General features: G+C 71.9%; 55 protein-coding genes and 1 tRNA gene (2 of these 56 cut by a window edge). 32 read left to right on the top strand and 24 right to left on the bottom strand.

The annotated features are described in order from the left end of the window. Both ACZ3HQ_RS05305 and ACZ3HQ_RS05310 read left to right on the top strand, forming a co-directional pair. Nucleotides 1–691: the 3' portion of an ROK family transcriptional regulator gene (locus ACZ3HQ_RS05305; RefSeq protein WP_467509045.1), read on the top strand. 509 nt of this gene lie to the left of the window's left edge; 691 of the gene's 1200 nt are visible here — the last part of the coding sequence; its start codon lies off the left edge, out of view; it ends in the stop codon at nucleotides 689–691. A gap of 38 nt (nucleotides 692–729) precedes the next feature. Beyond that, nucleotides 730–1620 (top strand): Gfo/Idh/MocA family protein, encoded by an 891-nt coding sequence (locus ACZ3HQ_RS05310; protein WP_467508182.1) that lies wholly within the window; start codon nucleotides 730–732, stop codon nucleotides 1618–1620. Between the two features lie 10 nt (nucleotides 1621–1630). Here ACZ3HQ_RS05310 and ACZ3HQ_RS05315 read toward each other — a convergent pair whose 3' ends face one another. The 3 genes from ACZ3HQ_RS05315 to ACZ3HQ_RS05325 all read right to left on the bottom strand — a co-directional run bounded on the left by ACZ3HQ_RS05315 (nucleotide 1631) and on the right by ACZ3HQ_RS05325 (nucleotide 3397). Next, nucleotides 1631–2005: a VOC family protein gene (locus ACZ3HQ_RS05315; RefSeq protein WP_467508184.1), complete on the bottom strand. Its 375-nt coding sequence runs from the start codon at nucleotides 2003–2005 to the stop codon at nucleotides 1631–1633. Between the two features lie 55 nt (nucleotides 2006–2060). Beyond that, nucleotides 2061–2348, bottom strand: coding sequence for a DUF4190 domain-containing protein (locus tag ACZ3HQ_RS05320; RefSeq protein WP_467508186.1), 288 nt, complete (start codon nucleotides 2346–2348; stop codon nucleotides 2061–2063). 137 nt (nucleotides 2349–2485) lie between these two features. Further along, nucleotides 2486–3397 (bottom strand): EamA family transporter, encoded by a 912-nt coding sequence (locus ACZ3HQ_RS05325; protein WP_467508188.1) that lies wholly within the window; start codon nucleotides 3395–3397, stop codon nucleotides 2486–2488. 102 nt (nucleotides 3398–3499) lie between these two features. On the opposite strand from ACZ3HQ_RS05325, the gene ACZ3HQ_RS05330 reads away from it, so the two are divergent. The 3 genes from ACZ3HQ_RS05330 (at nucleotide 3500) to ACZ3HQ_RS05340 (ending at nucleotide 6591) form a co-directional block, all read left to right on the top strand. Beyond that, entirely contained in the window at nucleotides 3500–4417 is a 918-nt protein-coding gene (locus ACZ3HQ_RS05330) for a LysR family transcriptional regulator (protein ID WP_467508190.1), read from the top strand. A 76-nt stretch (nucleotides 4418–4493) separates the two neighbouring features. Beyond that, nucleotides 4494–4856, top strand: a complete 363-nt coding sequence (locus ACZ3HQ_RS05335; protein WP_467508192.1) for a hypothetical protein — start codon at nucleotides 4494–4496, stop codon at nucleotides 4854–4856. A gap of 28 nt (nucleotides 4857–4884) precedes the next feature. After that, the gene (locus ACZ3HQ_RS05340) at nucleotides 4885–6591 is read left to right on the top strand and encodes a RecQ family ATP-dependent DNA helicase (RefSeq protein WP_467509046.1); all 1707 of its coding nucleotides are present in this window, start codon (nucleotides 4885–4887) and stop codon (nucleotides 6589–6591) included. Nucleotides 6592–6746: 155 nt separating this feature from the next. Here the strand turns inward: ACZ3HQ_RS05340 and ACZ3HQ_RS05345 are convergent, their stop codons facing one another. Beyond that, nucleotides 6747–7307 carry a phosphatase PAP2 family protein gene (locus ACZ3HQ_RS05345; RefSeq protein ID WP_467508193.1) on the bottom strand — a complete coding sequence of 187 codons (561 nt, stop codon included), beginning with the start codon at nucleotides 7305–7307 and terminating at the stop codon, nucleotides 6747–6749. Beyond that, entirely contained in the window at nucleotides 7300–8658 is a 1359-nt protein-coding gene (locus tag ACZ3HQ_RS05350; RefSeq protein ID WP_467508195.1) for a diacylglycerol/lipid kinase family protein, read from the bottom strand. Before ACZ3HQ_RS05350 ends, ACZ3HQ_RS05345 begins: the two co-directional genes overlap by 8 nt. A gap of 195 nt (nucleotides 8659–8853) precedes the next feature. On the opposite strand from ACZ3HQ_RS05350, the gene ACZ3HQ_RS05355 reads away from it, so the two are divergent. From ACZ3HQ_RS05355 to ACZ3HQ_RS05370, 4 genes are all read left to right on the top strand, one after another. Then, on the top strand, nucleotides 8854–9303 hold the full coding sequence (locus ACZ3HQ_RS05355; RefSeq protein WP_467508197.1) for a GntR family transcriptional regulator: 450 nt from the start codon (nucleotides 8854–8856) through the stop codon (nucleotides 9301–9303). Further along, nucleotides 9278–10183, top strand: a complete 906-nt coding sequence (locus ACZ3HQ_RS05360; RefSeq protein ID WP_467508199.1) for an ABC transporter ATP-binding protein — start codon at nucleotides 9278–9280, stop codon at nucleotides 10181–10183. Before ACZ3HQ_RS05355 ends, ACZ3HQ_RS05360 begins: the two co-directional genes overlap by 26 nt. After that, the gene (locus tag ACZ3HQ_RS05365; RefSeq protein ID WP_467508200.1) at nucleotides 10180–11085 is read left to right on the top strand and encodes a hypothetical protein; all 906 of its coding nucleotides are present in this window, start codon (nucleotides 10180–10182) and stop codon (nucleotides 11083–11085) included. Before ACZ3HQ_RS05360 ends, ACZ3HQ_RS05365 begins: the two co-directional genes overlap by 4 nt. Nucleotides 11086–11187: 102 nt before the next feature. Next, on the top strand, nucleotides 11188–13257 hold the full coding sequence (locus ACZ3HQ_RS05370; protein ID WP_467508202.1) for an ATP-binding SpoIIE family protein phosphatase: 2070 nt from the start codon (nucleotides 11188–11190) through the stop codon (nucleotides 13255–13257). Between the two features lie 47 nt (nucleotides 13258–13304). On the opposite strand, the gene ACZ3HQ_RS05375 is transcribed toward ACZ3HQ_RS05370, so the two are convergent. Together ACZ3HQ_RS05375 and ACZ3HQ_RS05380 are read right to left on the bottom strand one after the other, a co-directional pair. After that, complete coding sequence (locus tag ACZ3HQ_RS05375) at nucleotides 13305–14012, bottom strand: TIGR03943 family putative permease subunit (RefSeq protein WP_467508204.1); 708 nt, start codon at nucleotides 14010–14012, stop codon at nucleotides 13305–13307. Then, the gene (locus tag ACZ3HQ_RS05380) at nucleotides 14009–15016 is read right to left on the bottom strand and encodes a permease (protein WP_467508205.1); all 1008 of its coding nucleotides are present in this window, start codon (nucleotides 15014–15016) and stop codon (nucleotides 14009–14011) included. The genes ACZ3HQ_RS05375 and ACZ3HQ_RS05380 overlap by 4 nt, the downstream gene beginning before the upstream one ends. Before the next feature lie 155 nt (nucleotides 15017–15171). Between ACZ3HQ_RS05380 and ACZ3HQ_RS05385 the strand changes: the two genes are divergently transcribed. From ACZ3HQ_RS05385 to ACZ3HQ_RS05405, 5 genes are all read left to right on the top strand, one after another. After that, entirely contained in the window at nucleotides 15172–15426 is a 255-nt protein-coding gene (locus ACZ3HQ_RS05385) for a DUF6332 family protein (protein WP_467508207.1), read from the top strand. Between the two features lie 132 nt (nucleotides 15427–15558). After that, a complete protein-coding gene (locus ACZ3HQ_RS05390; protein WP_467508209.1) occupies nucleotides 15559–15918 on the top strand; it encodes a PRC-barrel domain containing protein in 360 nt (119 codons plus the stop codon). A gap of 129 nt (nucleotides 15919–16047) precedes the next feature. Next, entirely contained in the window at nucleotides 16048–16254 is a 207-nt protein-coding gene (locus ACZ3HQ_RS05395; RefSeq protein ID WP_467508210.1) for a twin-arginine translocase TatA/TatE family subunit, read from the top strand. Nucleotides 16255–16308: 54 nt separating this feature from the next. Further along, the gene (locus ACZ3HQ_RS05400) at nucleotides 16309–16695 is read left to right on the top strand and encodes a BlaI/MecI/CopY family transcriptional regulator (protein ID WP_467508212.1); all 387 of its coding nucleotides are present in this window, start codon (nucleotides 16309–16311) and stop codon (nucleotides 16693–16695) included. A 7-nt stretch (nucleotides 16696–16702) separates the two neighbouring features. Then, the gene (locus ACZ3HQ_RS05405) at nucleotides 16703–17629 is read left to right on the top strand and encodes a M56 family metallopeptidase (protein ID WP_467508213.1); all 927 of its coding nucleotides are present in this window, start codon (nucleotides 16703–16705) and stop codon (nucleotides 17627–17629) included. Nucleotides 17630–17658: 29 nt separating this feature from the next. Here the strand turns inward: ACZ3HQ_RS05405 and ACZ3HQ_RS05410 are convergent, their stop codons facing one another. Together ACZ3HQ_RS05410 and ACZ3HQ_RS05415 are read right to left on the bottom strand one after the other, a co-directional pair. After that, nucleotides 17659–18114, bottom strand: a complete 456-nt coding sequence (locus ACZ3HQ_RS05410; protein WP_467508215.1) for a tellurite resistance TerB family protein — start codon at nucleotides 18112–18114, stop codon at nucleotides 17659–17661. A gap of 75 nt (nucleotides 18115–18189) precedes the next feature. Next, the gene (locus ACZ3HQ_RS05415; RefSeq protein ID WP_467508217.1) at nucleotides 18190–19125 is read right to left on the bottom strand and encodes a sporulation protein; all 936 of its coding nucleotides are present in this window, start codon (nucleotides 19123–19125) and stop codon (nucleotides 18190–18192) included. Between the two features lie 124 nt (nucleotides 19126–19249). Between ACZ3HQ_RS05415 and ACZ3HQ_RS05420 the strand changes: the two genes are divergently transcribed. From ACZ3HQ_RS05420 to ACZ3HQ_RS05450, 7 genes are all read left to right on the top strand, one after another. Continuing rightward, nucleotides 19250–19600 (top strand): (2Fe-2S) ferredoxin domain-containing protein, encoded by a 351-nt coding sequence (locus ACZ3HQ_RS05420; RefSeq protein WP_467508219.1) that lies wholly within the window; start codon nucleotides 19250–19252, stop codon nucleotides 19598–19600. 176 nt (nucleotides 19601–19776) lie between these two features. Beyond that, nucleotides 19777–21564: an FAD-binding dehydrogenase gene (locus tag ACZ3HQ_RS05425; RefSeq protein WP_467508221.1), complete on the top strand. Its 1788-nt coding sequence runs from the start codon at nucleotides 19777–19779 to the stop codon at nucleotides 21562–21564. A gap of 254 nt (nucleotides 21565–21818) precedes the next feature. Next, on the top strand, nucleotides 21819–23204 hold the full coding sequence (locus ACZ3HQ_RS05430) for an amino acid permease (protein WP_467508223.1): 1386 nt from the start codon (nucleotides 21819–21821) through the stop codon (nucleotides 23202–23204). A 154-nt stretch (nucleotides 23205–23358) separates the two neighbouring features. Further along, on the top strand, nucleotides 23359–24213 hold the full coding sequence (locus tag ACZ3HQ_RS05435; protein WP_467508225.1) for an alpha/beta hydrolase: 855 nt from the start codon (nucleotides 23359–23361) through the stop codon (nucleotides 24211–24213). Nucleotides 24214–24321: 108 nt separating this feature from the next. Then, nucleotides 24322–25341: a sugar ABC transporter substrate-binding protein gene (locus ACZ3HQ_RS05440; RefSeq protein WP_467508227.1), complete on the top strand. Its 1020-nt coding sequence runs from the start codon at nucleotides 24322–24324 to the stop codon at nucleotides 25339–25341. Beyond that, nucleotides 25341–26399, top strand: coding sequence for an ABC transporter permease (locus tag ACZ3HQ_RS05445; protein ID WP_467508229.1), 1059 nt, complete (start codon nucleotides 25341–25343; stop codon nucleotides 26397–26399). The genes ACZ3HQ_RS05440 and ACZ3HQ_RS05445 overlap by 1 nt, the downstream gene beginning before the upstream one ends. A gap of 5 nt (nucleotides 26400–26404) precedes the next feature. Further along, the gene (locus ACZ3HQ_RS05450) at nucleotides 26405–27220 is read left to right on the top strand and encodes an ATP-binding cassette domain-containing protein (RefSeq protein ID WP_467508231.1); all 816 of its coding nucleotides are present in this window, start codon (nucleotides 26405–26407) and stop codon (nucleotides 27218–27220) included. Nucleotides 27221–27227: 7 nt separating this feature from the next. On the opposite strand, the gene ACZ3HQ_RS05455 is transcribed toward ACZ3HQ_RS05450, so the two are convergent. Next, entirely contained in the window at nucleotides 27228–28256 is a 1029-nt protein-coding gene (locus ACZ3HQ_RS05455; protein WP_467508233.1) for an alcohol dehydrogenase catalytic domain-containing protein, read from the bottom strand. Between the two features lie 122 nt (nucleotides 28257–28378). Here ACZ3HQ_RS05455 and ACZ3HQ_RS05460 point away from each other — a divergent pair, with 122 nt between their 5' ends. Together ACZ3HQ_RS05460 and ACZ3HQ_RS05465 are read left to right on the top strand one after the other, a co-directional pair. Then, a complete protein-coding gene (locus ACZ3HQ_RS05460; RefSeq protein ID WP_467508235.1) occupies nucleotides 28379–29248 on the top strand; it encodes a helix-turn-helix transcriptional regulator in 870 nt (289 codons plus the stop codon). After that, complete coding sequence (locus ACZ3HQ_RS05465) at nucleotides 29245–29790, top strand: AAA family ATPase (protein WP_467508237.1); 546 nt, start codon at nucleotides 29245–29247, stop codon at nucleotides 29788–29790. The genes ACZ3HQ_RS05460 and ACZ3HQ_RS05465 overlap by 4 nt, the downstream gene beginning before the upstream one ends. A 37-nt stretch (nucleotides 29791–29827) precedes the next feature. Here ACZ3HQ_RS05465 and ACZ3HQ_RS05470 read toward each other — a convergent pair whose 3' ends face one another. Beyond that, on the bottom strand, nucleotides 29828–30832 hold the full coding sequence (locus ACZ3HQ_RS05470; protein ID WP_467508239.1) for a Gfo/Idh/MocA family protein: 1005 nt from the start codon (nucleotides 30830–30832) through the stop codon (nucleotides 29828–29830). A 43-nt stretch (nucleotides 30833–30875) separates the two neighbouring features. Further along, nucleotides 30876–32036 carry a Gfo/Idh/MocA family protein gene (locus tag ACZ3HQ_RS05475; protein WP_467509047.1) on the bottom strand — a complete coding sequence of 387 codons (1161 nt, stop codon included), beginning with the start codon at nucleotides 32034–32036 and terminating at the stop codon, nucleotides 30876–30878. Between the two features lie 140 nt (nucleotides 32037–32176). On the opposite strand from ACZ3HQ_RS05475, the gene ACZ3HQ_RS05480 reads away from it, so the two are divergent. Beyond that, nucleotides 32177–32695, top strand: a complete 519-nt coding sequence (locus ACZ3HQ_RS05480; RefSeq protein ID WP_467508241.1) for a hypothetical protein — start codon at nucleotides 32177–32179, stop codon at nucleotides 32693–32695. A 68-nt stretch (nucleotides 32696–32763) separates the two neighbouring features. Continuing rightward, nucleotides 32764–32837, top strand: a tRNA-Pro gene (locus ACZ3HQ_RS05485). 88 nt (nucleotides 32838–32925) lie between these two features. On the opposite strand, the gene ACZ3HQ_RS05490 is transcribed toward ACZ3HQ_RS05485, so the two are convergent. From ACZ3HQ_RS05490 to ACZ3HQ_RS05500, 3 genes are all read right to left on the bottom strand, one after another. Beyond that, nucleotides 32926–34002, bottom strand: a complete 1077-nt coding sequence (locus tag ACZ3HQ_RS05490) for a hypothetical protein (protein ID WP_467509048.1) — start codon at nucleotides 34000–34002, stop codon at nucleotides 32926–32928. Between the two features lie 397 nt (nucleotides 34003–34399). Then, complete coding sequence (locus ACZ3HQ_RS05495) at nucleotides 34400–35098, bottom strand: class F sortase (protein WP_467508243.1); 699 nt, start codon at nucleotides 35096–35098, stop codon at nucleotides 34400–34402. A 15-nt stretch (nucleotides 35099–35113) separates the two neighbouring features. Further along, entirely contained in the window at nucleotides 35114–35602 is a 489-nt protein-coding gene (locus tag ACZ3HQ_RS05500) for a sortase (protein ID WP_467508245.1), read from the bottom strand. Between the two features lie 600 nt (nucleotides 35603–36202). Between ACZ3HQ_RS05500 and ACZ3HQ_RS05505 the strand changes: the two genes are divergently transcribed. The 4 genes from ACZ3HQ_RS05505 (at nucleotide 36203) to ACZ3HQ_RS05520 (ending at nucleotide 39652) form a co-directional block, all read left to right on the top strand. After that, nucleotides 36203–36547, top strand: a complete 345-nt coding sequence (locus ACZ3HQ_RS05505) for an SAV_915 family protein (protein ID WP_467508247.1) — start codon at nucleotides 36203–36205, stop codon at nucleotides 36545–36547. Between the two features lie 14 nt (nucleotides 36548–36561). Next, complete coding sequence (gene lysA / locus ACZ3HQ_RS05510; RefSeq protein ID WP_467508249.1) at nucleotides 36562–37890, top strand: diaminopimelate decarboxylase; 1329 nt, start codon at nucleotides 36562–36564, stop codon at nucleotides 37888–37890. Nucleotides 37891–37991: 101 nt separating this feature from the next. Beyond that, nucleotides 37992–38618: a HEAT repeat domain-containing protein gene (locus tag ACZ3HQ_RS05515; RefSeq protein WP_467508251.1), complete on the top strand. Its 627-nt coding sequence runs from the start codon at nucleotides 37992–37994 to the stop codon at nucleotides 38616–38618. A gap of 11 nt (nucleotides 38619–38629) precedes the next feature. After that, a complete protein-coding gene (locus tag ACZ3HQ_RS05520; protein ID WP_467508253.1) occupies nucleotides 38630–39652 on the top strand; it encodes a HEAT repeat domain-containing protein in 1023 nt (340 codons plus the stop codon). Nucleotides 39653–39697: 45 nt separating this feature from the next. Here ACZ3HQ_RS05520 and ACZ3HQ_RS05525 read toward each other — a convergent pair whose 3' ends face one another. After that, nucleotides 39698–40621, bottom strand: coding sequence for a CDP-diacylglycerol diphosphatase (locus tag ACZ3HQ_RS05525; protein ID WP_467508254.1), 924 nt, complete (start codon nucleotides 40619–40621; stop codon nucleotides 39698–39700). A gap of 204 nt (nucleotides 40622–40825) precedes the next feature. Here ACZ3HQ_RS05525 and ACZ3HQ_RS05530 point away from each other — a divergent pair, with 204 nt between their 5' ends. After that, the gene (locus tag ACZ3HQ_RS05530) at nucleotides 40826–41317 is read left to right on the top strand and encodes a DUF1877 family protein (RefSeq protein WP_467509049.1); all 492 of its coding nucleotides are present in this window, start codon (nucleotides 40826–40828) and stop codon (nucleotides 41315–41317) included. A gap of 122 nt (nucleotides 41318–41439) precedes the next feature. Here ACZ3HQ_RS05530 and ACZ3HQ_RS05535 read toward each other — a convergent pair whose 3' ends face one another. After that, nucleotides 41440–42900 (bottom strand): AMP-binding protein, encoded by a 1461-nt coding sequence (locus ACZ3HQ_RS05535; protein WP_467508256.1) that lies wholly within the window; start codon nucleotides 42898–42900, stop codon nucleotides 41440–41442. Nucleotides 42901–42935: 35 nt separating this feature from the next. Then, nucleotides 42936–44321, bottom strand: a complete 1386-nt coding sequence (locus tag ACZ3HQ_RS05540; RefSeq protein WP_467508258.1) for an MFS transporter — start codon at nucleotides 44319–44321, stop codon at nucleotides 42936–42938. Nucleotides 44322–44512: 191 nt separating this feature from the next. Between ACZ3HQ_RS05540 and ACZ3HQ_RS05545 the strand changes: the two genes are divergently transcribed. Next, nucleotides 44513–46321 carry a helix-turn-helix domain-containing protein gene (locus tag ACZ3HQ_RS05545; protein WP_467508260.1) on the top strand — a complete coding sequence of 603 codons (1809 nt, stop codon included), beginning with the start codon at nucleotides 44513–44515 and terminating at the stop codon, nucleotides 46319–46321. 1 nt (nucleotide 46322) lies between these two features. Here ACZ3HQ_RS05545 and ACZ3HQ_RS05550 read toward each other — a convergent pair whose 3' ends face one another. Continuing rightward, nucleotides 46323–47138, bottom strand: coding sequence for a hypothetical protein (locus ACZ3HQ_RS05550; protein ID WP_467508262.1), 816 nt, complete (start codon nucleotides 47136–47138; stop codon nucleotides 46323–46325). A 198-nt stretch (nucleotides 47139–47336) separates the two neighbouring features. Here ACZ3HQ_RS05550 and ACZ3HQ_RS05555 point away from each other — a divergent pair, with 198 nt between their 5' ends. Further along, the gene (locus tag ACZ3HQ_RS05555) at nucleotides 47337–48584 is read left to right on the top strand and encodes an MFS transporter (RefSeq protein WP_467508264.1); all 1248 of its coding nucleotides are present in this window, start codon (nucleotides 47337–47339) and stop codon (nucleotides 48582–48584) included. 103 nt (nucleotides 48585–48687) lie between these two features. On the opposite strand, the gene ACZ3HQ_RS05560 is transcribed toward ACZ3HQ_RS05555, so the two are convergent. The 5 genes from ACZ3HQ_RS05560 to ACZ3HQ_RS05580 all read right to left on the bottom strand — a co-directional run. Then, nucleotides 48688–50010, bottom strand: coding sequence for an aldehyde dehydrogenase family protein (locus ACZ3HQ_RS05560; RefSeq protein WP_467508265.1), 1323 nt, complete (start codon nucleotides 50008–50010; stop codon nucleotides 48688–48690). Between the two features lie 113 nt (nucleotides 50011–50123). Further along, nucleotides 50124–50882: a FadR/GntR family transcriptional regulator gene (locus tag ACZ3HQ_RS05565; protein WP_467508267.1), complete on the bottom strand. Its 759-nt coding sequence runs from the start codon at nucleotides 50880–50882 to the stop codon at nucleotides 50124–50126. Nucleotides 50883–50892: 10 nt separating this feature from the next. Beyond that, entirely contained in the window at nucleotides 50893–51939 is a 1047-nt protein-coding gene (gene denD / locus ACZ3HQ_RS05570; protein ID WP_467508269.1) for a D-erythronate dehydrogenase, read from the bottom strand. Then, the gene (gene otnI, locus ACZ3HQ_RS05575) at nucleotides 51936–52718 is read right to left on the bottom strand and encodes a 2-oxo-tetronate isomerase (protein ID WP_467508271.1); all 783 of its coding nucleotides are present in this window, start codon (nucleotides 52716–52718) and stop codon (nucleotides 51936–51938) included. The genes denD and otnI overlap by 4 nt, the downstream gene beginning before the upstream one ends. Nucleotides 52719–52749: 31 nt before the next feature. Then, a protein-coding gene (locus tag ACZ3HQ_RS05580) for an MFS transporter (RefSeq protein ID WP_467508273.1) crosses the window boundary here: on the bottom strand, nucleotides 52750–53897 show its 3' portion. The gene runs 157 nt beyond the window's last position; only the last 1148 of its 1305 coding nucleotides appear in the window; the start codon falls outside the window, past its right edge; its stop codon occupies nucleotides 52750–52752.

Below are 53897 nucleotides of genomic sequence, written 5' to 3' on the forward strand. Positions count from 1 at the left end.
CCTCCAGAAGACCTACGCCCGGCGTATCGGCGGCTCCCTGGAGGACGGTCCGGTGCCGGTGTTCGTCGACAACGACGCCAACCTGATGGCGCTGGCCGAGCAGCGTGCCAACCACGCCGACTGCGACTCCTTCGTCCTGGTGAAGGCGTCGACCGGGATCGGCGCGGGCGTCGTCATCGGTGACTCCGTGTACCGGGGCATCGACGGCGGCGCGGGCGACATCGGGCACATCCGGCTGCACGACCGCCCCGACGCGCTGTGCATGTGCGGGTCGCACGGCTGCCTCGCCGCCGTGGCCAGTGGCGGCGCGCTCGCCCGCGAACTGGGCGCCCTCGGCCTCGACACCGCCTCCGGCCGTGACGTCCGGCGCCTGCTCGCGGAGGGCCACCCCGAGGCCGTACGGCTCGCGCGGGAGGCCGGACGGCGTACGGGCGAGGTCCTGGTCACCGTCGTCACCCTGCTCAACCCCGGTGTGCTGATGCTCGCGGGCGAGCTGTCCGGGGTCCCGTACCTCACCGGGGTGCGGGAGCTGATCTACCAGCGCGCCATGCCGCGCACCACCGCCCACCTCCAGATCGTCACCTCCCGGCTCGGCGACCACGCCGGGCTCATCGGCGCCGCCGCCATGGTCGTGCAGTTCCTCTACGCAGCCGACCGCGCGGACGCCCGGCTGGAGCGGCTCGCCGGCTGAACCCGCCTTCCCCTCAACCTCGTTCGGATTGGCAAGTCATGACCACACCCGCTCCCTGGCCGCACCGTCCCGTCGAGGTCGGCCTGGTCGGCGCCGGTCCGTGGGCCCGTGCCATGCACGCCCGTGTGCTGGCCGCCGGCCCCGAGACCAGGCTGTCCGCCGTCTGGGCCCGCCGCCCCGAGGCGGCCGAGCAGACCGCCGCGCCCTACGGCGCCCATGTCGCCGCCGGCTTCGAGGAGTTGCTCGACCACTGCGAGGCGGTCGCCTTCGCGGTACCGCCCGCCGTACAGGCCGAACTGGCCCCGCTCGCCGCGAAGCGGGGGAAGGCGCTGCTGCTGGAGAAGCCGCTCGGCCCGGATCTGGCCGCCGCCCGGCGGGTGGCCGACGCGGTCGCCGAGGCCGGTGTCGTCTCCCAGCTCGTCCTGACCAAGCGCTACCACCCCGCCACCCGCGCCTTCCTGCGGGCGGCGAGCACCCTGGACGTCGTCGGCGGCCGCTCCTGCTACCTCCACGGAGCCTTCCTGGGCGGCGAGTTCGCCACGGGCTGGCGGCTGGAACACGGTGCCCTGCTCGACCTGGGCCCGCACCTGCTCGACCTCCTCGACACGGCGATAGCCCCGATCACCGCCATCCGCCGCACCGGCGACCCCCGCCGCTGGACCGAGCTGACCTGCGAGCACGCGAACGGTGCCGTCAGCCAGGCCACCCTCTCCGGCAGCGTGGCCGTGCCCCGCGCGCTCACCACGGTCGAACTCTTCGGCCCCGCCGAGCCGTTGCGGTACGACACCGCCGGGATCGATCACGAGGAGTGCTGGCCCCCGCTGCGCCGGGAGTTCGCCACCGCCGTACGCACCGGCACCCCGGCCGAGCTGGACGCCGGCCGGGGGCTGAGGCTGCAGAGCTTGCTGGAGCTGGCGGCACACGGCTGAGCCGCGTCGCTCAGGCGCCGGGGAGGAAGAGGCAGAACAGGTGGCCGTGGGGGTCGCGCATGACGCGGACGTCGGCCTGCGGCTGGTGTTCCTCCACCGTCGCGCCCAGGGCGCGGGCGCGCTCGGTCTCCGCTGCGAGGTCGTCCACCTGGATGTCGAGGTGGGCCTGCATCTGCTGCTCGCCGGGGGCGGACGGCCAGGCGGGCGGGCGGTGGTCCTTCTCCAACTGGAAACTCAGGCCCGGGCGTTCCCGCTCCGGGGCTTTGATGCGGACCCAGTCGGGCTCCCGGTCGACCTCTTCCCAGCCCAGGAGCGCGCGATAGAAATCGGCCAGCGCGGGTGGGTCGGGGGTGCCGAGTACGAAGGCTGCGAGCAGTGTCGTCATGGCCCATTCCTGCCCGCGGTCCAGTTCCGTACGCGTCCGGAATTCACTTACCGCGTCAGCTTCCGACGTACCAGTGGAATCCGCCGTTGTTCGCGGCCGCGATCATGAGAATGGCGAAGACCACCAGGTCGACGATGCCGAGAATGACGGCGGCCTTCGCCAGTCCGTGCCCGCCCCTGACCCCGGACTGCCGGTTGGCGACCATGCCGAACATGATCGCGAGGGGGCCGAGAATGACGTTGAGGAAGAAGAAGCCGACAATACCGCACACCAGGCCCGCGATGGCGAGACCATGGGCCCGCGAACCGGATCGAGCGGCCGGCCGGCCACCGTAACTCGTCATGAGAACTCCCGTTCCATGAAAGAAGGAATGCCGGTACGTCGAATGAACGCCCAGTCGCTTTTCGTGCCTGGAGTTCGGGTGCCCGGGGGGCGTTGCGGCATTCCGCGGGAAAGCGGGAATTAAACGGAACCTCGAATTCACTTTCGTGCCGGTACGGGGACCTCGATCGCCGCGACCGGCTCCGCCGCTGCCCGCCGCCGAGGGGCGAAGGACGCCAGCGCCACCCCTCCGATCAGCAGTGCCGCCGCGCACCAGCGCAGGCCGCTCACCGGCTCGCCGAGGAAGAGCGCGGCGGAGGACATGCCGAAGAACGGTACGAGCAGGGAGAACGGTGCCACCGTGGACGCAGGGTGGCGGCGCAGCAGCCAGCCCCAGGCGCCGAAGCCGAAGACGGTCGTGATCCAGGCGACGTAGAGGATCGTGCCCGCGCCCGCCCGGTCGAGGGCGGCGAGCGCGTCGAGGTCGCGGGACGGGCCCTCGGTGAGCAGGGAGAGGATGAGCAGCGGCAGGACCGGGACCGTGCTGACCCAGACCATGAAGTTCAGCGGGTCCGGCGGGGACGCCTTGCGGGTCAGTACGTTGGACGCGCCCCAGCAGGCGGCGGCCAGGACGCACAGCGCGAACGCCCCGAGCGGGCCCGACGCCCCCTCGTCCACGGCGGCCACGCCGATCCCCGCCAGCGCGACGGCCATGCCGAGGACCCCCAGCCGGGAGGGGCGCTCCCCGAGGAAGGCGAAGGCGAACACGGCCGTGAACACCGCCTGGATCTGGAGGACCAGAGAGGACAGCCCGGCCGGTATGCCCCGGTCCATCGAGATGAACAGCAGCCCGAACTTGGCCACGCCCAGCACCAGTCCCACGGCCATGATCCACTTCCACGCCACCTTGGGACGGCCGACCAGGAACACCGCCGGGAGCGCGGCCGCCAGGAAGCGCAGGGCGGAGAAGAGCAACGGCGGGAAGTGCGCGAGGCCGATCTCGATGACGGTGAAGTTGACGCCCCAGACGGCGGCGACGAGGACGGCGAGAGCGAGGTGGGACGGACGCATGGCCCGAGGATCACATCCCGGCTCGATGAAGCACCAGCGACGAGTTCTGCATGGTTGGATTAAGCAGCGCTAATGAGTCGGTCCTTCGATGGGTGGTCCCGCATGCTCGATCTCCAGCGGCTTCGCGCGCTGCACGCGGTGTCCGTGCACGGCAGTGTGGGCGCCGCCGCCTCCGCCCTGGGCTACACCCCGTCCGCGGTGTCCCAGCAGATCACCAAGCTGGAGCGCGAGACCAGGTCCCTCCTGCTGGAGCGGGACGGCCGGGGCGTCCGCCTCACCGCCGAGGCACGGCAACTCGCCCGCGCCGCACAGGAGATGCTCGCCGTCATGGAGCGGGCCGAGACCGAGCTGGAGCAGCGGCGCGGGGTGCCCGCCGGGCTGTTCACCGTCGCCGCCTTCGCCTCGGCGGCCCGTGGCCTGCTGCCCGGCGTGCTGGCCGAACTGGCCGTACGGCACCCCGCGTTGGACGTCCGGCTCAGCGAGGTCGACCCGCATCTGTCCGTCGGCATGGTGGCCAAGGGGGCCGTCGACCTGGCGGTCGTGCACGACTGGGACATCGCGCCGCTGCCGCTCCCGGTGGGCGTGGAACAGGCGGTGATCGGGGACGATCCGTGCACGCTGCTGGTGCCCCGGACGCATCCGTTCGCGGAGCGCTCCTCGGTGCGGCGCGCGGAACTCGGGGGTCAGCGGTGGGTGTGCCAGCCGCCGGGGCGGGTGTGCCACGACTGGCTCGTACGCACGCTCCGCGAGGCCGGGCACACGCCGGAGATCGTCCATCAGGCGGACGAGAACCCGACGTTGGTCGCCCTCATCGCGGCGGGGCTCGGCATCGGGCTCGTCCCTCGCCTGGGCCGTGGGCCGCTGCCGCCCGGCGCGGTGGAGGTGCCGCTCGATCCGGCACCGGTGCGCCGGCTGTACGCCCTGTGGCGCACGGGGGCGAGCGGGCGGCCGGCGGTCGTGGAGACGGTGCGGGTGCTGAAGGAGGGGTGGACGGAGTTGCCCGAGGGGCCGGTGGGTTAGGCGGGGGGAGGTGCTCCGGGGGAGGGCCGCGCCGTGTTCGAGGGCCGGGCACCCCTAGCGCGCGGTCACCGGGGAGGTGGCCGAGGTGATGCGCGCCCTCGGGCGTGACCGGTTCGCACTCGCGGGGCACGGCCGGGGAGGCGCCGGCGCGCTGCGTCTGACCCTCGATCACCCCGAGGCGGTATCGCGGGTGGCGCTGCTCGACTGCCTGCCGGTCACCTGGCATCTGCCGCGCATCGGCACCGAGTTCGCGGCCCAGGAGTGGCGCTGGTTCCTCTTCGCCCAAGCGGGTCATCAACGCGGACCCCGCCGCCTGTGCCCGGCGCCGGTCCGCTGGGCGGCGCGCTTCCTGAGGCCCGATTCCCGAGCCGCCAGGGCGCTACTCCGGCCTCCGCGGGGTAACCGGGTGCTCACCCAGGCGCCGATTCCGGTGATCTGAGCAAGGCCCGGAACGCAGGGAGAGCATGATGAGTAGCGCGTCGGCGAAGCGGCTGCGGAAGAGCGCGTGGGACGTGTTCGGGTGGGAGGAGCTGCGGCCGGAGCAACTGGTGGCGATGGAAGCGGTGATGGAGCGGCGGGACACGCTCGTCGTGATGCCCACCGGTGCCGGGAAGTCGGCCGTCTACCAGGTGCCGGGGCTGCTGCTGCCGGGGCCGACCGTCGTGGTGTCCCCGCTCGTCGCTCTCCAACGGGACCAGGTGCGGGGGCTGTTGAGCCGGGAGGGTACGGAGGCCGCAGCCGTGAACTCGTCCCAGAGCGGCAGCGAGAACGCGGCGGTGTGGGACCGGATCAGCGAGGGGGACGTCGACTTCCTCTTCCTGGCGCCCGAGCAGCTCGCCAAGGACGAGGTGGTCGAGCAGCTCGCCGCCGCCGGTCCCGCGCTGTTCGTCGTGGACGAGGCGCAGTGCGTGTCGTCGTGGGGGCACGACTTCCGCCCCGACTACCTGCGGCTCGGCCAGGTCATCGACCGGCTCGGCCGGCCCCCCGTACTGGCCCTGACCGCGAGCGCCGCCGCACCCGTACGGGCCGACATCGTCGGCCGGCTCGGCATGCGGGACGTGCACGAGGTGGTCACCGGCTTCGACCGGCCCAACATCCACCTGGAGGTCGTTCCCTTCCAGGACGCCGCCGTCAAGAAGCGTGCGGTCGTGGAGCGCGCGGCCGCTGAGGCCAAGCCCGGCCTGGTGTACGCGGGTACGCGCCGGGAGGCGGAGGAGTACGCCGAGGAGCTGAGCCTGCTCGGGCTCGACGCGGCCGCCTACCACGCGGGGCTGCCCGCGCGGGAGCGGGGCGATGTGCACGACCGGTTCATGGCGGGCGAGCTGGACGTGGTCGTGGCGACCTCCGCCTTCGGGATGGGCATCGACAAGCCGGACGTCCGCTTCGTGCTGCACGCCTCCGTGCCCGGTTCCCTGGACGCCTACTACCAGGAGATCGGCCGCGCCGGACGCGACGGCGAGGAGGCCCGCGCGATACTCGCCTACCGGCCCCAGGACCTCGGCATGCAGCGCTTCTTCGCGGCGGGGCGCCCGGACCTGGACACCGTCACCCAGGTGGTGAGCACGCTGGAGGAGCACGACGGGCCCGTACCGCCGACCGAGCTGCGCGACGAGACCCACCTGACGGCGAGCCGTCTGACGGCCGTCGTCAACCTCCTGGAGCAGGTCGACGCCGTCCACACCACCGAGGACGGCGACCTGGAGGCCACCGGCACGGTCGGCCCGGCCGCCGCCGCCCGGCAGGCGATCGAACTGGGCGACGCCCACCAGCAGTTGGAGCGCTCCCGCCTCGACATGATGCGGGGCTACGCGGAGGCCACCGGCTGCCGGCGCCGGTTCCTCCTCGGCTACTTCGGCCAGGGCGGCGACCAGGACGAGTCCTGCGGTACCTGCGATCGCTGCGAGGCGGCCGAACTGGCCGAGGACGGCGGCGCGGAGGGCGGCCCCGCCGTCCTGGCCGGCACGGGCGGCCCGATACCCGAGCCGGCCCCTCCGGGACCCGCCGGGGACCGGCACCCCTTCCCGCCCGGCACCCTCGTCCGGCACGAGCAGTGGGGGCAGGGCTCGGTCATGAGCGAGGAGAACGAACGGTTGACGGTGCTGTTCGAGACGGTGGGGTATCGCACGCTGTCGCTGGAGGTGATCAACAGGAACCAGTTGCTGACTGTGTGCTGAGGGTGTGGGGGCGCATATGTGGGCCCCGGACATGTGGGTTTCGACATGTGGGCCTCGCACATGTGGGCTTCGGACACGTGCCGCCACCACACGTGGCCCCCGTACACGTGGCCCCCGTACACGTGGCCCCCGTACACGTGGGCCGCCCCCGCCCCTCAGCCCAGCTTCCGCACCACGGCCAGTGACACCGCCGCCGCCGCGAATCCCAGTACCGCGCCCGCCGCCACATCGCCCGGATAGTGCACGCCGGTGTGGACGCGGGAGTAGCCGACGGCGACCGCCAGGGAGCCGAGGGGGACGGCGGCCGGGGGCAGGAGGATGCCCACGGCGGTGGCGAAGGCGGTGGCCGAGGCCGTGTGGCCGGAGGGGAAGGATGCCGACTCGGGCATGGGCACGTGCCGGGCCACCGCCACCTGGGCCTCCTCCCGGTCGGGCCGGTGGCGGCGCACCATCCGCTTGCCGAGCAGGTTCGCCGCCGCCGACGCCAGCGTGACCGAGGCGAGCCCGGCCAGGGCGGCGCGGCGCGGGCGGCCCGGCAGCAGGGCGAGGGCCGCCGCGACGCCGAGCGAGATCTTCGAGTGGTCGGCCGCGTGCGACAGCAGCCGCAGTGCACGGTCCAGCGCGGGCGTCGGCGTGGCGGCCACGGCGGCGTACAGCGCGCCGTCGACCGCGCGCAGGTCGCCGAGGACGGCGGGGACGGTGTCGCGGTCAGCCACGGTTCTCTCCCGGTGCGGTGCGCCCGGCGGGACCGAACGCGAGGTCCAGCAGTTTCCGCCAGTCGATCGGCGGCGCGGGCGGCGGCACGCCGGGTCGGTCGCGCGGCAGCAGCACCCGCAGCGCGCCCGGCCGTACCGAGCAGGTGACCGGTGCGCGCAGCCACAGCGCCTCGCCGTCCACCGCCACCGGGATCTCCTCCTCCCCGGCCGCCACCTCGACCCGGTGCGCGGCCGTCACGGTGAGCCCCGGCGCCTGCGACCCCCGTACGGCAAGCTCCGCCGCCTGGGCCGCGTTCTCCACTCTGATCCCGATCACGCCCAGCTCACCGGTGTCGAGCCGGGGCCGGCGTCCGCCGCCGCTCAGCTCGTCGGGGGAGACGTACGGGTTGTTGCTGACCAGGAGGGCCTGCTGGTCGGCGAGCCGGTTGCCGTCCACCTTCGCGTCGAGCCGTCGTACGCCCTCTCTGGCCAGCAGGTCCGGCATCAGGTTGAGGGCGGTGCCGGTCTTGTTGTCGCGGTACTCGGGGCTCTGCACGATGTCCGCGTACACCCCGAAGGACACCGTGTTGACGAAGGGCCGGCCGGAGACGTCGCCGAGGTCGACGCGGGCCTCCTCGCCGTCGGTCAGGGCGTCGAGGCAGCGGGCGGGGTCGGTGCGGTCGAGGCCGAGGTCCATGGCGAAGTGGTTGCGGGTGCCCGCGGAGATCACCAGGAAGGGCAGGTGATGCTCGGCGGCGACCGCCGCCACCAGCGCCTGGGTGCCGTCACCCCCCGCGACACCTAGACAGTCGGCACCCTCGGCCACGGCTTCCCGGGCCAGTTCGGTCACATCGGCGGGCTGTGAGGGGTCGAGCAGGATCACCCGCGCGCCCAGGTCCTCCGCCCTTTTCACCAGGTCGAAGCGGTCGACCTTGCCGCCGCCGGACTTCGGGTTCATGATCAGCACCGCTCGTTTCGGCCGATGAGCGCGGGTGGACCGTTGCGCCCGGTGCGGACGCGCCTTGCGCAGCGCCTCGCGGCCGGTGAAGCCCGCGACCGACCAGCACACGGCGGAGATGAGCGCGACCAGCCACAGACCGCTCCGCGTGATGAACACCAGAAAGCCCACCGGCGCGGCGACGGCCACGAGCGCGCCGAGGAACCGCACCACGCCCCGCCGGGCCACGAACCACCAGATGCCGACGGCGAAGAGCACCAGCCCGATCAGCGCCGCCAGGGCCACCAGCAGCCCGCCCCCGCCGACCGCGAGCAGCAGCACCACCGCGGCGCCGATCGCCGCCACCACGGCACATCGCGCGAGCAGCCGGGCGGCCAGCCCCGCCCGGAACCGCGCCGTCCGTGCGCCGCCCATCACGTCCTCCCGGTGCCTCTCGTCCCGCCCGCCCACACCACCAGCTTGGCGCAGGCCCTCCGGCGGCGGGCGGCCGGGAGGGCTATCTGGACCTACCGGCGTGGGGCCTCGGCGCGACAAGGGTTGGGCCTTGACGTGCTCGGAGCCCCCAATGCATCATTCCATTAGTTCATTGGTTGAAAGCGGGGTTTCGCCGTGGCGTTCGCCTTCCGGATCGATCGGTCCAGTGGGGTACCCAGCTACGTCCAGATCGTCCAGCAGGTCCAACAGGCCCTGAGGCTCGGCCAGTTGGAACCCGGCGACCGGCTGCCGACCGCCCGTGCGGTGGTGGAGGCGACCGCGCTCAACCCCAACACCGTGCTCAAGGCGTACCGCGAGCTGGAGTCCCAGGGCCTGGTCGAGACCCGGCGCAGGCACGGGACGTTCATCACCGGCACGCTCGGCGCCGCCTCCGGCGACTCGCCCTGGCGGGCGGAACTGGCGGACGTGGCCGCGCGGGCCCGCGCGGCGGGGCTGGAGCGCGAAGACCTCGCCGCGCTGTTCACCGCCGTCGTCGAAGACCTCTACTCGTCGAATTACTCGTCGAAGTACCCGTCGAATCACTCATCGAAGGAACCCGATGTCGTTCCCCACCAGCAGTCCTGAAGCGGCGCTCGCCGCGGACGGCGTCACCAGGAGATACCGGCGCGGCGGTCCGGACGCGCTCGGCGGCTGCACCTTCGCCGTCCCCGCCGGGGTCGTCTGCGCGCTCGTCGGACCGAACGGCGCGGGCAAGTCGACCCTGCTGGAACTGGCGGCCGGGCTCCAGCGGCCCACCTCCGGCGCCGTCGAGGTCTTCGGCGGCCCGGCGCGCATAGGCCATGCGCGGGTCGCCTACCTGGCGCAGGACCGGCCCCTGTTCCCCCGGTTCACCGTCGCCGAGACGCTGCGCCTGGGCGCGCGGCTCAACGAGGGCAACTGGGACGCGGAGCTGGCGGAACGCTTCGCCGACCCCTCCCGCTTCGGCAAGGGCGACCGTGTCGGCAACCTGTCCGGCGGCGAACGCACCCGGATCGCCCTGGCCCTCGCCCTCGGCAAGCGGGCCGACCTGCTGCTGCTCGACGAGCCGATGGCGGACCTGGACGTCCTCGCGCGCCAGGAACTGATGGGCCTGCTCATGGCGCACGTCGCCGACACGGGCGCCACGGTGGTCATGTCCTCGCACATCCTGTCCGAGCTGACCGACGTCTGCGACCACCTGCTGCTGCTCGACGCGGGTACGACCCGGCTCTGCGGCGACATGGACGAACTGACCGGCGCCCACGCCGTGGTGGCCTTCGCCGGGGGCGCCGAGCAGCTCGACGGTCACGCCGTCGTCGAGTCCCGTCCCGCCGGGCGCGGCACCACCGCCCTGATCCGCCGCGCGGGTGCCCTCCCCGCCGACTGGGAGGTGCGGCCGCCCTCGGTGGAGGAGCTGGTGCTCGCGCACCTCACCGGCTCGTCCCTTCCCGCCCCGACATCGCCTCGCAAGGACACCGCCGCATGAGCGCCGCCATCGCCGCCGTTCCGACCTCCCCCCGCCCCGGCCGCCTCCGGCCCCTCGCCGGGATCGCCCTGCGTCAGTACTGGGTCCCCGGCGTGATCCTGCTGCTGATGGCCCTGAGCATCGGCGTCCGGATCGTCCACCACTACTACGGCTGGGCCGACGCCGTCGCGCTGCGGAACCACGTCGGCAGCGAGGCGTACCACTTCGGACGCTACACGGATGACGCCCACACCATGACGGCGAAACTCATGGATGACGGCGCCATGCTCGCCTTCCAGCCGGCCCTGTTCGCCGCGCTCCTCACCGGTGTGCTGACCGCACGTGAATGGGAGACGCGGCGTGTGGTCCTCGCCCTCACCCAGACGGTCACCCCCCGGCGCTGGTTCGGCGTCCGCTGGGCGACGCTCGCGGCGATCCTGGTGGTGCCGACCGTTCCACTGGTGGCGCTGTACCGGATGAGCGTCGTGCACGCCTACGGCCTCGACCTGCTCACCTACGGTGCCGAGCGGCAGAACGCGTACTACACGATCGGCCCCGTCACCGTCGCCTACGTCCTCCTCGGCGTCGCGGCCGGCGCCCTGACCGGCACGTATCTGCGCCGCCTGTGGCCCACCCTGCTCGCCGCCCCGCTCCTGACCTGGCTCGTGGCCGCCGTGCTCGTCCGGTCCCGCGCGATGCTGCTGCTCGACCTCCCGGTCCTCTCCAAGGTCCACGGCTTCCACCCCGGCGGCGTATTCGGCCTGATGTTCTACGACACGCTGCCCCAGGACGCCTACCTCACCAACGCCCTCACTCCCGGCGACTACTGGCCGTACCAGCTCGCCTCCAGCGCCCTGGTCCTCGTGGCGGCAGCCCTGCTGACCCTGACCGCCTTCCGCGTCATCCGGCGCCGCACGGCCTGACCCGGACACGGTCCCGCCCCGGCGAAGGTGATCGCCGGGGCGGAGCCATGCCCCCGGAATGCGCCCCGCCAGCGTGTTGCGCATGCTGGTTGGGGAGGTGCCATGGAAGGCGACGCCCGACGCGAGCGGACCCTTGAGACCTGTCCCGAGGCCATGCGCGTGGCCTGTGAGGCGCTGACGGCCTCGCCGCTGGCGATCCTCGTCCTCGACGACGAGCTGCGCGTCACCGAGTGCAACGAGGCCGCGCACCACCTGCTGGCCGGCGCCGATCCGACCGGCAAGGTGATCACCGACGTACTGCCGCTGCGCGACCCCGAGACCGAGACGGCCGGCGCACGCGACGTACGGACCAGCGGCGTGGCCTCGCTGAACCGGCTGGTCCGCACCCGCCGGACCCCCCGGCAGGCCCCCCGCACCCTCTGCCTCTCGCTCTTCCCGCTGCCGCCGGACCGCGAGGGTTCCGGGCTCATCTGCACGATCGCGGACATCGCGCCTAAGGAGACGGACTCCGGTACCGACCCGCTGCGGCGGCTGGCGGCCATCCAGGGCGAGGTCGGGGAGACCCTCGACCACGACACCACCTGCGCGGAACTCGCCGACGCGCTCGTCCCGGGCGCCGCCGACACCGTCGTCATCGCCCTCGCCGAGCACATGACCCAGGGCGAACCCCCGCCGCTGACCCGGCACCACGCCGAGCCGCTGTGCCCGATCGCGTGCAGCGGAGCCCCCGAGGGCAGCCACGTCTGGCCCCTCGACCAGCGCCTCTTCGCGCCGCTCCTGGCCGCCCGGGCCCCGCGCGCCACCGACATCGAGGCCGACACCCGCTGGCTGGACGCCGAACCCGCGCTGAAACGCCTGCTGCGCGCGGCCGGGGCGCACGCGCTGCTCGCGGCGCCGGTCATGCGCGAGGGGACCGTACTCGGCCTGCTGCTGCTCTACCGGGGTGAGACGCCGGCCCCGTTCTCCCACGAGGACATCGCCCTCGTGGAGAAGGTCTGCGCGCACACCGCGCGGTGCCTGGACCACGCCAGCCGCTTCCACCGCGAGCACACCATCGCGCTCGCCATCCAGCACTCCCTGCTGCCCCGGCAGCCACCCACCGGAGCCGCGCTCGACATCGCCGACCTGCGGCTGCCCGGCGAGGAGAGCGGGGGCGGCTGGTTCGACGTGATGCCGCTGTCGGGGGCCCGTACCGGCCTCGCCGTCGGACAGGTCACCGGGTTCGGCGTACGGACGGCCACCACGATGGGCGAGCTGCGGACGGCCGGCCGCTCCCTCGCCACGCTCGACCTCCAGCCGGGGGAGCTGCTGGCACGGCTGAGCCGTACGACCGCGACGCTGGCGCGCGACCGGAATGCCGCCCAGCGGGAGTCCGGGCGGTTGCGCGCCGGGTGCACCTACGCGGAGTGGGACCCGCTGTCGTGCGAGGTCACGGTGGCGCGGGCGGGTGGGCCCGAGGTGCTGCTCGTGCGTCCGGACGGCACGATCGACACCGTCAGCACGCCCGAAGGACCCTCCCTCGGCGGTCCGGCCGAACCGATCCCGTCCGTCACCGCCGCCGTCCCGCCGGAGTCGCTGCTGATCCTGCACACCCCCGGCCTCACCGACGACCCCGCCGAGGTGCCCGGCCTGCTGCGCCGGGCGCTGGACCGGCTCCCCGACTCCGACGGCGTGGACCCGCGGGCCCTCTGCGACGAACTGGCCGGCCTCCTCACCTCCCACCCGCGCGCGATCGAGGCGCAGGTACTCGTCTGCCGGGTCATGGCCTTCCCGCGCGATCGCGTCGCCACCCTCGCCCTCCCCGACGGCCCGCAGGCCGCGGAGGCCGCCCGCGCCTGCTGCGAGCAACACCTGCGCGCATGGGGGCTGGACGAGGACATCCGCTTCAACGGGCAGCTCATCGTCAGTGAGTTCGCCGGCAACGCCGTCCGCCACGGCACGCCACCGGCCCGCCTCCGCCTCATCTTCGACCAGGCCCTCACGATCGAGGTCTCCGACACCGGCGGCAACGCCCCGCTGCTGCGGCATGCGCAGGAGGGGGACGAGGGCGGGCGCGGGCTGTTCATCGTCTCCCAGCTCGCGGACCGTTGGGGGACTCGGTACGAGAGCGGGGGCGGGAAGACGATCTGGGCGGAGGTGGATACGCCGGGGGAGCGGGATGAGGAGGAGTGAGGGGGCTGAATGTGCAACTCCCCGACGTGTGTGCGGACTTGATTGGCTCAGCCCAGCGGGAGGGCGTCCGTGTAGCCGTTCGTGGGGCGGTGGATCTTCTTCAAGGTGTGGGCGTCCAGGGCTACTTCGGCCGACGCGGTGCCGAGGGTGCCGTGGGGGTGCCAGGCGCCGGTCACCGTGACCCAGGTGTCGGACTTCGGGGCAGGGATGCCGTAGACGCGGACCTTCACCGACTGGGCGTCCGCGGCACAGCAGTTGATGATCAGGCGGCTCAGGTACCAGCCACCGCCCCGGCCTGCGGGCGTCGCGAAGCCCGTCATCTGTACGGTCCGGGTGCGGATCGCCTTCGTGTGGTCCTCGCGTACGCGGTCCGTGAAGTCGCCCAGGGTGAGGGGGAGTGGGGAGGCCGGGGGGAGGGGGTCGAAGTCCTGGGGCTGGGCGGGGGCGGACTTCGGGGCTTCCCGGGATGCCGTGTAGGCGCCGAGTGCCGGCGGGGCCCAGAGGGCGAGGCTCAGCACCGGGAGGAACAGGAGCCAGGCGGTGCGGGGCGGTAGGTGGTCGTCGTCGTGGCGCGTACGCCGGTACCAGGACCAGGCTTCCGCGAGGCCGAGCGTCAGCAGTACGGCGCCGGAGGCGATCAGCAGGGGGCGCATGCCCGCCTTGACGTAGCGCAGATACAGGTCGGTGAAGAGCGAACCCCGCAGCAGCGCGAGGCCGCTGAGGACGAGCAACGCCGCCTGTACGGGACGTCTCACAGCAGCACCCCTCCGATCACCGCACTGCACACGATGGCCACGAGGGCCGTCGCGGCGGAGAACCGTACGGCGAAGGCCCGTCCGAAGGTCCCCGCCTGCAAGGCGATCAGCTTCAGGTCGACCATCGGGCCCACCACCATGAACGTCAGCCGCGCCACCGGCGAGAACCCGGTCAGCGAGGCCGCCACGAACGCGTCCGCCTCCGAGCAGACCGCGAGCACGACGGCCAGCCCCGCCAGGAACGGCACCGACAGCCAGGCCGAACCGGTGAACGCGTCGAGCAGGGACGGCGGTACGGCCACGTTGAAGGTGGCCGCCGCCAGCGCGCCCACCACCAGGAACCCGCCCGCGTGCAGGAAGTCGTGCTGGAATCCGCCCCGGAACTCCGCCCAGCGGCTGTGCCCGTGCCGGTGCCCGGTGTGCCGTACGGTCGGCCGTAGCCACTCCGCCTTGCCCCGCCAGAGCCACAGCCAGCCCATCAGGGCCGCGACGACGACCGAGGTCAGCAGCCGGGCCAGCACCATCATGGGCTGACCGGGAAAGGCCACGGCGGTCGCGGTGAGCACGATCGGGTTCACGGCCGGGGCGGACAGCAGGAACGCGAACGCCGCCGCCGGCTCCACCCCGCGCCCGATCAGACTGCCGGCCACCGGCACCGACGCACACTCACACCCCGGCAGCACCACCCCGGCAACCCCCGCCACCGGCACGGCCAACGCGGCCCGCCTCGGCAGCAGCCGCGTGAACACGGACGCCGGTACGAACGCGTTGATCGCCCCCGACAGCGCCGTACCGAGCAGCATGAACGGCACGGCCTGCAGGAACACGGCGAGCGCGACGGTCCGCCACGCCTGTACGGCCGGGGCGTCGCCCCACTCGCCCACGACGAACACGATCACACCGGGCAGCAGGGCCGCACCCAGTAGAACCCACGGCCAGTACCGCATCCATCCCGCAGGGGCGGGCGTCACCACTTCCGCGCCCCGCTCCTGCGTCTGCCGCATCGCCGCCGACCTCTGTCACCTGTTGCTCATTCGATCGGATCAACATAGCGGGCGGTGTGAAGGGACGGGTTCCCGGGCTCCGTCGACCGATCCGCGCGACTGCCGCCTTGAGTGAACGACGTTCACCACGCGAGGTCCGGTGCGAGACTTCCGGAATGGATATGGGGCGGGAGTCGCGGTGGGAGAAGGATGCGATGACGGTGGAGATCGGCTTCGCCCTGGTTACCGCTGTCGCTCTTGCCGCGGTGGTGTTTGCTGTCCCTCTGGCCGTCACTCGCCTCTTCGGCTTCTCCGGTTCGGTGTCCAGAGCCGTGCTGATGGGAGGAGCCTTGGCCGGAACGGCGGCCGGGCTGTGGCGGCTGTGGCGGGTGCTGTACCGCTTTGACGTGGAGCGCCGTAAGGGCCGGTGACGTCGAGGTGCTCCCCATGAGGGACCTCGGGTTTGTTCACCCCCAGGCAGGACACCCGCCCGTTGAGCCCCTGGTGGGAGACGGGTGTGGACCGCATCCACCTCCTGGGGCTGGAGTATGGAGGTGTCGTATATGACCGCCGAGAACATCTGGAGCTATGGGCCGACCGCTGGGCACACGCCGGACGCTGATCTGAGCGGGTACAAGGTGGAGGCGCTCGACGGGCACATCGGCAAGGTGGACAAGCACTCGAACGACGTGGGGGAGCAGTACATCGTCGTGGACACCGGGGTGTGGATCTTCGGTAAGGAGGTGCTGCTGCCGGCCGGGACGATCACGGGGATCAACCACGAGGAGCGGACGGTGCATGTGGCCCGCACCAAGGACCAGATCAAGGACGCGCCGGAGTTCGACAAGGACAAGCATCTGGGCGACCCGGCGTACCGGGACCAGATCAGCGGTCACTACGGCGGGCACGGCTCGGGGCACTGAGCGGCGCTTCGGCGGGACCCGTCTCGGCCAGACCTCGTCCGGGGGGAGACTTCTACAGCAATGTAGATAATGATGGTGGGCGGGGCCGGCCGGTCTCGCCCACCACCCCGCTGGGAGGAACCGCATCCGATGTTCGGCCTGAGTGAAATCGCCCTGCTCCTCATCGTGTTGATCGTCCTCCTCGGTGCCAGGAAGCTGCCCGGTCTCGTCCGTTCCGCCGGCCAGGCCACCCGCATCTTCAAGAGCGAGGCCCGCGCCCTGCGCACCCAGGACGCCCCGGCCGCCGCCGGACCCGTTGTCGAGGGCACCGTCCTGCCCCGCGACGAGCGGAGCTGAGCCCACCCGCCGGCGGCCTACGATCTACCCACGGCGAAGAGGAAAGGGGTGGGCGTGAACGACCAGCGGCGTACCCGGCGACGGGGCCAGGGCGAGTTGGAGGGGCTGGTGCTCTCCGCCCTGCGCGAGACCCGCACGCCCGCGTCGGCCGGCCGGGTGCAGGAACACCTCGGCGGCGACCTCGCCTACACCACCGTCATCACCATCCTCACCCGCCTGCTCGCCAAGGGCGCCGTCACCCGCGAACGCGCCGGCCGCTCCTTCGTGTGGACCCCGGTCTCCGACCAGGCCGGCCTCGCCGCGCACCGGATGCGCAAGGTGCTCGACGGCGAGAGCGACCGCGAGGCCGTGCTGTCCCGCTTCGTCACCTCCCTCGCACCGGACGACGAACGTCTCCTGCGGCACCTGCTGGGCGAGTCGGGCCCGGACGGAGAAGGCTGAGAGATCCATGGGCGTGTTCGTCCTGCTGCCGCTGGTGCTCCCCCTGACGGCATGGCCGGTCGCCCGGCTCGCCGAACAACGGCTGCACCCCCGCGCCGCGACCTGGCTGCTCACCGTCACCGCCTGCGCGCTGGCCCTGTGCAGCACGCTCTGCCTGACCCTGCTCATGGTGGTCGGCACCGCCCAACTCCCCGGCAATCCCCTGCCGGACGCCTGGTCGGACGACGAGGTGCGCGAGGCCGTCCCGTACGACGAGGTCGCGGGCCAGGCCGCCATCCCCGCCTTGCTCGCCGTACTCGCGGGCTGCTCACGTGTGGTGTGGCGCCATGTGCGGGTACGGCGGCGCGCCGAGCGGAGCCTCGCGGGCCTGCCCCGGCGTACGGTCGCCGTGCTGCCCGACCCGGAGCCCTACGCCTACGCCCTGCCGGACCGGAGCCGGGGGCGGGTGGTGGTGTCGACCGGCATGCTGACCCGGCTGGCCGCACGGGAACGCCGGGCGCTGTTCGCGCACGAGCGGGCGCACCTCGCGGGCGGCCACCACCGGTTCCTGCTGCTGGTCCAACTGGCCGCGCATGCCAACCCGTTCCTGCGCCCGCTGCGTACCGCCGTGTCGTACACGGTGGAGCGGTGGGCCGACGAGGAGGCGGCCGGGGCGGTGCGCAGCCGGCAGACGGTGGCCCGCGCCATCGGCAAGGCGGCGCTGATCTCGCGGCCGCACCCCGTGCTGGCCGGGTTCGCGGCGCCGGGACCCGTGCCGCGCCGGGTGGCCGCGCTGCTGGGGCCCGCGCCCGCCGTGCACGTCTGGCCGTCGCTGTTCACGGCCGTGGGAGTGGCGGCCTGGACGGCGGCGGCCGGGACGATGATCTCGGCACTGTCCTCGGCCAATTCGGCGGTGACGCTGTTCCTCGTACTGAAGGCGGCCACCCCGCTATAAGAGTGGCCGCCACCGTGGAACTCGGTGTCTCAGAGGTCGAACTCGTGCGGCGGCAGATCGAGGGCGAAGCACGCCTCGCGGACCACCGCCTGCTCGTCCTTGTCGAAGTCGCCGTCCGCACCGCCGATCACGATGCCGATCTGGACGACGGCACGCGCCTCGGCCGGCTTCTTCTTCGCCTTGGCGATCTCCTGGAGCACGCTGACCTTGCCGAAGTCGTAGTCGGCGGTCAGCTTGCCGAGGTTGTCCTCGAACCGGCGCTGGAGATCCATCGCGTCGAAGTTCTGCAACACCTCGTTGCCCGCGATGAGTTGCGCGACGCGGCGCCGCTCGGACGGGTCCACCGTGCCGTCGGCGGCCGCCACCAGCGCGCACATCGCCATCGAGGCGTCGCGGAAGGCGCCGCTCTTCAGGTCGTTCTTCCGTGCCACCAACTGCGTCTGCATGGTGGCGGCGGATTCCTTGACTCGGTCCCACAGGGCCATGAGTGCTCCAGATCTCGAACGGAAGGAGCCGTGCCGCTGCCCGGCCCCCAAGTGCCCCCGCAGTACGGGGATTTCTCAGTCCTCTTCGTCGCCCTCGAAGGAGTCGCCCACCTCGTCCACGACTTCGGCCGCGACCATGCCACCGACCACCCCGACGGCCAGCCCGGCCGCGCCCGCCGCGACGGCGGTGCCCACACCCATGCCGGGACGTGAACCGTGGTGCGGCTCGGCGTACACCGCGCCCCGGTTCTCCAGCAGTTGCCGGAACCAGCCGTCGACCACCGTGTTCCAGTCCACCCCGGTCACGTCGTGCGAGACGGTGAACCGGCCGAGCGCGTCATGCCCGCCGCCCAGGAATCCGCCCCGCTTGTCGGCCTCCACCACGACCTCCATACCGCCGGGATGGGCGAGGAAGGTCAGCTCGAACTCACCGGCCCCGTACGCGTACTGCGGAGCCGAGGTCAACTCGATCTCCTGGTAGAAGGGGAGTTGCTGGCCCGTACCGCCGACACGGCCGTACTCCAGGTCGGCCGACCGGAAGCCGAAGCCCAGTTGGCCCAGCGCCTCCAGGACGGCCTCCTGTACCGGCAACGGCCGTACGGCCAGCGGGTCCAGGTCGCCCCTGTCGCGCGCCCCGGTCACCGCCAGCTCGATCCGCACACCCAGCACGATGCCGAGCGGCTGTCCGTACAGCTCGGTGACCGGGGTCTCCCACGGCAGCGGCACGTCGAACCGCACCGCGCGCGGCTCACCCTCTCCGAGCCGGAACCCGCCGTCGACGGTGAACCGTTCGAAGACGACGGTGCCTTCACCCTCCCCGTGCTCGTGTTCCGCCTCGACCCGGGCGGCCAGTTCGAGCGTGATGTGATCGATGTCGGAGGCCGTGGAGCCGCCCGTCAGGCGGACCTCTCCCGACAGCGTGCCGCCGGGCAGCACGGCACCGGGGTCCAGGACGGTGTCCACCGTGGGCCCTCCCACACCGAGCGAACCGAGCAGCCTCTTGAACACCATGCGGCGTCCACTCCCTCTCTTGTTTCTACAAGTGTGTAGAAGCATAGGTCGGGTCGGGGGCTCGGTCCACCAACGAACCGGGGTGGTACTGACGTTCCATCGGCCCGGATGAAACGATCACGGCATGCCCGAGATGAAGCCCGCCCCCTGCCGGATCGTGGTGTGCCGGGACTGCTGCTGCGGAAGTCCCAAGGTGACCGGGGTCGACCACGCCGCGCAGACCGCCCGGCTCGCCGAGGGCGCGCCCGTGCGGATATCCGACTGTCTCGACGTGTGCGACCAGGCCAATGTGATCGTCGTCCAGCCCTCCGCCGCCGGACGCGCGGCCGGGGGTCGCCCGGTCTGGCTCGGTCTCGTCAACGACGCGGACGCCACCGAGGACATCCTCGGCTGGGTGCGGGACGGCGGACCGGGTGTCGCCCCGCTGCCGGACATCCTCGATCTGTACGCCTTCACCCCGCCCGGCAGGCCGTAACTCGCTTACGCCGCAACAGAGTTGACGCACGACACTGGTCGCCCCGCACCCCCTGGGCTACCGTCGGTAACACCTGCCGACGGCGATCGTCAGCACGTCCTTCCTGCCTCGGCAGCCTTCGTTCGTCACCCCGCACCGCCGGTATCCGGTGGACGAAATCCTGACGAAAGGCAGCCATGGACAACCCCATCGCTCCCACAGGCATCACCCGTCGCCGCGCCCTCACCGTCACCGGTGGGATGCTCGCCGGGGCCGCGCTGTCCGCCCACGCCTTCCCGGCCTTCGCCGGGGAGTCGCAGGACGCGGACGCGATCGTCGTCGGGCACGGCCTCGCGGGACTGGTCGCCACGGCCGAACTCGCCGCCGCCGGACGCAAGGTGCTGCTGCTGGACCAGGAGCCGGAGGCCAGTCTCGGCGGGCAGGCGTTCTGGTCGTTCGGCGGCCTGTTCTTCGTCAACTCCGAGGAGCAGCGGCTGATGGGCGTCAAGGACACCCACGACCTCGCCTGGCAGGACTGGCTGGGCAGCGCCGGGTTCGACCGGGGCGTGGCCGACCCGGCGGGCCAGGACCACTGGGCGTACAAGTGGGCCGAGGCGTATGTGGACTTCGCGTCCGGGGAGAAGCGGTCCTGGCTCGCCGGGCTGGGTGTGCAGTGGTTCCCCATCGTCGGCTGGGCCGAGCGCGGCGGGGGACTCGCGGACGGACACGGCAACTCGGTGCCGCGCTTCCATGTCACCTGGGGCACCGGTCCGGCCGTGGTCGAGCCGTTCGAGAAGAAGGTGCGGGCGGCGGTGGCGGCCGGGAAGGTCGGCTTCAGATTCCGGCACCGGGTCGACGGCATCGTCACCACGGGCGGCGCCGTCACCGGCGTACGCGGAGCCGTCCTCGAACCCAGCGGCGCGGCGCGCGGCAAGCCCAGCTCCCGTACCGTGACCGGCGAGTTCGAGCTGCGCGCGCCGGTCGTGGTGGTCACCTCCGGCGGCATCGGCGCCAACCACGACCTCGTACGCCAGAACTGGCCCGCCCGGCTCGGGACGCCGCCGAAGACCATGGTCACCGGGGTGCCCGCGCACGTCGACGGGCGGATGCTCGCCATCACCGAGCGGGCGGGCGGCCGCATCGTCAACCCGGACCGGATGTGGCACTACACCGAGGGGCTGCGCAACTACGACCCCATCTGGCCCGGCCACGGCATCCGCATCCTGCCCGGACCGTCCTCCATGTGGTTCGACGCCACAGGAAAGCGCTTCGGCACCCCTGACATCCCCGGCTACGACACCCTGCACACCCTCGGCTCGATCACCGCCTCCGGCTACGACTACTCATGGTTCGTGACCACACAGAAGATCATCGCCAAGGAGTTCGCGCTCTCCGGCTCGGAGCAGAACCCGGACCTCACCGACAAGAACGTCTGGCAGTTGCTCTCCCGGATCTGGCAGACGCCCGAGCCGATCGAGAAGTTCAAGAAGAACGGCGCCGACTTCGTGGTCGCCACCACCCTGTCCGAGCTGGTCGCCGGGATGAACAGGCTGACCGGCGACAACCTGATCGACCTGGCCCGGCTGAAGGGGCAGATCGAGGCCCGCGACCGCGAGATGGACAACCCGTACACCAAGGACGTGCAGGTCATGGGTGTCCGCAACGCTCTCGCCTACATCGGGGACTCGCTCAGCCGGACCGCGCCCGCGCACAAGATCCTCGATCCGTCGGCCGGCCCGCTGATCGCCGTCCGGCTCAACGTGCTCACCCGCAAGACCCTCGGCGGGCTCCAGACCGACCTCTCCGGACGTGTGCTGAGTGCCTCCGGTGAACCGGTGCCGGGGCTGTACGCGGCCGGGGAGGTCGCCGGTTTCGGCGGCGGGGGAGTGCACGGTTACCGCTCGCTGGAGGGCACCTTCCTCGGCGGCTGCCTCTTCTCCGGACGGCAGGCGGGCCGGGCGGCGGCCGCGGCGACAGCGACCTGAGGGGGATTACGGGGTCGGCGGAATGGGTGAACATCTGTCGGTGTCAAGCCCCCGTAAGCGCGGTTTTTGCGTGATCGCATGGACGGGACGGGACAAGAAGCGGTGATTTGGCGGCGAGTCGGGGCATCACCGACCATTGGGCTGGCCCGGTGCTCCGGGACCCCCGTTCACCTGGCCTTTTCCGTGAGCCAGGTCACCCCCGTCCCCCCACCCGTGCCGGTCACGGCACGTTCCGCGAGAGGTAACCCCCACCCATGCAGGTCACCGGGACCGCTCCGGCGACGAGCCCCCTCGGCACCCCGGCCGAGGCACCGGGCGGCGACGCGACCAGGCACGCCCGCCGCTTCGGGCTGCCCGTCGCCACCGCCCTGGTCATGGGCAACATCATCGGCGGAGGCATCTTCCTGCTCCCCGCCTCCGTCGCCCCCTACGGCACGGTCAGCCTGGTCGCCCTCGGCGTCCTCACGGTCGGCGCCATCGCGCTCGCCCTGGTCTTCGGCCGGCTCGCCCAGCGCGACCCGCGCACCGGCGGGCCGTACGTCTACGCCCGCGAGGCGTTCGGCGACTTCGCCGGATTCCTCGCGGCCTGGGCGTACTGGATCACCACCTGGGTGTCCAACGCCGCGCTCGCCGTCGCCGCCGTGGGCTATCTCGACGTACTGATCCCGGTCAGCCACCACCGCTGGACCGCGTGCCTCGCGGCCCTGGTCATCCAGTGGCTCCCGGCCCTCGCCAACTTCGCCGGCACCCGCTGGGTGGGCGCCGTGCAGCTCGTCTCCACGGTGCTGAAGTTCGTACCGCTGCTGCTCGTGGCGGTCGGCGGGCTGTTCTTCTTCGACCCGGACAAGCTGGGCCCGTTCAACGCGGGCGGCGGCAGCCCGATCGGCGCGATCTCCGCGTCCGCCGCACTGCTGCTGTACTCCTACCTCGGCGTGGAGTCCGCAGCCGTCAGCGCGGGCGAGGTCAGCGACGCCCGCCGCAACGTCGGCCGGGCCACCGTGATCGGCACCGCGGGCGCCGCGCTCGTCTACCTGCTCGGCACGGTCGCGGTCTTCGGGACCGTCGCCCACACCAGCCTGGTCAAGTCGACCGCGCCCTTCTCCGACGCCGTGAACGCCATGTTCGGCGGCACCTGGGGCGGCTGGGCCGTGGCGCTGGCGGCGCTGGTCTCGATGACCGGCTGCCTCAACGGCTGGACCCTGCTCAGCGCGCAGACCCCGTACGCCGCCGCGCGCGACGGGCTCTTCCCGGCCGCCTTCACCCGGCGCCGGCGCGGGGTGCCGACCGTGGGCGTCGGCGTGACGGTCGTCCTGTCCTCGCTGCTGACCGTCTACAACTTCATGGCCGGTTCGGCGCACGTCTTCGAGGTCCTGGTGCTGGTCACCACCTTCACCGCGACCGTGCCGTACCTGCTGGCCACGGCCGCGCAGCTTCACCACCTCGCCTCCGGCCGCCGCGACGAGGTCGACGGACGGCGGCTGGTGCGCGACGCGGTGATCGCCGCCGTCGCCGCGGGCTTCTCCATCTGGCTGGTCGCGGGCGCGGGCTACGCGGCGGTCTACCAGGGCGTGCTGTTCCTGTTCGTCGGCATCCTGGTCTACGCCGTGATGGCCGGACGACGGCGCCGCGCCGACGCCTGAGCCCCCGAGCCCGGCGGCCTCCTAGGAGACCGCCGGGCTTCGGCGTACCCGCCACCCGCACAAGCGGAGCGCCTCCTACCGCTGGTGCCGGTGATCTTCGGCCGCTTACGGTGGCCCACCGACGACGGGTCCCGCGGGCAGGAGTGATCAGACGGTGCAGCCGACCTTCGTACTGGTGCATGGAGCCTTCGCCAACTCCTTCTCCTTCGCGCCGCTCCAGGCCGAGCTGGGCCTGCTCGGGCACCGTTCGGTCGCCGTCGACCTGCCCGGCCACGGCTTCGCGGCGACCTACCCGCACGCCTACCAGGCCCCGCAGGACCCCGAGGCCCTCGCCGCCGCGCCCGGTGCGATCAAGGGCGTCACGCTCGCCGACAACGCGGCCCACCTGATCGGGGTGCTGGAGCGGGCCAAGGCCAACGGTCCCGTCATCCTCGTCTCGCACAGCCGGGGCGGCGCCACGGCCACCGCCGCCGCCAACGCGCGCCCTGACCTGATCGACCGGCTGGTCTACGTCTCCGCGTGGTGCCCGGTCACCCTGGACGTGGGCGACTACTACGCCGAGCCCGAGATGGCCGCGGTGGACGCCGCCTCGCTCACCCTGGCCCTCGCCGGAAACCCCGCCGAACTGGGCCTGCTCCGCGTCAACTTCCGCACCGCCGACCCCGGGGCCCTCGGCGCGCTCAAGGCCGCCTTCCTCGCGGACGGCACCGACGACGAGTTCCTCGCCTTCCTGAACACCTTCCAGCCGGACGAGAACCTCGACGCGGGCACCTCCGCGGACCGGGCCCGCGCCGACACCTGGGGCCGAATCCCGAAGACCTACGTCCGCCTCGCCGACGACGCCAGCATGCCGCTCGCCCTCCAGGACCGGCTGATCCGCGAGGGCGACGAGCTGACCCCGGACAACCCCTACGACGTACGGACCCTCGCCGGCAGCCATCTGAAGTGGCTGGTCGACCCGGCACCGGCGGCCCGCGTCCTCGGGGAGCTCGCCGCACTCACCGGCTGACCGGTCGGCATGTCTGGACAAACCATTGACAGCGGACGGCACAGGGACTTGTATCCCGTCCCGACGCAACAGCGCTCACCCTTCCCAGCACAGTGAGGTGCAGGACAGATGGACCGCTCTTCTCGCTCGCGCTCGCGCCGACCGGCCTTCGTCGTCGCGGTGGCCGCCGCCGCGGCCCTCACCCTCGCCGGCTGCTCCAGCGGTTCCGGCGGGAAGAAGGCGGCGGAGGGAGGGTCGGGGGCACCGGCCGGCAAGGCCGACACCCCCCGGATGACGGTCGCCCTGGTCACCCACCAGGCGCCCGGTGACACCTTCTGGGACATCGTCCGCAAGGGCGCCGAGGCGGCCGCCGCCAAGGACAACATCAAGCTCGTCTACTCCGCGGACCCGAGCGCGGGCACCCAGGCCAACCTGGTGCAGAACGCCGTCGACCAGAAGGTGGACGGCATCGCGCTCACCCTGGCCAAGCCCGGCGCCATGAAGGACGTCATCGCCAAGGCGAACGCGGCGAAGATACCCGTGGTCGGCCTCAACTCCGGTCTCAGCGACTGGAGGAAGCTCGGACTGCTCCAGTTCTTCGGGCAGGACGAGAGCGTGGCGGGCGAGGCGCTCGGCAAGAAGCTGAACGAGGTCGGCGCCAAGAACGTCGTGTGTGTGATCCACGAGCAGGGCAACGTCGGCCTCACCCAGCGCTGCGACGGCGTGAAGAAGACCTTCTCCGGCAAGACCGAGACGCTGTACGTCAACGGCACCGACCGGCCCTCCGTGCAGTCCACCATCACCGCCAAGCTGAAGCAGGACAGCTCCCTCGACCATGTCGTCACCCTCGGCGCCCCCTTCGCGCTGACCGCCGTGCAGTCCGTCGCCGAGGCGGGCGGCAAGGCCGAGGTCGCCACCTTCGACCTCAACAAGGACCTGACCGGCGCCATCAAGAAGGGCACCATCGAGTTCGCCGTCGACCAGCAGCCCTACCTCCAGGGCTACTTGGCCGTCGACTCGCTGTGGCTGTACAAGAACAACGGCAACTACAGCGGGGGCGGCGAGCAGCCGGTGCTCACCGGTCCGGCGTTCGTGGACAAGTCCAACGTGGACCGGGTCGCCGAGTTCGCGGCGAAGGGCACCCGCTGATGAGCACCGCCCAGCGGACCGAACCGGCCTCCGGCCCGGTGGCCCGTCCGGCGCCGGGCGCCGGGCGGCCGCTCGCGCTGCGGCTGGTGGCCCGGCCCGAAGTGGGCGTCTTCCTGGGCGCGTCGGCCGTCATGGTGTTCTTCCTGATCGCCGCGCCCTCGCTGCGCCAGGGCGACTCGATGGCCACCGTGCTCTACCAGTGCTCCACCATCGGGCTGATGGCGCTGCCGGTCGCGCTGCTGATGATCGGCGGGGAGTTCGACCTGTCCTCGGGCGTCGCCGTCATCACCTCGGCGCTCACCGCGAGCATGCTCAGCTACCAACTCACGGTGAACGTCTGGACCGGCGTCCTCGTCTCCCTCGTCCTCTCCCTGGCCATCGGCGCCTTCAACGGCTGGATGGTGGTGCGCACCAAGCTGCCCAGCTTCCTGGTCACGCTCGGCACCTTCCTGATCCTCCAGGGCGTCAACCTCGCCGTGACCAAGCTGGTCACCGGCAACGTCGCCACCGACGACATCAGCGACATGGACGGGTTCGGCCAGGCCAAGGCGGTCTTCGCCTCCTCGGTCGACATCGGGGGCGTCCAGGTGAAGATCACCGTCTTCTACTGGCTGGTCTTCGCCGTGCTCGCCACCTGGGTGCTGCTGCGCACCAAGTACGGCAACTGGATCTTCGCCGTCGGCGGCAGCAAGGAGAGCGCCCGCGCGGTGGGCGTCCGGGTCGACTTCACCAAGATCACGCTGTTCATGCTGGTCAGCTTCGGCGCCTGGTTCGTCGGCATGCACAACCTGTTCGCCTTCAACACCGTGCAGTCCGGCGAGGGCGTGGGCCAGGAGCTGATCTACATCGCGGCCGCGGTGATCGGTGGCTGTCTGCTCACCGGCGGCTCGGGCTCCGCGATCGGGCCGGTCTTCGGCGCCTTCATGTTCGGCATGGTCAACCAGGGCATCGTCTTCGCGGGCTGGAACCCCGACTGGTTCAAGGCGTTCCTCGGCGTGATGCTGCTCGGCGCCGTCCTGATCAATCTGTGGGTCCAGCGTACGGCGACCCGGAGGTGAGTGAGATGACCGACCAAAACACCGCCCCGCTGGTGGAGTTGCGCGACGCGGGCAAGTCGTACGGCAATGTGCGCGCCCTGCACGGCGTCGACCTGGCCGTGCACGCGGGCCGGGTCGCCTGTGTGCTCGGGGACAACGGCGCGGGCAAGTCCACCCTGATCAAAATCATCTCGGCGCTGCACCGGCACACCGAGGGCGAATTCCTCGTGGACGGCGAGCCGGTGAGCTTCGGCAGCCCGCGCGACGCCCTCGCCAAGGGCATCGCCGCCGTCTACCAGGACCTCGCCACCATCCCGCTCATGCCGGTCTGGCGGAACTTCTTCCTCGGCTCCGAACTCACCAAGGGGCCCTGGCCGTTGCGCCGGCTGGACATCGCCCGGATGAAGGAGACCGCCGACCGCGAGCTGCGGGAGATGGGCATCGCGCTGGACGACCTGGAGCAGCCGATCGGCACCCTCTCCGGAGGTCAGCGCCAGTGCGTGGCCATCGCCCGCGCCGTCCACTTCGGCGCCCGCGTACTGATCCTGGACGAGCCGACCGCCGCGCTCGGCGTCAAGCAGTCCGGGGTGGTCCTCAAGTACATCGCCGCCGCCCGCGAGCGGGGTCTCGGCGTCATCTTCATCACCCACAACCCCCACCACGCCTACATGGTCGGCGACCACTTCAGCGTCCTGCGCCTCGGCACGCTCGAACTCGGCGCGGCACGGGGGGACATCACACTGGAGGACCTGACCGACCACATGGCGGGCGGTGCGGAACTCGCCTCACTCAAGCACGAGTTGGCGCAGGTGCGGGGCGTGGACGTGGCGGAGCTGCCGTGACGTCGGCCTACGGGCGGATGAGTGCCTTGAGGACCCGGCGTCCGGCCATGGCCCGGTAGGCTTCCGGCGCCTGGTCCAGGGGGAATTGACGGTCGAAGACGCGGCCGGGGTCGATCGTGCCGTCCAGGACGTCGGGCAGCAGGTGCTCGATGTGGGCGCGGGCCGGGCTCGCGCCGCCGGTCAGGGTGACGTTGCGCCGGAACTCCGTTCGGCCGAGCGGCCCTTGCTCGTACTGGGGGACACCGAGGCGGCTGATCGTGCCGCCGTCCAGGACCGTACCGAGGGCGGTGTCGAGGGCCTCGCGGGTGCCGACGGCCTCGATCACCTTGCCGACCCCGCCGGTGAGGTCACGGACGCGGGCTACGCCCTCCGCGCCTCGCTCGGGGACGACGTCGGTGGCACCGAACTCCCGGCCGAGGTCCGTGCGTTGCCCGTGGCGGCCGGCCAGGACGATCCGCTCGGCGCCCAGGCGCCGGGCGGCGATCACCGCGCAGAGGCCGACCGCGCCGTCCCCGATGACCAGCACCGTGTCACCGCGTCGGACGCCCGCGGTGACCGCGCCGTGGTGACCGGTGGTCATCACGTCCGACAGGGCCAGCAGCGAGGGCACCAGGGCGGAGTCGGCGGCCACGGGCAGCTTGACCAGGGTGCCGTCCGCGTGGGGCACGCGGACCGCTTCGCCCTGGCCGCCGTCGACACCGTCGAAGCCGTACCGGCCTCCCTCGCGGCACGAGATGTGCAGGCCGCCGGCGCAGTAGTCGCAGGTGTTGTCGCAGTAGGTGAAGGGCGACACGACCAGGTCGCCCGGCTTCAGCCCCCGCACCTGAGCGCCCGTCTCCTCCACGACACCGAGGAACTCGTGCCCCATGGGGCGCCCGGTGTCGGTGGCGGGCATCGAACCGTACGGCCACAGGTCGCTGCCGCACACGCACGCGGCGACCGTGCGGACCACGGCGTCGGTCGGCTGGACGATCTTCGGGTCGGGCCGGTCCTCGACACGGACGTCTCCGGCTCCGTACATCACTGCTGCGCGCATGACTGCTCCTGTAAGAGGGGGCTCCACCTTCACCCAGCCGGTGCCCCGGGCGGCAGGGCGGGCTCTTCGGGGGTAATGACAGAACCCCTCTCGTACGCGCCCCGCCGGGGGAGACTGGGGGAATGGCATCAGACAGCGAGAGCGCCGAACTGGGCCGCTTCCTGCGCGCCCGCCGCACCGGGACGAGCCCCCGGCACGTCGGCCTCACCATCGGCCCCGGCATCCGCCGCACCCCCGGCCTGCGCCGCGAGGAGCTGGCCACGCTCGCCGGCATCAGCATCGACTACTACGTACGCCTGGAGCGCGGCAAGGAGACCCGGCCCAGCCCCGCCGTCTGCGACTCGCTCGCCCGCGCCCTGCGCATGGACGACCAGGAGCACCACCATCTGCGCCAACTCGCCGCCCGCGCCGCCCGTTACGTCCCCGAGCCGCCGCCCGCGCCCAGCCGCACGGTACGGCCGCACCTGAAGCTGCTGCTCGAATCGCTGCGCCCCTACCCGGCCTATGTCATCAGCCGAAGCATGGACCTGCTCGCCTGGAACCCCGGCGGCCTCGCACTCTACGCGGGCATCGCCGACTGGCCGGCCACCCAGCGCAACCTCGCCCGCTACTTCTTCCTGCACCCCGCGGCCCGCGACCTCTTCACCGACTGGGAGCAGCAGATCACCGGCTGCGTCTCCCGCCTCCGCGCCGTCGCCGGCACCGCCCCGGACGCCCCCGACCTCACCCACCTCGTCGGCGAACTCCTGCTCAAGAGCCCGGAGTTCGCCGGACTGTGGGAGCGGTACGAAGTGACCCGGCGCAAACCCGCCACCAAGACCTTCCACCACCCCGAGGTCGGCACGGTCACCCTCACCTCCCAGGTCCTGCACGTCGAAGCCACCCCCGGCCAGCGCATCGGCCTCTACACCGCCGAACCCGGCACCCCCGAACACGACGCGCTCCTCCTGCTCGACATGACCGCGCCGCACCCCGCGCCCGCCCCCTCATGACGACCGGCACCGACGAGACCCGGCTGATCGTCATCCGGGGCAACAGCGCCTCGGGCAAGTCCTCGATCGCGGCCGGGCTCCGCCAACGGTTCGGCCGCAACCTCGCCCTCGTCGGCCAGGACAACCTCCGCCGCGACGTACTCCGCGAGCGAGACCGCCCCGGCGCGGCCAACATCGGCCTGATCGGCCTGACGGCCCGCTACGCGCTGGACGCCGGGTTCCACACGGTCGTCGAGGGCATCCTCCACGCCGACCGCTACGCCGCGATGCTGACGGACCTCGTACGCGAGCACCGGGGCGTCTCCCGCTGCTACTACCTGGACGTGCCGCTCACCGAGACCTTCGCCCGGCACGCGACGAAGGCCGACGCGGCCTGTCTGTCCCAGGTCACCGACGACCACCTGCGCGACTGGTACCGGGAACGGGACCTGCTTCCCGGCGGACTCGAGACCGTCATCGACGCGAGCAGTGCCCTGGCGGAGTCCGTGACGCGGATCATGCGCGAATCGGGGCTGGACCGGATACCGCCGGTCGACCGCTGAGGCCTCGACTCCGCCGTCGTACACCGCGCCCGAGCCCTCAGCCGGCGCGGACCTCCGTCAGGGGCACCGGCCGGTGCTCGCGCAGCGAGCGCGTGCACGCCTCCGCGATCCAGGCCGCCTCCAACGCCTCCTCGACCGTGCAGGGTGAGGGGCGGGTACCGGCCACCACCTCGGTGAACGCGGTGAGTTCGGCGCGGTAGGCGTCGGTGAAGCGGTCCAGGAAGAAGTCGTGCGGGACGCCCGAGGGGAAGGTGACGCCGGGCTCGGCCGAGCGGATCGGCAGCCGGTCGTCCAGGCCGACCGCGAGGGAGTCCGCGAAGCCGAGCAGTTCCATGCGCACGTCGTGACCCCGCGCGTTGTGGCGGGAGTTGGAGACCACCGCGATCGTTCCGTCGTCCAGCGTGAGGACCGCGCTCGTGGTGTCGGCGTCGCCCGCCTCCCCGATGTACGCGGCACCCCGGTTGCCGCCGACCGCGTACACCTCGGTCACCTCGCGGCCGGTCACCCAGCGGATCATGTCGAAGTCGTGCACGGAGCAGTCCCGGAAGATGCCACCGGAGGCGGCGACGTACGCGGCGGGCGGCGGGGCCGGGTCCAGGGTGGTGGAGCGCACCGTGTGCAGCTTGCCCAGCTCGCCGGAGCGGACGGCGGCGCGCGCGGCCATGAAACCGGCGTCGAAACGGCGGTTGAACCCGATCTGGATCGGCACCCCGCTCTCCCGCACGGAGTCCAGCACCGCCACGCCCTCCGCGATCGTGCCGGCCACCGGCTTCTCGCAGAACACCGGCACCCCCGCCGCGACCCCGGCCCGGATCAGCGCCGGGTGGGCGTCGGTGGCGGCCGCGATCACCAGGCCGTCGACCCCGGCCGCGAGCAGCGCCTCCGGGGAGTCCGCGACCTGGGCCCCGTACCGTTCGGCGGCCGCCTTCGCCGCGTCCGCGACCGGGTCGGCGACGACGAGGGAGGTGACGGCGTCCAGCGCGGACAGGGTCCCGGCGTGGAAGGCGCCGATGCGGCCGAGGCCGAGAATTCCGATACGCATGTGCTCAACTGCTCCTCGCGTGTGCTGTGACAGGGGCCGCGCTTCAGCTCATCGGCAGGTCGACCCACCCCCGGCTCTCGGCCGACACCGCCATCGCGTCCAGCACACCGGCCGCGCGCACCGCGTCCGCGAGCGTGGCGCCGTACGGCTTGCCCTCCGCGACCGAGCGGAGGAAGCGGTACGCCTCGATGACCTTCAGGTCGTCGTAGCCCATCGCGTTGGCCGCGCCGGGCTGGAAGGCGGCGAACTCGCCGTCGCCCGGGCCGACGTACACCGTGCTCACCGGCTGGTCCTGGTACAACCCGCCCCGGCTGACGCGGAGTTCGTTCATCCGGCGGAAGTCCCAGAACACCGCGCCCTCGGTGCCGTGCACCTCGAAGCCGTAGTTGTTCTGCTCACCGACCGACACCCGGCACGCCTCCAGCACGCCACGGGCGCCCGAGGCGAAGCGCAGCAGGCAGCTCACGTAGTCCTCGTTCTCCACCGGACCGCGCTCGCCGCCCGCCGCGCGGGTGTGTCCGGCGGTGGCGCCGGTGGGGCGGGAGCGCTCGGGCACGAACACCGCCGTGTCGGCGGCCAGCGACGCGATGTCCCCGAGCAGGAAGTACGCGAGGTCGGCGCCGTGCGAGGCCAGGTCGCCCAGCACCCCGCTGCCGCCCCGGCTGCGCTCGTACCGCCAGGTCAGGGCACCGTCCGGGTGCGCGGCGTAGTCACTGAGCAGCCGGACGCGGGCGTGGGTGATCCGGCCGATCCCGCCGGAGGCGATCAGCTCGCGGGCGGCCTCCACGGCGGGCGCGTTGCGGTAGTTGAAGCCGACCGCCGCCTGGACACCCGCCGCGGCCACCGCGTCCGCGACCGCGCGGGCGTCCGCTCCGCTCAGCCCGACCGGCTTCTCGATCCAGAGGTGCTTGCCCGCCTGCGCCATCGTGACGCCGATCTCGCGGTGCAGGAAGTTCGGCGCGGTGACGCTGACGGCGCCCACGCGGGGGTCGGCGGCGACCTCGCGCCAGTCACGGGTGGCGGTGGCGAATCCGTACTGCGCGGCCGCCTCCTCCGCCAGCCCCGGCACCTCCTCGGCGACCGTCACCAGCTCAGGGCGCAGGGGGAGCCGGGGGTAGTGGTGCGGCAGACGGGCGTACGCCCGGGTGTGCACCCGGCCCATCCAGCCGAAACCGACGACGGCGACACCCAGCGCATCCACGATGACAGCCCTTCTCCGGACCAGATCCACATCTGCCGGGCCCACCTTTGTGCGGACAAATGCCGGGTGTCAACCCTGGTGCGCGGCCCTGACCGGTGCACACCGGCGTGCGGGGGCGCGAGGGCCGGGTGATCGTGGGAGGCATGGCTGCTGACCCGACGGCGGAGACCGGCGCACCCCGGCCGCGGCGCGACACCCGCGAGTCCGTCCTGTTCGGCGGGGTGTACGGCGCCGTCCTGGCCAGCTCCCTGGTCGCCGCGCTCACCCAGCACGGGCACGGCACGGCGGCCAGCCGCCGCTACGACGCGCTGTGGGTGCTGGTCACCGCGTTCGCCTCCGCCTTCGCCCACGGCTACGCCCACCACATCGCCGAACGCGGCCCCCGGCGCCGGGGCGAGGTGCTGCGCGCCCTGCGCGACGAGTGGCCGCTCGTCGCGGCCGTCCTGCCGACCGTGCTCCTGCTGGCCGGCGCGGGGTGGGGGTGGTGGCCGCCGGGCGACGTCGAGTACCCCGCGCTCTACCTCAACATCGCCATCCTCTTCACCCTCGGCGTGATCACCGCCCGCTGGGCCTCCCGCCGCTGGCCCGCCGCCCTCCTCATCGGCCTCGCCGACGCCCTCCTCGGCTTCGTCGTGGTCATCGCCAACGCCCTCATCAAGTGACCGGGCACCGCCGCGGGTGCGGTAGGGTTGACCTGCGTGATCACGCGGAACGCTCCGCCGGATCACCTCGGGACGTGGCGCAGCTTGGTAGCGCACTTGACTGGGGGTCAAGGGGTCGCAGGTTCAAATCCTGTCGTCCCGACTTGTGAGAGTCGCAGCTCAGGGCCGGTATCAGAGAAATCTGACACCGGCCCTCAGCCGTTCTCGGGGCCAGCGGGGGAACCGGCAGCTCATCGGATCAGGTCGGTGTGCGGATGCTCGGGGGAGGTCGGGCAGATGTAGATCTGCATGTTGTCGGTGCTGCCGACTTCGACCTTGGTCGGCCCCGCCGGGCTCTGGCCACAGCAATTCCCGGCGGCGCGGGCGGCGGCCTGTTCTTCGCACGGCGCCCAACTGTGCCCCTCACCGCCGTCCCATTCGCGGGAGGCGATGGTCAGCAGCGGGACCATCCGCGCGTCACAGACAGCGCAGTGGCGGGGGTTGGGATCGGTGCGGCCCCACGGAGGCCAGCCGCCGACCTTCCAGCCGGGCGCGTCAGCCAGATGGACGTTGTAGAAGTCCTGCGGACAGTCCGCGTGCTCGGAGCCGTCCAGATCGGCGCCGGCCGCCTGCCATCTGCTCAAGTCCTCCACCATCCGCTGCATCTGCGGGCTCAGATCGAGGCTGTTGGGGTACTCGGTGATCGCTTCCGGTGCGAGCACGCACGGCTCCGGCAGATAGCCGTCATCGTTCACCTCGTACGGTTCGGGCGGTGTGGCGAGGGTGTCGACGACCTCGGCGGCGGACCGCCAGAACAGTGCGGTCGACGGCTTGTGATGCGGCTCGTGGTCGTAGGGGCACCACAGGACCTGGAGCAGATCGGCCTGGCCGGGCGGCCGCAACAGGGGTATGTCGCGCAGATATAGCTGGGCCACGGGCAGCATGGGGACCGGGCAGTCCGCGGGGGGAGGGCCGGCGGTGAATCGCTCCGCGAGCATCGCGGCGTTCCGCTCCTTGGCCGCCGCCTCCTCGGGCGTTGTCCCACGGCCGTTGTGATCACTGTGCCACCGGGCCTGCATGCGTCTCTTGAGCCGCACATCGGCCGGCGACTGGCGGAACCCGCTGTCCACGTGCAGGTGCGAGGCTGCACAGTGCGGCCACGGCTCCTCAGCCGGCCACAGCAACGGGCCCCCGACCGAGCTCTCCCCGACCGAAGGCGATCCGGGGCGAGGGTGCAGCCGAATCGCGGGACGCGCCAACGGCGCCAGTTCGGGAAAAACCGCGGTCACGTCCACGGGCCGCGGCGGAGTAGTACGTACGAGAACCATGCCGGTGATACTTTCACCCGCCACTGACAACCCCTGACCGCCTCAACCAGCCTCGGTGAAAACGGCGTTCGCGGTGGCCAGGGTGGGGGGCGTCCAGCGCCGCCTGTTCGGTCGATGGTGGTGTGACGGGAGAGGACCCCGTCCGCAGTGCGGCGCGGGCCCATCTGTCGCAATTGATCGAGCTGTTCGGCACGGACGGGTGCCTACGGATCGGTACGGCCCCTGCTGAACCCGGGCCGCCCGTCGTCGGCGGAGAGCCCGAGGACGACGAACCGGGGCTTCGTCGTCTCACGGCCGCCTCACACCTTCGGCCACTGCCGCGCCGCGGGCTCCCTCGTACTTGCTGACCCGCCGCAGGGCTACTCCTGCCGCCTGCATGGGGGAGTTGCCGCTCGGCCTACGTCACGCCTGTCAGCGTCGCGTAGACCACGATGTTGCTCTGGTAGCCGGTGCCCTTGACGTAGCGGCCGCCGCAGGTGATCAACCGGAGTTCGGGCCGGCCGGTACTGCCGTAGACCTTCTCGCTGGGGAAGTTCTTCCGGTCGTGCAGCTCGACGGCGCGGACGGTGAACACCGCTGTCCGCCGGTCCGCTCGGCTGATCTCGATGGTCGCGCCCTCGGTGAGGTCGCCGAGGTCGTAGAAGACGCCGGGGCCGCCGGTGGGGGTGTCCACGTGCCCGGTGGCGACGGCAGTTCCCGCTGAGCCGGGAGGCGTGCCGTCGCCGTACCAGCCGGCGACGCCGGGAGTCGACGCGGCCGGGGCCCGCAGCGCCCCGGCCGCGTCGAGCCCCACTCGTGCCATCGGCGCGTTCACGCCGATGGCATCGATCCGCAGCCGGACCGGCTCCGCGGGAGCCAGCGCAGGGACCGCGAGGCGGGCCGGGTCCGCAGTGGCTCCTGGGGGGCGGCCGGAGTGCACAGCGGTCGAGCCCGCCTGCGGCGGCCGGCGCTGGGACGGGCCCTCTTCGCTCACGCCGGAGATCAGCAGCACCGTACCCGCCACCATGGCGCAGGCCAGGCCGAGCCGTGCGCACAGGTACGGATCACCGGAAGCGCTGATACGACGTCCGAGTCTCAGCCCGAGTCCAGGTGCCATCGCCAGGCTCGACGGTCAGGCTCGGATGTCGTCCGGGCGGCGCCGCATCAGCACCAGCCCGCCCGCGGCGGCCGTGGCCAGCAGTCCGCCGCCCAGGGCGAGCCCCGCGCCGGTGTCCTCGGCCGGCCCGAATCCGGCGTTGACCGAGCCCTTCGGAGAGTGACCGGTGACCTGGTACGTCTCCGTGACTTTGGTCAGTGGCGGACATTTCAGGGTGACGGTGTCACTGCCCGCCCTGGCTCCCTCCGGGATCTGGAACTCGCCGGTGAGCTCCCCCTCCTCGTCACTCTGGAAGAGGTGGAAATCCCCGCCAAGCTCCGACCGCCCCTTGCCGTAGTCCGCGTCGGGGTCGCAGGCGCTCGTACTGACCGTGACCGTGGAGCCCGGCGCGGCGTTCCACGGGTGGATACGGACATCCGAGTCCTCGGCCGCAGCGACCGGTATCTGCAGTCCGAGGGCGCCGAGAGTCAGGCCGATACCTGCACCTATGTGTCTGTAACGCATATGAATCCTCCAACGGAACGGTGTCCGGCCTACCCGGCGCGGCGCATCTTTCGCGCTCTGTCCACGAGGCAACCGACAGCCCGCGGGTTCCGCAACCTGGCGCATCGCCACATATGTCGCCCAGTCAGGTGCTGAGACGGTCCTCCTGGGCATCCCTGCGCAGGTCACCGACGCGGAGATCATCTACAGCGACCACCCGCGTCCGCGTCGCCATCATGGTGAACGGCCGCCAGGGCGATGGGCGCCGCACGTTCCCGTGGATTCCTGCATCTGCTCCGCATCACCTACCGAGGGCCGCGCGGGAGCAGCCCTGGCGTGCAGGCTGCCGATGCGGCGTGGACGCGGCGGTCGCTGTACGGGGTGAGCGAGCGGTCGGCCGTCCTTCGGAACTTCCGCTCCGAGTCGGGACCGGACTCCGCTCGCCCCCTCACCATCCGCGTCAGTGATCCGTCAAGGCCGCCCCCGCCGGTGTCAGTGTCGCGTCAGGGGCGGGACGGAGGGGGGAGGGGCGGGGCATACCGTCGAGTGCGAGCCCCGGTCCGCCTCCCCGCGGCCGGGGCCTCCCACCCGCTTCTTCCGTACGCCTTCGGGAGGCACCGCATGGCAGAACTCCTCTTCGGTGACGATCCTGAGCCCTCCGATCGGTTCCCGGCCGGGCCCCTGTACGTCCCGGTCCGGCCGGGTCCCTTCGGATGCGCCGCCCGGCTCTTCCGGACCGCGCTCGGCGAGCGCACCGCCGTCGGTTTCACGTCCATGGGCCGGTTGAAGGCCACCCTCGGGGACGATCAGGAGGCGATCCGTCTCGCCGAGCCCGCCCTGCGCGCGCTCACCGACCCGCTGGGCGTCACCTCGGTCGTCGTGGACCCGCAGTTCACCGCCCCGGCTCCAGCCCCGGTCACCCCCGTCACGCCCCTGGCCTCCGCCGGCGTGCTGCGTATCGCCTGAGAGGGGCAGACACCATGACCACCGTTCACGAACCCGCCACCCTCCGTGCCGACTTGTCGGTGTGGCCCTCATCCACCACCGACACCCCGCGTACCGGCCTCTCCGTGGGTGGCGTACCGCTCGCCGAGATCGCCGACCGCTTCGGTACGCCCGTCTACGTCATGGACGAGGCCGAGGTACGCGACCGCTGCCGCACCTACCGCGACGCCTTCCCTGACGCCGAAGTCCTGTACGCCGCCAAGGCGTTCCTGTGCCGCGCGATGGCCCACTGGATGGACGAGGAAGGTCTCGGGCTGGACGTGTGCTCCGCCGGAGAGCTGGAACTCGCCTTCATCACCGGCTTCCCGCCCGAGCGGATCGTGCTGCACGGCAACGCCAAGTCCCCCCGCGACCTGAAGACGGCCCTGCGCCTGCGGGTCGGCCGGATCGTCATCGACAGCCCCTCGGAGATCGCCCGGCTCGCCGCGGCCGTGGGACCGGACGGGCATCAGAAGGTCATGGTCCGGGTGGTGCCGGGCGTCAGCGCCGGCGGACACCAGAAGATCCGTACCGGCACCGACGACCAGAAGTTCGGCCTGTCGACCACGGACGGTTACGCCGAGCACGCGATCGCCCGCATCATCGACCAGCCGCAACTGGAACTGACGGGCCTGCACTGCCACTTGGGCTCACAGATCACCACCGCCGAGCCCTACCTGGCCGCCGTACGCCGCCTCGTCGCCCTCATGGCCCGCCTGTACGAGCGGCACGGACTGGCCCTGCCCGAACTGGACCTCGGCGGCGGTCACGGCATCGCCTACCGTCCCGGCGAGGAGGCGCTGGACCTCACCGCGCTGGCACGCGAGGTCCGTGCCGAACTCACCCGAGCCTGCGCGAGGGCCCGGCTCCCCGTCCCCCGCCTGATCATCGAGCCGGGGCGGGCGATCGCGGGCCCCGCCGGGATCGCCGTGTACCGCGTCCTGGCGGTGAAGCACACGGGCGACCGGCTCTTCGTGGCCGTCGACGGCGGCATGAGCGACAACCCCCGGCCCGCCCTCTACGGCGTCCGGTACGCACCCCGCCTGATCGGCCGCCACAGCACCGCCGCCCCGGCACGGGTCACCGTGGTGGGCCGGCACTGCGAGGCCGGCGACATCCTCGCCGCCGACGTAGAACTGCCCGCCGACGTACGCCCGGGCGACCTGCTCGCCGTACCCGTTGCCGGCGCATACCACCTCTCCATGGCCTCCGGCTACAACCTCGTCGGCCGCCCTCCGGTCGTCGCCGTGCGCGACGGCCTGGCCCGCCTCCTGGTCCGTCGCGAGTCGATGGAGGACATCCGCAGCCGGGACGTGGGCCTGTAGCACGGCGGATTTGACCCTGACACGGTGGCAACGTTTCCACTGGGGTGCTGGAGGTGGTTCCGATCGACATGACCGCTCAGCACACTCGTTTGGTCAAGGCTATGGGTGCCGAGGACACATCGGTTCGGCTCAAGGCGGCCCTCGCGGCCGGCTCGAACCCCGACCCGCTCTTCCTGGAAGCCCTCGTCGAGCGCTGCGCCATCGAGCCCGACTTCTTCGTACGGGACATGTTGTCCTGGGCGCTGACCCGCCTCGCGCCGGAGATCACGCTGCCCCGGCTCCGGCAGGAGTTGGACTCCGAGTGCGGTCAGGCCCGTAGTCAGGCGTTGCACACGCTCTCCAAGGTCGATGACAGGAGCACGTGGGGCTGGATCACCCGTGATCTCCTGCGCGATCCCGATGAGGAAGTGGCTCGGACCGCTTGGCGCGTGGCCGTCGTGCTCGTGCCCGAGGGGGAGGAGCGGGGGCTCGCCGAGGAGCTGGTTCGGCAGCTCGGGCGGGGTGGTCGGGACGTGCGGTTGAGCCTCAGCCGGGCACTGGTCGACCTTGGCGACGAGAGCCGGCCCGTACTGGAGTCGGCCACCGAGCACCCTGACCCGGACGTGGCGGCGCACGCCCGTGCCACCGAGTCGCTGCGACGGGACCCCGACCGAGGTTTCGACGCGGCCATCGAGGAGGCGAAGCGTACGGTCGTACTCGGCCCGGAGCGCGGGGCCGCAAAAGCCTAGGAGGCCGTACGTTGCTCATCGGTGAGGTGGCCCGTCGGTCCGGGGTGAGTGCGCGGATGCTGCGGCACTACGACGCCCTGGGGCTCGTGCGGCCGACCGGGCGGACCGTCGGCGGGTATCGCGAGTACTCGGCCGACGACGTACGCAGGATCTTCCACGTCGAGAGCCTGCGCTCCCTCGGCCTGTCGCTCAAGCAGATCGGGCGTGCGCTGGAGGACCCGGCCTTCACACCGTCCGCCCTGGTCGGCGACCTCATCCGGTGGACGGAGGACCGCCTGGCGCGCGAGCGGGAGCTGCTTGAACGACTCCGGGTCATCGACGCCTCGGCGCCCACCGGCTGGCAGGACGTCCTCCGCGTCGTCGCACTCATGCGGGAACTCGACTCGACCAGCCCCGCCCGCAGACAGCAGGCCGTCCTCACCCGGCCGGAGGGCACGCCGGTCCCGGCTGAGCTGCTGGCCGGGGCGGTACTGACCGAGTCCGATCCTCATGTCGCCGGCGCCCTGCGCTGGGCTCTCGCCCGGACAGGGGACGACGGTGTGGCGGCGCTGGCCGCCGCCGCACGCTCCGAGGACATCGACATCCGGCGGCGCGCGGTGCTGGCGATCACCGAGATGACCGAGGTGCCAGGTGCCATCGCGGTGCTCACGGACCGGCTGGCGGACCCGGACGCCCTCGTACGCAGACAAGCCGCGCTGGCGCTGGGCGGACAGGGGGTGGCGGCGGCGGTGCCGACGCTCGTGCGCATGGTGGTGGAGGGCACCAGCGACGTGGACGCGGCCGAAGCCCTGGGAGCCCTCTCCCGGGACCCCGACTCCGCGACCCGGATCACCACCCTCCTGGCCGACGAACTGGCCGCCCCCACCGCCGACTCCGCGACCCGTGTCCGTCTGATCCAGGCCCTGGTCGAACTGGAGGGAACCACTCCGCTGGAGATCCTGCGCCGACTCGCCCACGACGAGGACCGCACAGTCGCCCTCGTCGCGTCGGCACTGGCGGGAGTCCTGGAGGAGCGGGCCGGAGACGGCTTGTAGCGCGCCACCCTGGGCGGCCCCATGTGGCCGCCCAGCACATGTGCGTCAGCTATACACGAGCAGGTAGTCGCATGTGCTCGTGCCGTCGTGGAGCGATGTGTCGCTGTTGAGGATGTAGAAGGCGCCGGCGAACCCGGTGGCGGTCATCTTCGGGACCACGATCATCGTCTGGTCGGCCATGTTCAGCGAGTTGGGCCGGACGACGTTGGTGTAGAGCAGGCTGAAGAGGTTGTCCCGCAGGTTGGGCAGCCGGAGGATGCGGTACACGCGGTCGCCCGCCGAGCCGGTGACGGGGGCCTGGTTGGCCGGGTTGGCCCACTGCGAGGCGGACGTGGCCATACGGCCCTGCGACTCGAGTTCCTGGAGGCGCCGCTGGGTGCTCGCGCGGACGCCGGCCATATGGATGTGGAGCTGGTTGTAGCGCCGGGCGCCCTGTGAGTTGATGCCCAGGCCGATGTTCGCGTACTGCACGGGGACGTCTCCGCCGGCGCGGGCGTTCTCCCACGCCTCGTGCCAGTAGTTCGCCGGGCCGCTGGTCACGAGGAACGGGCATTCGATACCCGTGACGCGGCACGTCGGCAGCAGGAGATAGTTGTGCGTCGTCTCCGGCTTTCCGTGCAGCACGATGTAATTCGGGGTCATCTTCAGGCAGTCCGGCCGGGTCTGCGGCGGCGGGGGGACGATTCCGCTGGTGCAGTACTGGACGTCGTGCCACAGCGGGTCGTTGTCCGTGGGTCGGCCGCAGACGCCCTGGAGGCTGACGGGCGGGCATGGGTCGGCGCCGCCCGGCGGCGGGGGTGTGGTGGGGCACGGATCGGGGGCCGGACCGGCTCCGCCGCCGTTCGCCGCCACGGCCGTACCGCCGCTCAACGCGGCCGCGCCGGTCAGGAGCGCGCCGGCACCGAGGACGCCGGAGAGGGCGACGAATTGCCGCCGGGGAAGTTCCTTCGCATTCTGCTGCTCATTCATGGGCGATCTCCGATGGAGGGGCTTCGACGGGGTTTTCGCAGAGTAAATGCCGGAAATTCATTTACGGTGATCGAACCCATCGGCTGAATGAGTGAGCATCACGGAAGGCGGTACGCCTCCGGGTGGCGCGACCTCACCGAGTGGGTTCTCTCCGTTTGGCCCGGCAGGCGGGCCGCCGAACTGGGAGGACTCGTCGCCGTGAGCATGCACATGCACATGCGCGCCGTCGCGGAGGCCGAGATCCGGGACGACCACACCTGGCTCGCGGCGTTCATGCGGAAGGCTTGGGAGAACCACCCCGACGAGTACGCGGCAGGCATCGCCGAGTCGATCGACAAGGTCTGGGGCTCCGTCAATGACCTGTATTCCGCTGCCGATGTCCTCGATGCGGATGCCGACGACTCTCGGGAGCTGCCGATCTACGGCGGGCGGCCAGTGGCACACAGCGCCGATGCCGACCCCTCCGATCCGCCCCTGGGGATTCTGGAGCCGCCCGGGGTGTCACAGGCCGCGGGCTTCCTCGCACGTGTCTCGTTCGACGAGCTGTGGAACGTCGCCGGTGCCAAGTTCGTCTGGGCCGGCTCGGACGAAGCGCAGGTCAGGCAGGAGTTCTTCGACCATCACAAGGGCCTCCAAGGGTTCTACGGTCGGGCGGCTGCGGCGGGCCACGCCGTGGTCAGGGCGGTGTGGGCCTGAGGCATGTCGCGGGGGCGCCGGTCCTGGTCCGCCGCCTTATGCCATGTATCAACTGCCGCCGAGTTCCACACGGGTGGCCACCCACCCATCAGCCGCGTGAACAACGCTGCGGGTCAGTACACCTAGTTCAGACGCTCCGCCCGCAACGCCGAGCGCCTCAGCTTGCCCGCCGCGTTGCGCAGCGGTTCCGTCACCAGCTCGATCGAGCGGGGCCGCTTGTGGGGCGACAGGCGGGTGGCCAGGAAGTCGGTGATCTCCTGCGGGGTGGTCGTACGCCCCTCCTCGATCTGGACGATGGCGTGGACGCGGTTGCCCCGGTCCGGGTCCGGCAGGCCGATGACCGCGCTGGACAGGACGTGCGGATGCTCGGTGAGGGCGCCCTCGATCTCGGCGGGGTACACGTTCACCCCGCCGACCAGGAGCATGTCGGAGCGGCGGTCGTGCAGGTAGAGATAGCCGTCCGCGTCGAACTCGCCCATGTCGCCGAGGGTCGACCAGCCGTCGGTCTCCTGGACCTCGGCCCCCAGGTACCGGAAGGCGGGCGGCTTGCCAGCCGCGACCCGCATGAAGATCTCACCGGGAACTCCGGGCTCCGTGACCGGTGTGCCGTCGAGACCCACGATCTTGATCTCGCCCCAGGTGGGACGGCCCACCGAGCCCCGGTGCGCCAGCCACTCGGTACCGGAGATCGTGCAGCCGGCCTGGGCCTCGGTACCCGCGTACAGCTCCCAGACGCGGTCCGCGCCCAGCCAGTCGATCCACGCCTGCTTGGTGGCGGGCGGGCAGGGTTCCGCGCAGTGCCAGACCGACACGAGGGAGGAGAGGTCGTAGCGGTCGCGGACCCGTTCCGGGAGAGCCAGGATGCGGCGCATCATGGTCGGCACCAGGTACACCCAGGTGATCGCGTGCCGTTCGACCTCGGCCAGCACCCGTTCGGCGTCGAACCGCTCCAGGAGGGTGACCGTGCCGCCGTTGAACAACGTCGTCATGGCCGTCGAGAAGGGGGCGTTGTGGTGGACGGGAGCGGTGATGAGGGACTGCTCGCCGGGGCGCAGTCCCCACGCCTCCATGTCGAACGGGTTGAACGCCCCTTCCGCCCCCGACAGGATGATCTTCGGCCGGCCGGTCGAGCCGCCCGAGGTGGGCGCCTTCCACGAGGGACCGACCTCGGTCGTCAACTCGCCCGCGCCGACGCCCAGTCGACGCAGCTCGGCCACCGTCGTGGCCCGGTCGAGCGTGCCCTCCTGAAGGCCGACGACGACCGGCGGCTCGGACAGCGCCAGGATCGCCCGCTCCTCGGCCGGTGCCAGCCTGGTCGACAACGGCTGGGGCACCGCGCCGAGTCTGAGACAGGCGAAGGCCGCCACCACGACGTCCACGCCGTTCGGCAGCATGAGGGGGACGATGTGACCGCGCTCGACGCCGGACCGCTTCAGACCGCGCGCGACGGCATCGCTCGCCCGGTACAGCTCCTCCCAGGTCAGTTCCGCGCCGCCGGAGCGGACGGCGACGGCGTCGGGGCGTTCGGCCGCGTGGGCCGCGGGGATGTCACCGAGCGGGAACCCCGGTTCGGGGGTGAACATGGCTGTGGCTCCTCGTCGTTGGGGATTCCGGCCGGTCAGGAGTAGAGGTGCGCCCCGGGCAGCGCCTCGGGGTCGCGGCGCACCTCGGCCGGGTTCGTCTCGGGCAGGAACCAGGCGCAAACAAAGGTGATCAGGCCCATCAGGGCGATGTACGCGGCGACCAGCGTGGTCGTCCCGGTCTTCGCGACGACGGCGGTCATCAGGACCGGCGTACCGCCGCTGACCACGATGGCGGAGAGCTGGTAGGCCAAAGAGGCGCTGGAGTAGCGGACGTTGGGCGCGAACAGCTCACCCAGGAAGGCCGCCATCGGTCCGTAGGTGAGCCCCTGGAAGAGGAAGCCGACGGTGATCGCGACGAAGACCAGAGGCGCCGAGGCCGTGTCAACCAGCGCGAAGTACGGGAACGCCCAGGCTGCCACGCCGAGTCCGCCGACCAGGACCAGGTTGCGGCGGCCGAAGCGGTCGGAGAGGTGGCCGGCGCAGGGGAGTATCCCGGCCATCAGGGCCGAGCTGAGCAGGGTGACGGTGAGCAGGGAGTCCCGGTCCATGTGCAGGGTCGTCGTGCCGTAACTGAGCAGGCCGGTGATGCTCACGTAGAACAGGCTGTTGGTGGCGGAGAGGGTGCCGCAACCGAGCAGGACGGTACGCCAGTTGCGGCGTACGGCCTCGGTGAGCGGGGCGCGGACCACGCTCGCCTCCGGCCGCCGGGCCGCCGCTTCCTGGAGTTCGCGGAAGTCGGGGGTGTCCTCGACCTTGTTCTGGATGTGCAGAACGACCGGGAACATGACGGCGCTGAGCAGGAACGGGACGCGCCAGCCCCAGTCCAGGAACGCGTCGCTCGACATGACATAGCCGGTCGTGGTGAAGACGAGGTTCACGATGATGACCGCGACCGGGACGCTCGTCTGGCCGAACGTGCCCGCGAAACCACGGCGTTTGGGGTGCGCCGACTCCGTGAGCAGCAGCGCGATGCCGCCCCACTGGCCGCCCGCCGCCGCCCCCTGGACGAAGCGGAGCAGCACCAGCAGCACCGGTGCGAGCACGCCCACGCTCGCCGCGCTCGGCAGACAGCCGATGAGGAACGTCGCGGTGGCCATGCCGATCAGACACGCCACCACCGTGGGCTTACGGCCGTGCTTGTCACCGAAGTGCCCGGCGAGCAGCCCGCCCAGCGGCCGGGCCACGAACCCGGCCCAGAAGGTGCTGAAGGACAGCAGCGTGCCCATGAAGGCGGACGAGTGCGGAAAGAAGACGTGCGGGAAGACCAGCGCCGCCGCCGTGCCGTAGAGGAAGAAGTCGTACCACTCGATCGAGCTGCCGGTCAGCCCGGCCGCCAGCAGCTTCCAGTTGGTACGGCGTACGGGCGCGGTGGTGTGGTCGGAGTTGTCGCCCTGGACGTGTGCCTGCGCGGATGAGGCCATGGGAGGCATCCCTCCGGTTCTGGTCAGGGGTGTGTGCGGGGACGCCCGCCGGCCGGTCGGGACATGTGTCACAGCTCTGTGTGGGGCGAGAGTAGGGCTGAGCAAGCGCTTTGGGAGATGGGTATTCGCTACACTCCTCGCACCTCAGGGGTGGGTGAATCCACCACCTCCCTGCTCCTTGGAGGCGAGCGATGGCACACAGCGACTCCGAGCCTGTGAGTGAGGACGGCCGGGGCGAACTCGCCGCCTACCGATTGCGCCGCGAACGCGAGCTGAGCAGCCTGTACGCCACGGCCCGCTCGCTGACCGTGCTGGGCGAGGTCGACGAGGTGCTCCCGTCGATCGTCCGGGAGGCGCACGAGCTGATGGGCAGCGACTTCGTCTACCTCTCGCTCCGCGACGCGGACGGCGCCCTCGCTCTCAGAGCGTCGGCCGGCACCATCTCGTCGGAGTTCTCCTCCGCGCGCATGCCCGCCGGGGCCGGGCTCGGCGGCTGGGTGATCGAGACCAGGGCGCCCGTCTGGGTCAGCGACTACCGGAACGCCGACGGCTTCCACCGCGACCCCGTCTTCGACCGGCTGGTCCTTGACGAGGGGCTCGTCGCACTGCTCGGAGTGCCCCTCCTGGTGGGCGACCGCGTGATCGGCGTCCTCTTCGCCGCCGACCGCACCGAGCGTCCCTTCGAGAAGGACGAGGTCGCCCTGCTCAGCGCCTTCGCGGACCATGCCGCGATAGCGCTCAACAACGCCCGGCTGTACGACGAGAGCCGGGTGGCGCTCCAGCGGCTCCAGGACGCGTACCGCGTCATCGAGGACCAGGTCGCCACGATGGAACGGGCCGCCGCCGTGCACGAGGCACTGACCCAAGTGGTGCTGACCGGGGGCGGGCCGGGCGACATCGCGCAGTCGTTGGTCGACCACCTGGAGGGCGTGGTCACCATCCGGAACCGGGACGACGAGGTGGTGGCCACCCGTTCCTCGGGGGCGGAGACCGTGGGTGACGACCCGCGCCTGGAAGGGGAGTTGCTGGAGCAGGCCCGCCGGACCGGCCGGTGCGTCCACGGCGCGGGTGCCGACGGAACGGTCCTCAGCGTGGCCGCCATCCAGGCTGGGGGCAGCCACCTCGGCTCCCTCTCCCTGCGGCGGCGGGCGGTCACCGAGTCGGCGGACGTCCGGATGCTGGAGCGTTCGGCCCAGATCACGGGCCTGCTCGCACTCCTGCGGGACGCCCGAGTGGAGGCCGAGGAGCGGGTACGGGGCGAACTGCTCATGGAGCTGCTGTCCCATCCGCCGCTCCGGGAAGTCCATCCGGCACTGCGCGACCGAGCGCTCGCGCGGGGAGTCGACGTCGACCGGCTCGACGTCCTGGTCACCGTCGACTGCCCCGGCCGCTCCACCGCCGACGTCATCCGTGAACTTCACGTCCTCTCGACCGAGTTGTCCGGCCTGGCGGGCGAACACCTGGGCCGGGCGACGATGCTGCTGCGCGCCGACGACCCCGAGGCCGCGGTACGCACGCTGCACCAACGGCTGCGCCGCAGGCTCGGCACGCCGGTACTCGTGGTCGCCGACCGGATCACCGGGCACGACCGCGCCCACTCCTGCACGCTGGCCGTACGCTGCCTGGACGTCATGCGCAGCCTCGGTGAGACGGACCGGGGCGCCACCACACGGCGTTACGCGATGTACGGGCTCGTCTTCGACCCCCGGCGCGCACAGGAGTTGGAGGGGTTCGTCACCGACTCCCTCGGCCCCCTCCTCGACTACGACCGGCGCCGCTCGACCGACCTGGTGAGCACCGTCGCCGCCTACTTCGCCCACGCCGGAAACCTCAGCCGGGCCGCCCACGCCCTCCATGTGCACACCAACACCCTCCTGAAGCGCCTGGACCGCATCACGGCCCTCCTCGGCGACGACTGGCGCTCGGCGGACTCCGCGCTGCGCCTCCATCTGGCGGTGCGGCTGCACCAGTTGAGGGCGGTGCTGGACGGGCCGGGGTAGGTCAGGGCGTCGCCGGCCCGGCGCGGTCGCGCAGGGCCAGCAGGGTCCAGCCGTGGCCGGAGGGGTCGAGCGGCCTGGTCGCGGCGGTGAAGAGTTCCGCCGCCCGGCGGTAGGAGAGACGGCCACGGCCGGTCACCGGGCAGCGGTCCGCCGGGGGCGTGGCGGCGGGAGCCCTGCGCGCGGTGACGAACACCGGGCCCGCGGTGCGGCCGGCGAGGAGGAGGGGGAGGAGTCGGGCCGTGCCCTCGCCCCAGCTCAGGTGGACGGTCGGGTGGGCCCTGGTGCGGCGGGCAGGGAGGTCCAAGTGGTCGATGTCCAGGGCGAGTACGTGTTCCACGGGGGCGCGGGACTCGTGGAGGAGGTACCAGAGGGCCAGCTCCCTGAGGGGCGCTCGCAGGGCCAGCGCGGCTCGGGCGCGGCCGGGGGACTGGGGCTGGGCAGGGGCGGGTGGCTGGACCAGGTCGAGGGCCGGGTCCGTGGCGATCCAGCCCTGGGCCAGCCACCAGGCCGTGGCTGCGCGGAGGCAGGCCAACTCGCGGATGAGTGTGCTCGGTTGTGCGGTGGTGGAGCGGTCGGTCAATCCTCGGCGCAGGCGTTTCGGGGTCTGCGGGTCGTCCAGCAGGGCGAGCGGGACGGCCGGGGGGTGGGCGCCTCTGCGGTCGCGGCCGGTGGGGGTGCGCCGGTCGACCAGGGGCCACGCCCAGCCGAGCAGGGAGATGCGGTAGATGCGGCGGGACGCGGTGCCGAGACCCGCCGCGGCGAGATAGCGGTCGACGGCGGCGCCGTATTCGACTGGCGCCGCGTGATCCTTGCTCATGTTGCCCACCCGCAGTAAACGAGTTTTACGGAGGTCGTCTTTCGTCTCGGTAACTGACCTTACCACCAGGCATGTTGCAGTAAAAGACGCTCCATTTACTGCGCCATTTCGCGTCGACGGAGCTTTTTCATAAAGGGACGGTGTTTATTCGCGGAAACCCTTGCGGGGAATTGTTCGGCGGAGGCAGGGTGCGGATTCATGACACTCGGTGCTCACCGGCTACGCGTACTGCGGCATGCCCGGTTCCGGCGCTTCCTGCTCGGGCAGATCACGTCGCTGCTCGGCTCGGGGATGAACACGATCGCCACGACGTTCGCCGTGCTGCGGCTCCCCGGTGGCGGGGTCGATGCCGTCGGCGGGGTGATGGCGGCCCGGATTCTCGCGGTCCTGCTCGTGCTGCTGCTCGGAGGTGTGTTCACCGACCGGCTAGGGGCCCGCACGGTCATGCTCGCGGCGGATGCGCTCCGGTTCGGCTCACAGGCCGTGCTGGCGCTGCTGTTGCTCACCGGCAGCGCGCGGATCTGGGAGGTCGTCGTGCTGGCGGTGCTCCTCGGGGTGGGCGAGGGAGGGTTCATGCCGGGGCTGTCGGCGCTGGTTCCCGCCCTTGTCCCGGAAGGGGAACTCGCTGATGCCAACGCCCTGTTGGGGATGGCCCGGCCGCTGGGCTCGATCGTGGGGCCGGGGCTGGCGGGGCTGCTTGTCGCCGCCTTCGACGCCGGGACCGTGGTGGCGGTCGACGCGGTGAGTTACGGCGTGAGTGTTGTGGCGCTGGTTGGGTTGCCCGTGGCGCGGGTCCGGGCGCCCGCCCAGGGGTTGTTCAGCGAACTCGGTCGGGGCTGGCGGGAGTTCACCTCACGCACCTGGCTGTGGGTCACCACTCTCCACATCGGGCTCTTCAACTTCCTGCTCTGGGCGCCGTTCCTGGTGCTCGGACCGTCCATCGCCGAGCAGCGGCTCGGCGGCGCGCGGGCGTGGGGGTCGGTGCTGGCGCTGGAGGGCCTCGGGGCGATCGTCGGCGGGGTGCTGCTGCTCGGCCGGCATCCCAGGCGGGGGCTGACCTGGTCCGTCGTCGCGTCCCTCGGGTGGGCTCTTCCGGCGGCGGCTCTGGCCATGGGATTGCCGCTGACGTGGGTGGGGGGTGCCGCCTTCTTCGCCGGGATCGGTGCGGCCGTGTGCACGACCCTCGCGGCGACCGTCATCCAGCGCGACATCCCGGCGGAAGTGCGGGGACGCATCGGCGCGTTCGACAGTCTGGGCGCCTTCGCCCTGGGACCGCTCGGGCTGGCGCTCGCCGGGCCGGTGTCGGGGGTCGTGGGCGCGGAGCGGCTGCTGGGGTTCGGGGTGCTGTGGCAGGTGACGGCGGTAGGAGTGGTGCTGACGGTGCCGTCGGTGCGGAGGCACGAGACAACTTCCGCTGAAAAGCCGCAGGTTGACGCGGTCCGCTGAACCGCCACCGGCGGACGGCTCACAGGCCGTCCGTCGGCGGCGCGCCTGCTCGCGGGCCGGCGGTCGTAGGTCTTGGTGACGTCGGGGGCCTGGTTCCGGCCGGCTAGGCCAGCGGCTTGCTCAGTACCGCCTTGCGGTGGCTGAAGGTGTCGAGGGAGTAGCGGCCGTGGTAGCTGCCCATGCCGCTCTCGCCGACGCCGCCGAAGGGGAGGTCGGAGACGGTGAGGTGGGCGAGGGGGAGGCCGTGACCGAGGCCGCCGGAGGAGGTCTCGGCGGCGATGCGCTCGCGGGTGGTGTCGGAGTCGGTGAAGACGTACAGCGCGAGCGGCTTGTCGCGGTCGTTGATGAAGTCCACCGCCGCGTCCAGGTCCGGCACGGTGACGATCGGGAGGATGGGCCCGAAGATCTCCTCCCGCATCACCGGCGCGTCGGGCGTGACATCGGCAAGTACGGTCGGAGCGATGTACTTGTCCGCACGGTCACTGCCCCCGCCGACCGCCACCCGGCCGGAGTCGAGCAGGCCGGAAAGCCGGTCGAAATGGCGCTCGTTGATGATGCGGCCGTACTCCGGCGAGGCCGCCGGGTCGGTGCCGAAGATGCCCTCGACCGCGCGGACGAGCGCCGCCTCCAGGGCGGGGGCGGTCTCCGGGTCGGTCAGGACGTAGTCGGGGGCGACGCAGGTCTGCCCGGCGTTGAGGAACTTGCCGCGCGCCAGCCGGTCGGCGACCACGTCGAGATCGGTGTCCCGGTCGACGAACGCCGGTGACTTGCCGCCGAGTTCCAGGGTGACCGGGGTGAGGTGCTCGGCCGCCGCGCGCATGACGATGCGGCCCACCGTGCCGTTGCCGGTGTAGAAGATGTGGTCGAAGCGCTGGGCCAGCAGGGCCGTCGTCTCCGGGATGCCGCCCTCGACCACGGCGACCGCGTCGGTGTCCAGGTAGGCCGGGATCAGCTCGGCCAGCGCGGCCGAGGTCGCCGGGGCCAGTTCGCTCGGCTTCGCCACGACCGCGTTGCCCGACGCGAGCGCGCCGACCATGGGGGCGAGGAGAAGCTGGGCCGGGTAGTTCCACGGGGCGATGACGAGCACGACGCCCAGCGGGTCGTACTGCGTCCAGGCCGTGGCGTCGGCGCCGAGGTGCGCGGGGACCGGGGCCGGCTCGGGGCGCAGCCACTCGTCCAGGTGCTCCAGGGTGTGGTCGATCTCCCGGATCGTGAAGTCGATCTCCGTACGGTGGGCCTCGGTGGCGCTCTTGCCCAGGTCGGCGTGGAGGGCCGCGGCGAGGTCGTCCCCGTGCTCGGTCAGCATCGCCCGCAGCCGGCGCAACTGCTCCTTGCGCCACTCGACGGACTTGGTCCGCCCGGTACGGAACGTGCCGCGCAGCCGGGCCACGGTGTCGGCGGCCTGCTCGGTGGGGGAGTGGTTCACGGGTGCCTCGCATCCTCGACGATCAGATGTAAACGCCAACCTTTCAGAGGGTGGAACACATTCCGCGGATTGCCCGGAATGACATAGATCACGGCGCGCACGCCGGAGTGGCGTCAGGCGCCCGGTCCCGCCTCCAGCCCCACGTCCAGGCCGTCCGTCTCCGTCCAGAAGCGTTCGTCCGCGTCCTGGAGGCGGGCGGCGGCGTGGCGGAGGTGGAGGCGGGCGGCTTGCCGGGCGGCTTCGGGGTCGTGGGACTCGATGGCGGAGAGGATGGCGTGGTGTTCCTCGCGGACGGCTTCGAGGAAGTCGGTGCGGCGGGCCTCGTTGGCGCGGGTGACGCGGATTCCGCCGCGGGCGACCTCGCCGAGGTAGCGGACCGTCTGGACGAGGACCGGGTTGCCGGTGGACTCCGCGATGGTGCGGTGGAAGGCCAGGTCCTCGTCCACGCCGTCACCGTCGGCGGCGACCGCCGTGTCCAGCGCGGCCAGCGCCAGCCGCATCCGCGCGAGGTCGTCCGGTGTGGCACGGGTCGCGGCCAGGGCGGCCGCCTCGCCCTCCAGGGCCGCGCGGACCTCGACGATCTGGAGCACCTTGGACTTGGTGCTCGGGGACTCCGCCTCCAGGTCGAGCGGCCGGGCTCGCCGGGGGAGGACGAAGACGCCGAGACCCTGGCGCGGCTCGACCAGGCCCGCGTTGCGCAGCCGGGAAACCGCCTCGCGGACGACCGTACGGCTCACGCCGAGCTGTTTGACCAGCGCGACCTCGGTCGGCAGTCTGTCGCCCTCGGCGAGCCGCCCGGACTCGATCTCCTCCGCGAGTATCGCGGCGACCCGGTCCGCGAGCCGTATCGGACCGCTCACCTTGGAAAACATGCTTTTCAGTCTATCGACCGGCGCTCTGCGGCCCCGCCCCCAGCGCGGTGACGGCGGTCACCGCGTCGGGGTGGTCGGCCAGGTACTCGCGGACCACCGACTCGAAGTCCGGGTCGGCGGCCAGCCCGAGCGTGGCGGCGCGCGCGTTGTCGAAGCCGGCCGGCCAGGACCCCACGATGGCCTCCACGGCGGGGTCGGGCGCCACCGTCACCAGGTCGGCGACCGCGTCCCCGGCCACCCGGCGCAGCGTCCGGAGCATCTCCTCGACCGAGACCGTCAGCGCGGGCAGGTTGACCGGGAGCCGTCCGTCGAGCTGACCGGGGCCCTCGCCGCGCTCCAGCTCCGCGATGCGGAGGATGCCCGCGACCGTCCGCCGCGGCGACGCCAGGGCCACCCGCAGGCCGGGGTCGACCGGGCAGACGGCCGGCAGCCCGGCCAGCGGCTCCCGGATGACACCGGACAGGAAGCCCGAGGCAGCGGCATTGGGCCTGCCCGGCCGCACCGACACCGTCATCAGCCGGGCGACCCGCCCGTCCACGAACCCCTTCCGCGTGTACTCGGCGACGAGCTGCTCGCAGACGAACTTCTGCACCCCGTAGCTGGACCGAGGGGTCGGCAGCGTGGCCTCGCTGACCAGCTCCGGAAGCGGCAGCGCCGGGTCAGGGCCGTACACCGCGACACTGCTGGAGAACAGCAGCCGTACGAGCGGTCCCCCGGCGGCGGCCTGGGCGCGGGCGGCTTCCAGCAGGGCGCGGGTGGTGTCCACATTGGCCGCCATGCCGAGGTCGAAGTCGGCCTCGCACGCGGCCGACACGGCGGACGCCAGATGGATCACCGCGTCCACCGGCTCGGCGAACAACTCGCCCAGCCGCTCGGTGAGATCACCCCGGACGACCTCCACCAGCGGGTCGGCGGCGAGCGGCGACGCGTCCGGTGCGAACAGGTCGGCCAGCACCAGCCGTTCCACCGGCGCACCAGCGAACGTCCGTGTCTCCAGCAGCCGTTCGGCCACCTGGCGGCCCAGGAAGCCGAAGCCACCGGTGATGACGATCCTCATGCGTGTGCTCCTCGGTAGTCGCGCAGCCAGCCGAGCCCCTCGCTCGTCCCGGCCCGGGGGCGGTACTCGCAGCCGACCCACCCCTCGAAGGCCAACTCGTCGATCACGTCGAAGAGATGGCCGATGTTCAGTTCGCCCGCCCCGGGCTCCTGCCGGTCGGGCACGCCCGCGATCTGGAGATGCCCGACCCGGCCGGTCGGCAGGTCCCGGCGCAGGACCGTGGTGAGGTCACCCTCGGTGATCTGGCAGTGGTAGAGGTCCAGTTGGACCTTGACGTTGTCGGCGCGCAACTCCCGTACGACAGCGTGCGCGTCGGCCTGCCGGTTCAGGAAGTACCCCGGCATGTCACGGTGGTTGATCGGCTCGATCAGGAGGTCCACCCCGGCGGACCCGGCTCGCTCGGCGGCCCAGGCCAGATTGTCCAGATAGGTGTCGCGGGCCGCGCCGGACGGCAGGAGCCCGGCCATCACGTGCACGCGCGGGCAGTCCAGCGCGGCCGCGTACTCCAGCGCCCGCTCGATCCCGGCCCGCGTCTCCGCCTCCCGGCCGGGCAGCGCGGCCGTACCGCGCTCACCCGAATCCCAGTCGCCGGGCGGGGCGTTGAACAGCACCTGCCGCAGCCCGTGGTCGTCCAGCAGGCGGCGCAGTCCGGCGGGGTCGTACGCGTAAGGGAAGAGGTACTCGACGGCCTCGAAGCCGTCGGCGGCGGCCGCGGCGAAGCGGGCCGGGAAGGGATGCTCGGTGTACATCATGGACAGGTTCGCTGCGAACCTCGGCATGGTCACTCCCATGACGCCGGTGAGGCGCCGGTCAGCGGTTGACGACGTCCTTCTTGGTGGTGAGTACGGCGGCGGCGCCCACCACGAGGCTGAACGCCAGCACGTACATCGGTATGGACGCCGAGCCGGTGCTGTCCTTCAGCGCGCCGATCATGTACGGGCTGACGAAACCGGCCAGGTTGCCGACCGAGTTGATGAGCGCGAGCCCGGCCGCGGCCGCCGTACCGCCCAGGAAGGCGGTGGGCAGCGACCAGAACAGCGGGGCGCAGGTCAGCACGCCGGCCGCCGCGAAGGACAGCGCGAGCAGGGACAGCGCGGTCGAGCCCGACCAGGAGGCGGCCAGGGTGAAGCCGACGGCGCCCATGAGGCTCGGGACCACCAGATGCCAGCGGCGCTCCCGGCGCCGGTCCGCCGAGCGGCCGAACAGGTTCATCGCGACCAGCGCGGCCAGGAACGGCACCGAACTGAGCACCCCGATGGCCAGGTTGCCCTTGATGCCGGTCGACTCCACGAAGGTCGGCATCCAGAACGTCAGCGCGTACTGGCCCATCACGAAGCAGAAGTAGATCAGGCTCATCAGCCACACCTTGGGATCGCGGAAGCCGTCCCACACCTTGCCGTGGACCGTCCGGTGCGCGGCGTCCTCGGTGAGCGCCCGCTCCACGACGTCCTTCTCCTCGTCGCTGAGCCACTTCGCGTCCCGTACCCCGTTGTCCAGGTAGAACAGCGTGGCCACCCCGACCGCGAGGGCCGGCAGCGCCTCCAGCGCGAACATCCACTGCCATCCCTGCCAGCCGCCCGTGCCGTGGAAGGCGTCCAGAATCCAGCCGGAGAGCGGGTTGCCGAAGATGCCCGCCACCGGGATCGCCGACATGAACATCGCGATGACGCGGGCCCGGCGGTGGGAGGGGAACCAGTAGGTGCAGTACAGGATGACGCCGGGGTAGAACCCGGCCTCGGCCGCGCCCAGCAGGAAGCGGAGCACGTAGAACGTCGTCTCATTGGTGACGAACACGAAGGCCGCCGAGACCACGCCCCAACTGATCATGATCCGGGCGATCCAGGTGCGGGCGCCGACCCGTTGGAGCAGCAGGTTCGACGGCACTTCGAAGAGGAAGTACCCGATGAAGAACAGCCCGGCGCCCAGGCCGTACGACGCCTCGCTGAACCCCAGGTCGG

Source organism: Streptomyces sp. NPDC018263, from assembly GCF_055562575.1.

What these genes read in the sequence shown, in the direction of transcription:
- ACZ3HQ_RS05310 (WP_467508182.1), top strand. Translation starts at nt 730, where the DNA reads ATGACCACACCCGCTCCCTGGCCGCACCGTCCCGTCGAGGTCGGCCTG.
- ACZ3HQ_RS05365 (WP_467508200.1), top strand. Translation starts at nt 10,180, where the DNA reads ATGAGCGCCGCCATCGCCGCCGTTCCGACCTCCCCCCGCCCCGGCCGC.
- ACZ3HQ_RS05390 (WP_467508209.1), top strand. Translation starts at nt 15,559, where the DNA reads ATGACCGCCGAGAACATCTGGAGCTATGGGCCGACCGCTGGGCACACG.
- ACZ3HQ_RS05550 (WP_467508262.1), bottom strand. Translation starts at nt 47,138, where the DNA reads ATGAGCAAGGATCACGCGGCGCCAGTCGAATACGGCGCCGCCGTCGAC.
- ACZ3HQ_RS05405 (WP_467508213.1), top strand. Translation starts at nt 16,703, where the DNA reads ATGGGCGTGTTCGTCCTGCTGCCGCTGGTGCTCCCCCTGACGGCATGG.
- ACZ3HQ_RS05330 (WP_467508190.1), top strand. Translation starts at nt 3,500, where the DNA reads ATGCTCGATCTCCAGCGGCTTCGCGCGCTGCACGCGGTGTCCGTGCAC.
- ACZ3HQ_RS05460 (WP_467508235.1), top strand. Translation starts at nt 28,379, where the DNA reads ATGGCATCAGACAGCGAGAGCGCCGAACTGGGCCGCTTCCTGCGCGCC.
- ACZ3HQ_RS05525 (WP_467508254.1), bottom strand. Translation starts at nt 40,621, where the DNA reads ATGAATGAGCAGCAGAATGCGAAGGAACTTCCCCGGCGGCAATTCGTC.
- ACZ3HQ_RS05445 (WP_467508229.1), top strand. Translation starts at nt 25,341, where the DNA reads ATGAGCACCGCCCAGCGGACCGAACCGGCCTCCGGCCCGGTGGCCCGT.
- ACZ3HQ_RS05470 (WP_467508239.1), bottom strand. Translation starts at nt 30,832, where the DNA reads ATGCGTATCGGAATTCTCGGCCTCGGCCGCATCGGCGCCTTCCACGCC.
- ACZ3HQ_RS05515 (WP_467508251.1), top strand. Translation starts at nt 37,992, where the DNA reads ATGGGTGCCGAGGACACATCGGTTCGGCTCAAGGCGGCCCTCGCGGCC.
- denD (WP_467508269.1), bottom strand. Translation starts at nt 51,939, where the DNA reads ATGAGGATCGTCATCACCGGTGGCTTCGGCTTCCTGGGCCGCCAGGTG.
- ACZ3HQ_RS05410 (WP_467508215.1), bottom strand. Translation starts at nt 18,114, where the DNA reads ATGGCCCTGTGGGACCGAGTCAAGGAATCCGCCGCCACCATGCAGACG.
- ACZ3HQ_RS05555 (WP_467508264.1), top strand. Translation starts at nt 47,337, where the DNA reads ATGACACTCGGTGCTCACCGGCTACGCGTACTGCGGCATGCCCGGTTC.
- ACZ3HQ_RS05465 (WP_467508237.1), top strand. Translation starts at nt 29,245, where the DNA reads ATGACGACCGGCACCGACGAGACCCGGCTGATCGTCATCCGGGGCAAC.
- ACZ3HQ_RS05370 (WP_467508202.1), top strand. Translation starts at nt 11,188, where the DNA reads ATGGAAGGCGACGCCCGACGCGAGCGGACCCTTGAGACCTGTCCCGAG.
- ACZ3HQ_RS05505 (WP_467508247.1), top strand. Translation starts at nt 36,203, where the DNA reads ATGGCAGAACTCCTCTTCGGTGACGATCCTGAGCCCTCCGATCGGTTC.
- ACZ3HQ_RS05325 (WP_467508188.1), bottom strand. Translation starts at nt 3,397, where the DNA reads ATGCGTCCGTCCCACCTCGCTCTCGCCGTCCTCGTCGCCGCCGTCTGG.
- lysA (WP_467508249.1), top strand. Translation starts at nt 36,562, where the DNA reads ATGACCACCGTTCACGAACCCGCCACCCTCCGTGCCGACTTGTCGGTG.
- ACZ3HQ_RS05440 (WP_467508227.1), top strand. Translation starts at nt 24,322, where the DNA reads ATGGACCGCTCTTCTCGCTCGCGCTCGCGCCGACCGGCCTTCGTCGTC.
- ACZ3HQ_RS05315 (WP_467508184.1), bottom strand. Translation starts at nt 2,005, where the DNA reads ATGACGACACTGCTCGCAGCCTTCGTACTCGGCACCCCCGACCCACCC.
- ACZ3HQ_RS05545 (WP_467508260.1), top strand. Translation starts at nt 44,513, where the DNA reads ATGGCACACAGCGACTCCGAGCCTGTGAGTGAGGACGGCCGGGGCGAA.
- ACZ3HQ_RS05535 (WP_467508256.1), bottom strand. Translation starts at nt 42,900, where the DNA reads ATGTTCACCCCCGAACCGGGGTTCCCGCTCGGTGACATCCCCGCGGCC.
- ACZ3HQ_RS05380 (WP_467508205.1), bottom strand. Translation starts at nt 15,016, where the DNA reads ATGCGGCAGACGCAGGAGCGGGGCGCGGAAGTGGTGACGCCCGCCCCT.
- ACZ3HQ_RS05420 (WP_467508219.1), top strand. Translation starts at nt 19,250, where the DNA reads ATGCCCGAGATGAAGCCCGCCCCCTGCCGGATCGTGGTGTGCCGGGAC.
- ACZ3HQ_RS05455 (WP_467508233.1), bottom strand. Translation starts at nt 28,256, where the DNA reads ATGCGCGCAGCAGTGATGTACGGAGCCGGAGACGTCCGTGTCGAGGAC.
- ACZ3HQ_RS05415 (WP_467508217.1), bottom strand. Translation starts at nt 19,125, where the DNA reads ATGGTGTTCAAGAGGCTGCTCGGTTCGCTCGGTGTGGGAGGGCCCACG.
- ACZ3HQ_RS05350 (WP_467508195.1), bottom strand. Translation starts at nt 8,658, where the DNA reads ATGGGCGGCGCACGGACGGCGCGGTTCCGGGCGGGGCTGGCCGCCCGG.
- ACZ3HQ_RS05385 (WP_467508207.1), top strand. Translation starts at nt 15,172, where the DNA reads ATGGATATGGGGCGGGAGTCGCGGTGGGAGAAGGATGCGATGACGGTG.
- ACZ3HQ_RS05425 (WP_467508221.1), top strand. Translation starts at nt 19,777, where the DNA reads ATGGACAACCCCATCGCTCCCACAGGCATCACCCGTCGCCGCGCCCTC.
- ACZ3HQ_RS05565 (WP_467508267.1), bottom strand. Translation starts at nt 50,882, where the DNA reads ATGTTTTCCAAGGTGAGCGGTCCGATACGGCTCGCGGACCGGGTCGCC.
- ACZ3HQ_RS05500 (WP_467508245.1), bottom strand. Translation starts at nt 35,602, where the DNA reads ATGCGTTACAGACACATAGGTGCAGGTATCGGCCTGACTCTCGGCGCC.
- ACZ3HQ_RS05540 (WP_467508258.1), bottom strand. Translation starts at nt 44,321, where the DNA reads ATGGCCTCATCCGCGCAGGCACACGTCCAGGGCGACAACTCCGACCAC.
- ACZ3HQ_RS05320 (WP_467508186.1), bottom strand. Translation starts at nt 2,348, where the DNA reads ATGACGAGTTACGGTGGCCGGCCGGCCGCTCGATCCGGTTCGCGGGCC.
- ACZ3HQ_RS05495 (WP_467508243.1), bottom strand. Translation starts at nt 35,098, where the DNA reads ATGGCACCTGGACTCGGGCTGAGACTCGGACGTCGTATCAGCGCTTCC.
- ACZ3HQ_RS05360 (WP_467508199.1), top strand. Translation starts at nt 9,278, where the DNA reads ATGTCGTTCCCCACCAGCAGTCCTGAAGCGGCGCTCGCCGCGGACGGC.
- ACZ3HQ_RS05530 (WP_467509049.1), top strand. Translation starts at nt 40,826, where the DNA reads ATGCACATGCACATGCGCGCCGTCGCGGAGGCCGAGATCCGGGACGAC.
- otnI (WP_467508271.1), bottom strand. Translation starts at nt 52,718, where the DNA reads ATGCCGAGGTTCGCAGCGAACCTGTCCATGATGTACACCGAGCATCCC.
- ACZ3HQ_RS05395 (WP_467508210.1), top strand. Translation starts at nt 16,048, where the DNA reads ATGTTCGGCCTGAGTGAAATCGCCCTGCTCCTCATCGTGTTGATCGTC.
- ACZ3HQ_RS05430 (WP_467508223.1), top strand. Translation starts at nt 21,819, where the DNA reads ATGCAGGTCACCGGGACCGCTCCGGCGACGAGCCCCCTCGGCACCCCG.
- ACZ3HQ_RS05450 (WP_467508231.1), top strand. Translation starts at nt 26,405, where the DNA reads ATGACCGACCAAAACACCGCCCCGCTGGTGGAGTTGCGCGACGCGGGC.
- ACZ3HQ_RS05480 (WP_467508241.1), top strand. Translation starts at nt 32,177, where the DNA reads ATGGCTGCTGACCCGACGGCGGAGACCGGCGCACCCCGGCCGCGGCGC.
- ACZ3HQ_RS05340 (WP_467509046.1), top strand. Translation starts at nt 4,885, where the DNA reads ATGAGTAGCGCGTCGGCGAAGCGGCTGCGGAAGAGCGCGTGGGACGTG.
- ACZ3HQ_RS05490 (WP_467509048.1), bottom strand. Translation starts at nt 34,002, where the DNA reads ATGGTTCTCGTACGTACTACTCCGCCGCGGCCCGTGGACGTGACCGCG.